Source organism: Microbacterium excoecariae (assembly GCF_011326725.1).
GTDB lineage: Bacteria > Actinomycetota > Actinomycetes > Actinomycetales > Microbacteriaceae > Microbacterium > Microbacterium excoecariae.
The window spans coordinates 1876319-1933321 of the sequence record NZ_JAANCO010000001.1 but is presented as its reverse complement, the minus strand read 5'-3'; the positions used below and the strand labels follow the sequence as shown (position 1 = coordinate 1933321).

At 72.5% G+C, this 57003-nt stretch carries 50 protein-coding genes and 2 tRNA genes (2 of these 52 only partly in view); 34 read left to right on the top strand and 18 right to left on the bottom strand.

Annotated elements, in window-relative coordinates; translation table 11 throughout:
- From G8E01_RS09020 to G8E01_RS08990, 7 genes are all read left to right on the top strand, one after another.
- Positions 1 to 617: the 3' end of a dipeptide ABC transporter ATP-binding protein gene (locus tag G8E01_RS09020; RefSeq protein ID WP_166318743.1), read on the top strand. 1039 nt of this gene lie to the left of the window's left edge; only the last 617 of its 1656 coding nucleotides appear in the window; the start codon falls outside the window, past its left edge; it ends in the stop codon at positions 615 to 617.
- A 74-nt stretch (positions 618 to 691) separates the two neighbouring features.
- Complete coding sequence (locus G8E01_RS09015) at positions 692 to 1249, top strand: PH domain-containing protein (RefSeq protein ID WP_166318740.1); 558 nt, start codon at positions 692 to 694, stop codon at positions 1247 to 1249.
- 86 nt (positions 1250 to 1335) lie between these two features.
- Positions 1336 to 3240 carry a translational GTPase TypA gene (gene typA / locus G8E01_RS09010; RefSeq protein ID WP_155047532.1) on the top strand — a complete coding sequence of 635 codons (1905 nt, stop codon included), beginning with the start codon at positions 1336 to 1338 and terminating at the stop codon, positions 3238 to 3240.
- 56 nt (positions 3241 to 3296) lie between these two features.
- Positions 3297 to 3701, top strand: coding sequence for a histidinol dehydrogenase (locus G8E01_RS09005; RefSeq protein WP_166318737.1), 405 nt, complete (start codon positions 3297 to 3299; stop codon positions 3699 to 3701).
- 48 nt (positions 3702 to 3749) lie between these two features.
- The gene (gene fdxA, locus G8E01_RS09000; protein WP_166318734.1) at positions 3750 to 4070 is read left to right on the top strand and encodes a ferredoxin; all 321 of its coding nucleotides are present in this window, start codon (positions 3750 to 3752) and stop codon (positions 4068 to 4070) included.
- A gap of 3 nt (positions 4071 to 4073) precedes the next feature.
- Positions 4074 to 5186 carry a succinyldiaminopimelate transaminase gene (gene dapC / locus G8E01_RS08995; RefSeq protein WP_166318731.1) on the top strand — a complete coding sequence of 371 codons (1113 nt, stop codon included), beginning with the start codon at positions 4074 to 4076 and terminating at the stop codon, positions 5184 to 5186.
- A 151-nt stretch (positions 5187 to 5337) separates the two neighbouring features.
- Complete coding sequence (locus tag G8E01_RS08990; RefSeq protein ID WP_166318728.1) at positions 5338 to 6633, top strand: citrate synthase; 1296 nt, start codon at positions 5338 to 5340, stop codon at positions 6631 to 6633.
- A 64-nt stretch (positions 6634 to 6697) separates the two neighbouring features.
- On the opposite strand, the gene dapD is transcribed toward G8E01_RS08990, so the two are convergent.
- Positions 6698 to 7651, bottom strand: a complete 954-nt coding sequence (gene dapD / locus G8E01_RS08985; RefSeq protein WP_166318725.1) for a 2,3,4,5-tetrahydropyridine-2,6-dicarboxylate N-succinyltransferase — start codon at positions 7649 to 7651, stop codon at positions 6698 to 6700.
- A gap of 54 nt (positions 7652 to 7705) precedes the next feature.
- Between dapD and dapE the strand changes: the two genes are divergently transcribed.
- From dapE to G8E01_RS08970, 3 genes are all read left to right on the top strand, one after another.
- Positions 7706 to 8776, top strand: coding sequence for a succinyl-diaminopimelate desuccinylase (gene dapE, locus G8E01_RS08980; protein WP_166318722.1), 1071 nt, complete (start codon positions 7706 to 7708; stop codon positions 8774 to 8776).
- Positions 8758 to 10017 (top strand): hypothetical protein, encoded by a 1260-nt coding sequence (locus G8E01_RS08975; protein ID WP_166318719.1) that lies wholly within the window; start codon positions 8758 to 8760, stop codon positions 10015 to 10017. Before dapE ends, G8E01_RS08975 begins: the two co-directional genes overlap by 19 nt.
- A gap of 100 nt (positions 10018 to 10117) precedes the next feature.
- Positions 10118 to 10291 carry a DUF3117 domain-containing protein gene (locus tag G8E01_RS08970; protein ID WP_155047536.1) on the top strand — a complete coding sequence of 58 codons (174 nt, stop codon included), beginning with the start codon at positions 10118 to 10120 and terminating at the stop codon, positions 10289 to 10291.
- 63 nt (positions 10292 to 10354) lie between these two features.
- Here the strand turns inward: G8E01_RS08970 and G8E01_RS08965 are convergent, their stop codons facing one another.
- Positions 10355 to 10999: an O-methyltransferase gene (locus tag G8E01_RS08965; RefSeq protein ID WP_166318716.1), complete on the bottom strand. Its 645-nt coding sequence runs from the start codon at positions 10997 to 10999 to the stop codon at positions 10355 to 10357.
- A 75-nt stretch (positions 11000 to 11074) separates the two neighbouring features.
- On the opposite strand from G8E01_RS08965, the gene G8E01_RS08960 reads away from it, so the two are divergent.
- Positions 11075 to 11446 (top strand): twin-arginine translocase TatA/TatE family subunit, encoded by a 372-nt coding sequence (locus tag G8E01_RS08960; protein ID WP_166318713.1) that lies wholly within the window; start codon positions 11075 to 11077, stop codon positions 11444 to 11446.
- A gap of 11 nt (positions 11447 to 11457) precedes the next feature.
- On the opposite strand, the gene G8E01_RS08955 is transcribed toward G8E01_RS08960, so the two are convergent.
- Genes G8E01_RS08955 through G8E01_RS08945 form a run of 3 tightly spaced genes read right to left on the bottom strand, consistent with a single transcriptional unit; the run spans position 11458 to position 14362 of the window.
- The gene (locus G8E01_RS08955; RefSeq protein WP_338100777.1) at positions 11458 to 12606 is read right to left on the bottom strand and encodes an Mrp/NBP35 family ATP-binding protein; all 1149 of its coding nucleotides are present in this window, start codon (positions 12604 to 12606) and stop codon (positions 11458 to 11460) included.
- Positions 12603 to 13076: a DUF1003 domain-containing protein gene (locus G8E01_RS08950; RefSeq protein WP_166318710.1), complete on the bottom strand. Its 474-nt coding sequence runs from the start codon at positions 13074 to 13076 to the stop codon at positions 12603 to 12605. Before G8E01_RS08950 ends, G8E01_RS08955 begins: the two co-directional genes overlap by 4 nt.
- On the bottom strand, positions 13076 to 14362 hold the full coding sequence (locus G8E01_RS08945) for a magnesium transporter MgtE N-terminal domain-containing protein (protein WP_166318707.1): 1287 nt from the start codon (positions 14360 to 14362) through the stop codon (positions 13076 to 13078). Before G8E01_RS08945 ends, G8E01_RS08950 begins: the two co-directional genes overlap by 1 nt.
- A gap of 116 nt (positions 14363 to 14478) precedes the next feature.
- Here G8E01_RS08945 and G8E01_RS08940 point away from each other — a divergent pair, with 116 nt between their 5' ends.
- Positions 14479 to 15162, top strand: coding sequence for a YflT domain-containing protein (locus G8E01_RS08940; RefSeq protein ID WP_166318704.1), 684 nt, complete (start codon positions 14479 to 14481; stop codon positions 15160 to 15162).
- Here the strand turns inward: G8E01_RS08940 and G8E01_RS08935 are convergent.
- The 3 genes from G8E01_RS08935 to G8E01_RS08925 form a co-directional block, all read right to left on the bottom strand.
- Positions 15147 to 16547, bottom strand: a complete 1401-nt coding sequence (locus tag G8E01_RS08935; RefSeq protein ID WP_166318701.1) for an aminopeptidase P family protein — start codon at positions 16545 to 16547, stop codon at positions 15147 to 15149. The genes G8E01_RS08940 and G8E01_RS08935 overlap by 16 nt on opposite strands.
- A 38-nt stretch (positions 16548 to 16585) precedes the next feature.
- Positions 16586 to 17605 (bottom strand): endonuclease/exonuclease/phosphatase family protein, encoded by a 1020-nt coding sequence (locus G8E01_RS08930; RefSeq protein ID WP_338100776.1) that lies wholly within the window; start codon positions 17603 to 17605, stop codon positions 16586 to 16588.
- Between the two features lie 108 nt (positions 17606 to 17713).
- On the bottom strand, positions 17714 to 19117 hold the full coding sequence (locus tag G8E01_RS08925) for a DEAD/DEAH box helicase (protein WP_166318695.1): 1404 nt from the start codon (positions 19115 to 19117) through the stop codon (positions 17714 to 17716).
- Between the two features lie 188 nt (positions 19118 to 19305).
- Here G8E01_RS08925 and G8E01_RS08920 point away from each other — a divergent pair, with 188 nt between their 5' ends.
- Positions 19306 to 20022: a ferritin-like fold-containing protein gene (locus G8E01_RS08920; protein WP_166318692.1), complete on the top strand. Its 717-nt coding sequence runs from the start codon at positions 19306 to 19308 to the stop codon at positions 20020 to 20022.
- Positions 20023 to 20034: 12 nt separating this feature from the next.
- On the opposite strand, the gene G8E01_RS08915 is transcribed toward G8E01_RS08920, so the two are convergent.
- Positions 20035 to 20256 carry a DUF3107 domain-containing protein gene (locus G8E01_RS08915; RefSeq protein ID WP_338100775.1) on the bottom strand — a complete coding sequence of 74 codons (222 nt, stop codon included), beginning with the start codon at positions 20254 to 20256 and terminating at the stop codon, positions 20035 to 20037.
- A gap of 143 nt (positions 20257 to 20399) precedes the next feature.
- Between G8E01_RS08915 and G8E01_RS08910 the strand changes: the two genes are divergently transcribed.
- The gene (locus G8E01_RS08910; RefSeq protein ID WP_166318689.1) at positions 20400 to 23618 is read left to right on the top strand and encodes an ATP-dependent helicase; all 3219 of its coding nucleotides are present in this window, start codon (positions 20400 to 20402) and stop codon (positions 23616 to 23618) included.
- Positions 23582 to 27013, top strand: a complete 3432-nt coding sequence (locus tag G8E01_RS08905; RefSeq protein ID WP_338100774.1) for an ATP-dependent DNA helicase — start codon at positions 23582 to 23584, stop codon at positions 27011 to 27013. Before G8E01_RS08910 ends, G8E01_RS08905 begins: the two co-directional genes overlap by 37 nt.
- Here the strand turns inward: G8E01_RS08905 and G8E01_RS08900 are convergent.
- Complete coding sequence (locus tag G8E01_RS08900; protein ID WP_166318686.1) at positions 27000 to 28202, bottom strand: phosphotransferase; 1203 nt, start codon at positions 28200 to 28202, stop codon at positions 27000 to 27002. The genes G8E01_RS08905 and G8E01_RS08900 overlap by 14 nt on opposite strands.
- 65 nt (positions 28203 to 28267) lie before the next feature.
- Here G8E01_RS08900 and nudC point away from each other — a divergent pair, with 65 nt between their 5' ends.
- Complete coding sequence (gene nudC, locus G8E01_RS08895; protein WP_166318683.1) at positions 28268 to 29164, top strand: NAD(+) diphosphatase; 897 nt, start codon at positions 28268 to 28270, stop codon at positions 29162 to 29164.
- A complete protein-coding gene (locus tag G8E01_RS08890; protein ID WP_166318680.1) occupies positions 29161 to 30870 on the top strand; it encodes a UvrD-helicase domain-containing protein in 1710 nt (569 codons plus the stop codon). The genes nudC and G8E01_RS08890 overlap by 4 nt, the downstream gene beginning before the upstream one ends.
- A gap of 822 nt (positions 30871 to 31692) precedes the next feature.
- Here G8E01_RS08890 and G8E01_RS08885 read toward each other — a convergent pair.
- Positions 31693 to 33081, bottom strand: a complete 1389-nt coding sequence (locus G8E01_RS08885; RefSeq protein ID WP_166318677.1) for a zinc-dependent metalloprotease — start codon at positions 33079 to 33081, stop codon at positions 31693 to 31695.
- Positions 33082 to 33238: 157 nt separating this feature from the next.
- Here G8E01_RS08885 and G8E01_RS13055 point away from each other — a divergent pair, with 157 nt between their 5' ends.
- A complete protein-coding gene (locus G8E01_RS13055) occupies positions 33239 to 34363 on the top strand; it encodes a S16 family serine protease (RefSeq protein WP_166318675.1) in 1125 nt (374 codons plus the stop codon).
- 43 nt (positions 34364 to 34406) lie between these two features.
- Positions 34407 to 37361: a UPF0182 family protein gene (locus tag G8E01_RS08875; RefSeq protein WP_166318672.1), complete on the top strand. Its 2955-nt coding sequence runs from the start codon at positions 34407 to 34409 to the stop codon at positions 37359 to 37361.
- 143 nt (positions 37362 to 37504) lie between these two features.
- On the opposite strand, the gene G8E01_RS08870 is transcribed toward G8E01_RS08875, so the two are convergent.
- Positions 37505 to 37581: transfer RNA gene (locus tag G8E01_RS08870), tRNA-Met, on the bottom strand.
- A 104-nt stretch (positions 37582 to 37685) separates the two neighbouring features.
- On the opposite strand from G8E01_RS08870, the gene G8E01_RS08865 reads away from it, so the two are divergent.
- Positions 37686 to 38498 carry a carbon-nitrogen hydrolase family protein gene (locus G8E01_RS08865; RefSeq protein ID WP_166318669.1) on the top strand — a complete coding sequence of 271 codons (813 nt, stop codon included), beginning with the start codon at positions 37686 to 37688 and terminating at the stop codon, positions 38496 to 38498.
- On the opposite strand, the gene G8E01_RS08860 is transcribed toward G8E01_RS08865, so the two are convergent.
- Positions 38468 to 39682, bottom strand: a complete 1215-nt coding sequence (locus tag G8E01_RS08860) for an aminotransferase class I/II-fold pyridoxal phosphate-dependent enzyme (protein ID WP_166318666.1) — start codon at positions 39680 to 39682, stop codon at positions 38468 to 38470. The two genes, G8E01_RS08865 and G8E01_RS08860, sit on opposite strands and share 31 nt — an antisense overlap.
- 106 nt (positions 39683 to 39788) lie before the next feature.
- Between G8E01_RS08860 and G8E01_RS08855 the strand changes: the two genes are divergently transcribed.
- Genes G8E01_RS08855 through G8E01_RS08845 form a run of 3 tightly spaced genes read left to right on the top strand, consistent with a single transcriptional unit; the run spans position 39789 to position 43949 of the window.
- Positions 39789 to 41222, top strand: a complete 1434-nt coding sequence (locus G8E01_RS08855) for a S1C family serine protease (protein WP_166318663.1) — start codon at positions 39789 to 39791, stop codon at positions 41220 to 41222.
- Positions 41223 to 41271: 49 nt separating this feature from the next.
- Positions 41272 to 42516, top strand: coding sequence for a CDP-glycerol glycerophosphotransferase family protein (locus G8E01_RS08850; protein ID WP_166318660.1), 1245 nt, complete (start codon positions 41272 to 41274; stop codon positions 42514 to 42516).
- Positions 42513 to 43949, top strand: coding sequence for a CDP-glycerol glycerophosphotransferase family protein (locus G8E01_RS08845; protein WP_166318657.1), 1437 nt, complete (start codon positions 42513 to 42515; stop codon positions 43947 to 43949). Before G8E01_RS08850 ends, G8E01_RS08845 begins: the two co-directional genes overlap by 4 nt.
- 4 nt (positions 43950 to 43953) lie before the next feature.
- On the opposite strand, the gene G8E01_RS08840 is transcribed toward G8E01_RS08845, so the two are convergent.
- A complete protein-coding gene (locus tag G8E01_RS08840) occupies positions 43954 to 45063 on the bottom strand; it encodes a glycosyltransferase family 2 protein (RefSeq protein ID WP_166318654.1) in 1110 nt (369 codons plus the stop codon).
- A 52-nt stretch (positions 45064 to 45115) separates the two neighbouring features.
- On the opposite strand from G8E01_RS08840, the gene G8E01_RS08835 reads away from it, so the two are divergent.
- Together G8E01_RS08835 and G8E01_RS08830 are read left to right on the top strand one after the other, a co-directional pair.
- Positions 45116 to 46345, top strand: coding sequence for a CDP-glycerol glycerophosphotransferase family protein (locus tag G8E01_RS08835; protein ID WP_166318651.1), 1230 nt, complete (start codon positions 45116 to 45118; stop codon positions 46343 to 46345).
- Positions 46346 to 46419: 74 nt separating this feature from the next.
- On the top strand, positions 46420 to 46725 hold the full coding sequence (locus G8E01_RS08830) for a helix-turn-helix domain-containing protein (RefSeq protein WP_155047554.1): 306 nt from the start codon (positions 46420 to 46422) through the stop codon (positions 46723 to 46725).
- A gap of 5 nt (positions 46726 to 46730) precedes the next feature.
- Here the strand turns inward: G8E01_RS08830 and G8E01_RS08825 are convergent, their stop codons facing one another.
- Complete coding sequence (locus G8E01_RS08825; RefSeq protein WP_166318648.1) at positions 46731 to 47009, bottom strand: hypothetical protein; 279 nt, start codon at positions 47007 to 47009, stop codon at positions 46731 to 46733.
- Between the two features lie 63 nt (positions 47010 to 47072).
- Positions 47073 to 47768, bottom strand: a complete 696-nt coding sequence (locus G8E01_RS08820) for a phosphocholine cytidylyltransferase family protein (protein WP_166318645.1) — start codon at positions 47766 to 47768, stop codon at positions 47073 to 47075.
- A gap of 223 nt (positions 47769 to 47991) precedes the next feature.
- Here G8E01_RS08820 and G8E01_RS08815 point away from each other — a divergent pair, with 223 nt between their 5' ends.
- Genes G8E01_RS08815 through G8E01_RS08805 form a run of 3 tightly spaced genes read left to right on the top strand, consistent with a single transcriptional unit; the run spans position 47992 to position 50787 of the window.
- Positions 47992 to 48957, top strand: a complete 966-nt coding sequence (locus G8E01_RS08815) for an ATP-binding cassette domain-containing protein (RefSeq protein WP_166318642.1) — start codon at positions 47992 to 47994, stop codon at positions 48955 to 48957.
- Positions 48933 to 50471 (top strand): hypothetical protein, encoded by a 1539-nt coding sequence (locus G8E01_RS08810; RefSeq protein WP_166318639.1) that lies wholly within the window; start codon positions 48933 to 48935, stop codon positions 50469 to 50471. Before G8E01_RS08815 ends, G8E01_RS08810 begins: the two co-directional genes overlap by 25 nt.
- 49 nt (positions 50472 to 50520) lie before the next feature.
- Positions 50521 to 50787 carry a DUF3039 domain-containing protein gene (locus G8E01_RS08805; protein ID WP_166318636.1) on the top strand — a complete coding sequence of 89 codons (267 nt, stop codon included), beginning with the start codon at positions 50521 to 50523 and terminating at the stop codon, positions 50785 to 50787.
- Position 50788: 1 nt separating this feature from the next.
- Here G8E01_RS08805 and G8E01_RS08800 read toward each other — a convergent pair whose 3' ends face one another.
- On the bottom strand, positions 50789 to 52111 hold the full coding sequence (locus G8E01_RS08800; RefSeq protein WP_166318633.1) for a nicotinate phosphoribosyltransferase: 1323 nt from the start codon (positions 52109 to 52111) through the stop codon (positions 50789 to 50791).
- 50 nt (positions 52112 to 52161) lie between these two features.
- On the opposite strand from G8E01_RS08800, the gene murI reads away from it, so the two are divergent.
- From murI to G8E01_RS08780, 4 genes are all read left to right on the top strand, one after another.
- Entirely contained in the window at positions 52162 to 52989 is an 828-nt protein-coding gene (gene murI / locus G8E01_RS08795) for a glutamate racemase (protein ID WP_166318630.1), read from the top strand.
- 37 nt (positions 52990 to 53026) lie between these two features.
- Positions 53027 to 53761: a ribonuclease PH gene (gene rph, locus G8E01_RS08790; protein ID WP_277343622.1), complete on the top strand. Its 735-nt coding sequence runs from the start codon at positions 53027 to 53029 to the stop codon at positions 53759 to 53761.
- Positions 53758 to 54351: an RdgB/HAM1 family non-canonical purine NTP pyrophosphatase gene (gene rdgB, locus G8E01_RS08785; protein ID WP_166318627.1), complete on the top strand. Its 594-nt coding sequence runs from the start codon at positions 53758 to 53760 to the stop codon at positions 54349 to 54351. The genes rph and rdgB overlap by 4 nt, the downstream gene beginning before the upstream one ends.
- 64 nt (positions 54352 to 54415) lie before the next feature.
- The gene (locus G8E01_RS08780; protein ID WP_166318624.1) at positions 54416 to 55858 is read left to right on the top strand and encodes a sugar porter family MFS transporter; all 1443 of its coding nucleotides are present in this window, start codon (positions 54416 to 54418) and stop codon (positions 55856 to 55858) included.
- Here the strand turns inward: G8E01_RS08780 and G8E01_RS08775 are convergent.
- Positions 55840 to 55921 (bottom strand) — tRNA-Leu (locus G8E01_RS08775). The genes G8E01_RS08780 and G8E01_RS08775 overlap by 19 nt on opposite strands.
- A gap of 110 nt (positions 55922 to 56031) precedes the next feature.
- On the opposite strand from G8E01_RS08775, the gene G8E01_RS08770 reads away from it, so the two are divergent.
- Complete coding sequence (locus tag G8E01_RS08770; RefSeq protein WP_166318621.1) at positions 56032 to 56445, top strand: hypothetical protein; 414 nt, start codon at positions 56032 to 56034, stop codon at positions 56443 to 56445.
- 15 nt (positions 56446 to 56460) lie between these two features.
- On the top strand, positions 56461 to 57003 hold the 5' portion of the coding sequence (locus G8E01_RS08765; protein WP_166318618.1) for an adenine-specific methyltransferase EcoRI family protein. Its footprint extends 486 nt past the window's final position; 543 of the gene's 1029 nt are visible here — the first part of the coding sequence; it begins with the start codon at positions 56461 to 56463; its stop codon lies beyond the right edge, outside the window.

Sequence of the window (57003 nt, the reverse complement as noted above, 5' to 3'; positions counted from 1 at the left end):
AGCTCGAGAAGCCGACGTCGGGCGCCGTCCGCATCGAGGGTCGCGACACGACCGAGATGAGCCGCTCCGACGTGTTCTCGCTGCGCGGGCGCATGCAGCCGGTGTTCCAGGACCCCTACGGATCCCTGGATCCGCTGCGCTCGATCGGCGCGCTGATCTCCGAGCCGCTGCGCCTGCACGGCGTGGGGGACCGCGCGTCGCAGAAGGCGCGCGTCGAGGAGCTGCTCGAGCAGGTCGCGCTCCCGCAGGAGCTCGCGTACCGGTACCCGAACGAGCTGTCGGGCGGCCAGCGTCAGCGCATCGCGATCGCGCGTGCGCTCGCGCTCAAGCCCTCGATCGTCGTCCTCGACGAGGCGGTCTCGGCGCTGGATGTGCTCGTGCAGGACCAGATCCTGCAGTTGCTGGCTGACCTGCAGTCGGAGCTCGATTTGACCTATCTCTTCATCACGCACGACCTCGCGGTCGTGCGCGTCGCGGCCGACCTGGTGTGCGTCATGGAGAAGGGGCGCGTCGTCGAGCAGGGCTCGGTCGACCGGGTCTTCGAGTCGCCGGAGCAGGAGTACACGCGTCGCCTCCTCGACGCGATCCCGGGTCGCGACCTGGCGCTTGGCGCCTGACGCCGCGCCGGCTGCGCCGCTGGGCGCCCTCCTTTCGGGGAGGGCGCCCAGCGGCGTTTCGTATGCTGGGCGCCATGCCCACCTCGCCTCACCCCGTCGTGTTCCGTTCCGTGCTCGGGTGGGTGTGGCTCGGCCTCGCGGCCGCCGTGAGCGTGTTCCTCGTGGCCGACATGGCGGTCCGCGCCAGCGCCTGGGACGCGTTCCTTGTCGCCCCGTGGCTCGCGGCCGTGGTCTGGCTCGTGTGGATCTTCCAGACGGCGCCCCGCATCGTCGCCGACGCGCGTGGCGTGCGCTTTCACAACGTGCTCCGCATCGTCGACGTGCCGTGGTCGGCCGTCCGCAGCCTCCGCCTGCGCTACAGCGTCGAGCTCACCCTGCGCTCCGGCGGCACGGTGACGGCGTGGGGCGGTGCGTCTCGGCGCATGCACCGCTCGCTGAAGCGCCAGGACGTGGATCCGGCGGAGCTGCAGGTGGAGTCCCTCGAACAGCTGCACGCGCAGGCGGAGGAGGGGCCTGCGGACGTCCGGCGCGGATGGGACTGGCCCGCGGTCGCGACCGGCGCGGTCATCGTCGTGTGGATCGCGTTCTCGCTGGGCGTGACGGGCGGCTTCGTCGTCCCCGGCGCCGCCTGACGGGCCGTGGTGGGAGCGCTCAGGCGCTCGCGATAGGATGGGGTGCCCCGGTTTCGGGGTGATTCCCTACCTCGAAGGACCCCTTCATGGCGCTTGTCCACCGTTCCGACCTCCGCAACGTCGCGATCGTCGCGCACGTCGACCACGGCAAGACGACCCTCGTCGACGCCATGCTGCGACAGACCGGATCGTTCGGAGACCACGAGCACGTCGACGAGCGCGCCATGGACTCGAACGACCTCGAGAAGGAGAAGGGGATCACGATCCTCGCCAAGAATACGGCGATCTCCTACAACGGCGCGCACACCGACGAGCCCATCACGATCAACGTGATCGACACCCCGGGTCACGCGGACTTCGGCGGCGAGGTCGAGCGCGGCCTCTCGATGGTCCACGGTGTCGTCCTCCTCGTCGACGCCTCGGAGGGCCCGCTCCCGCAGACCCGCTTCGTGCTCCGCAAGGCGCTCGAGGCGAAGCTCCCCGTGATCCTCCTCATCAACAAGACGGACCGGCCCGACTCGCGCATCGAGGAGGTCGAGTCGGAGGCGCAGGACCTGCTCCTCGGCCTCGCGGGCGACCTCGCGGACGACGTTCCCGACCTCGACGTCGACGCGCTGCTCGACGTTCCGGTCGTCTACGCCTCGGGCCGCGCGGGCGTGGCCTCGCGCACCCGCCCCGCCGACGGCACCCTGCCCGACGGTGAGGACCTGGAGCCGCTGTTCGAGGCGATCCTCGAGCACGTGCCCGCCCCGACCTACGACGACGACGCACCGCTGCAGGCGTGGGTGACGAACCTCGACTCGTCCCCGTTCCTCGGCCGCATCGCGCTCCTGCGCGTGTTCTCGGGCGAGCTCAAGAAGGGCCAGACCGTGGCCTGGGTGCGCAGCGACGGCACGCAGCAGTCCGCCCGCATCACCGAGCTGATGATGACCAAGGCGCTCGAGCGCTTCCCCGCCGAGAAGGCGGGCCCCGGCGACATTGCGGCCATCGCGGGCTTCGAGGACATCATGATCGGCGAGACGATCGCCGACCCGGAGGACGTGCGTCCGCTGCCGGCGATCACGGTCGACGAGCCCTCGATCTCGATGACGATCGGGACGAACACCTCGCCGCTGGTCGGCAAGGTGAAGGGCCACAAGCTCACGGCGCGCATGGTGAAGGATCGCCTCGACCGCGAGCTGATCGGCAACATGTCGATCCGCGTAAAGGACATCGGCAAGCCCGACGCGTGGGAGGTGCAGGGCCGCGGTGAGCTGCAGCTCGCGATCCTCGTCGAGAACATGCGCCGCGAGGGCTTCGAGCTCACGGTCGGCAAGCCGCAGGTCGTCACGCGCAAGGACGAGGACGGCAAGGTGCAGGAGCCGTTCGAGCACCTGACGATCGACGTCCCCGAGGAGTACCTCGGCGCGATCACCCAGCTCCTCGCGGCCCGCAAGGGCCGCATGGAGACCATGACGAACCACGGCACGGGCTGGATCCGCATGGAGTTCGTCGTGCCCTCGCGCGGCCTCATCGGGTTCCGCACGGTGTTCCTCTCGACGACGCGCGGCACGGGCATCGCCAACGCGCTCTCGCACGGCTACGGCCCGTGGGCGGGCCAGATTGAGGCCCGCGCGCAGGGCTCGATCGTCGCCGACCGCGCGGGCGTCGTGACGCCGTTCGCGATGATCGCGCTGCAGGAGCGCATGTCCTTCTTCGTCCGGCCGACGGAGGAGGTCTACGAGGGCATGGTCATCGGTGAGAACTCGCGCGCCGACGACATGGACGTGAACATCACGAAGGAAAAGAAGCTCACGAACATGCGCTCGGCGACCGCCGACTCCTTCGAGTCGATGACGCCGCCGCGCATCCTGTCTCTCGAGGAGTCGCTCGAGTTCGCCGCCGAGGACGAGTGCGTCGAGGTGACGCCCGAGATGGTCCGGATCCGCAAGGTCATCCTCGACCAGACGGAGCGCAGCCGCGCGACCGCGCGCCTGAAGCGCCAGAACTGATCCGCGCGTTCCGAGGGCCCCGGGGTTTCCCGGGGCCCTCGGCGTATTCTGGGCCCATGCGTGCCCCGATCCTCTCTCGCCTGCTGTCCTGGCTCCTCGCCGCTGTCGCGGGCGCGGTCTTCGGCGTGGCGGGCACGATCTCCCACCCCCTGGTCGCGTGGGCGTGGCTGCCGATCGGGTTGATCGCGGGGGGAGCGGGCTGCCTGGCCCTGCTCGTGGCGATCCGCCTCCTCGTCGTCGACCGCGGGGCGGTGCTCGCCGCGGGGCTCGGCATGCTCGCCGCGCTCACGGTGTACTCGGGGGAGGGGCCCGGCGGATCCGTCGTCGTCCCGCAGGCGGCCGAGGGGGAATTCCCGATCGGTGTCGTGTGGTCGGTGGCGCTCGCGGCGATCGTCCTCGCCGTCGTCGCGTGGCCGCGGATCCCCCGCGCGCGTGTCGCGGGTCACACGGCGTCACAGTAAGGCGTGCCTTCGGGGCGCGGGGGCGATCCGACGCGTAGAATCGTCGACGTGACTTACGTGATCGCCCTTCCGTGCGTGGACGTCAAAGACCGCGCCTGCATCGATGAGTGCCCGGTCGACTGCATCTACGAGGGTGAGCGCAGCCTCTATATCCACCCCGACGAGTGCGTCGACTGCGGCGCCTGCGAGCCCGTGTGCCCCGTCGAGGCGATCTACTACGAGGACGACCTGCCCGACGAGTGGCAGGACTACTACAAGGCGAACGTCGAGTTCTTCGAGGACGTGGGATCGCCGGGCGGCGCCGCCAAGGTGGGCGTGATCGCGAAGGACCACCCGGTCATCGCGGCGCTTCCCCCCCAGGGCGAGTAGCCCGTGTCCATCAACGACCTCGACGACTACCCCTGGGACGCCGTCGAGCCGTTGCGTGCGCGCGCCGCAGCGCATCCCGGCGGGCTGTGCGACCTGTCGATCGGTTCCCCCGTCGACCCGACGCCGAAGATCATCCGCGACGCGTTGGTCGAGGCCACCGACGCGCACGCGTACCCCGCGACGATGGGATCCGCCGAGCTGCGCGACGCGATCGTGTCGTGGTATGCGCGGCGTCGCGGTGTGCCGGGCCTCACCCGCGACAACGTCCTGCCGACCATCGGGTCGAAGGAGCTCGTCGCGCTGCTGCCGACCCTCCTGGGCCTCGGCGAGGGCGACATCGTCGTACACCCCCGCGCGGCGTACCCGACGTACGCGGTCGGCGCGCAGGTCGCGGGCGCGACGGCCGTGGCCGAGGACGACCCGGCCGCGTGGCCCGCGGGCACGAAGCTCGTCTGGATCAACTCGCCGGGCAACCCCGACGGTCGGGTGTGGGACGTTCCGTCGCTCGCCGCCGCGGTTGAGCGCGCGCGCGAGCTGGGCGCCGTGCTCGCGAGCGACGAGTGCTACGCGGAGCTCGGGTGGGACGCGCCCTGGGACGCGGAGCCGATCCCGAGCGTGCTGGATCCGCGTGTCGCGGGCGCCTCGCGCGCGAACCTCCTCAGCGTGTACTCCCTGAGCAAGCAGTCGAACCTCGCGGGGTACCGCGCCGCGTTCGTCGCGGGCTGCTCCCGCATCGTCGCGGGGCTCCTGAAGAACCGCAAGCACCTCGGCCTCATGCCGCCGGCGCCCGTACAGCACGCGATGGCCGTCGCGCTCGGCGACGACGCGCACGTCGCGGCGCAGAAGGCGATCTATCGGGCCCGGCGCGAGGTGCTGCGGCCCGCCCTGGAGGCGGCGGGCTTCCGCGTCGACGCGAGCGAGGCCGGCCTCTACCTCTGGGTCACCGAGGGGCGGGACGCCTGGGACTCCATGGCGCGTCTGGCCGACCTGGGGATCCTCGCGGGCCCCGGCGTCTTCTACGGCGAGTTCTTCCCGCAGCACGTGCGGGTCTCCCTCACGGCGCCGGACGACAGGGTGCGCGCCGCGGCGGAACGCCTGCGCGGCGCTCGGCCCTAGCGTCTGGCGGATCCCACAGCGCCAGCCGCGGGAAGATTGCCGATTTTCACAGTTGCCGCCGCGGGCCGATAGGCTAGGGCGGGACGTGCCGCGGAACCCGCGGGACGCCCCGCACGTTTCGAACACAATGCACAAAACGCGAGGAGGCGCCGTGAGCGACGCGGGACACCTGCCCGAAAAGGCCACGCTGACCGTCGGTGACAAGACCGCAGAATTCCCCGTCCTTCCGGCGGTCGACGGCAAGCCCGCGATCGACGTCTCGACGCTGTCGAAGCAGACGGGCTACACGGCCCTCGACTACGGATTCGTGAACACGGCGTCGACGAAGTCGGACATCACCTACATCGACGGCGAGGCGGGGATCCTCCGCTACCGCGGATATCCGATCGACCAGCTCGCGGAAAACGCGACGTTCCTCGAGGTCGCCTGGCTGCTGATCTACGGCGAGCTGCCGACGGCGGACCAGCTCGCCGAGTTCGACGACAAGATTCGGCACCACACGCTCCTGCACGAGGACCTCAAGCGCTTCTTCTCGGCGCTCCCGTCGGGCGCGCACCCGATGGCGGTGCTGTCGTCCGCGACCTCGGCCCTGTCGACCTATTACGAGTCGCAGTCGGATCCGAACAATCCCGAGCACGTGGAGATGAACATCATCCGCCTGCTCGCGAAGCTCCCGGTCATCGCGGCGTACGCGCACAAGACGTCGAGCGGCCAGGCGTTCCTCTATCCCGACAACTCGCTCGGGTACGTCGAGAACTTCCTCCGCCTGAACTTCGGCGTCATGAGCGAGCCGTACGAGGTCAACCCCGTCATGGCCCGCGCGCTCGAGCGCCTGCTCATCCTGCACGAGGACCACGAGCAGAACGCGTCCACGTCGACGGTGCGGCTGGTCGGGTCCACGGGCGCCGACCAGTTCGCCTCGATCTCGGCGGGCATCCAGGCCCTCTCGGGCCCGCTGCACGGCGGCGCGAACGAGGCCGTGCTGAAGATGCTCGCCCAGATCCGCGACTCCGGCGAGGGCGTCGGGCGTTTCGTCGAGCGGGTGAAGAACAAGGAGGACGGGGTCAAGCTCATGGGCTTCGGCCACCGCGTCTACAAGAACTACGACCCGCGCGCGGCGATCGTGAAGCAGTCCGCCGACGAGGTGCTCGCCTCCCTCGGCGTGAGCGACCCGCTCCTCGACCTCGCCAAGGAGCTCGAGGAGATCGCCCTCAACGACGACTACTTCCGGTCGCGCAACCTGTACCCCAACGTCGACTTCTACACCGGCGTGATCTACAAGGCGATGGGCTTCCCGACGCGCGTGTTCACCGTGCTGTTCGCGATCGGTCGCCTGCCCGGCTGGCTCGCGCAGTGGCGTGAGCAGAACCTCGACCGCCAGTCGAAGATCGGCCGCCCGCAGCAGCTCTACATCGGCTCGCCGGAGCGCCGCTACCCCGGCGCCTGAGCCCGGCGCGAAACGGCGGCCGCCCCCTGTGAGGGGGCGGCCGCCGTGGTGTGCGGGTGGGGCGTTACGCGTGCAGCGTCTCGTTGAGCGTCACGCCCACGCCGCTCCGGCGCCGCGCCTCGATCGCGCCCGACACGGAGTTGCGGATGAACAGCACGCCGCTCGCGCCCGATAGCTCGGCGCCCTTGACCACCTGCGGCGCGCCGTCGGCCGTGCGCGGCGCGTCGGCGAGGACGACCTTCGTGCCGGCGGTCACGTAGAGGCCGGCCTCGACGACGCAGTCGTCGCCGAGGGAGATGCCGATGCCCGCGTTCGCGCCGAGGAGGGTGCGCTCCCCGATGCGCACGCGGTGCGCGCCGCCCCCGGACAGCGTGCCCATGATCGAGGCGCCACCGCCGATGTCGGATCCGTTGCCCACGACGACGCCCTGGGAGATCCGGCCCTCGACCATGGACGCGCCGAGCGTGCCGGCGTTGAAGTTCACAAAGCCCTCGTGCATGACGACCGTGCCGGGCGCGAGGTGCGCGCCGAGACGTACGCGCGACGCGTCGGCGATGCGCACGCCCTCGGGAAGGACGTAGTCGGTCAGGCGCGGGAAGCGGTCGACCGCGTAGACCTGGAGCCCCTCGCGGCGGAGCGAGGCGAGGCGGGAGGCCGCGACGGCGGCGTCCGCCGGGCCGGCGGACGTCCACGCGACGTTCGGGAGGTGCGCGAACAGGCCGTCCAGGCTGAGGGCGTTGGGCTCGACGAGCAGGTGCGAGAGCGCGTGCAGTCGGAGGTACGCGTCGGGCGTCGACGCGACGGCCGCGTCGAGGTCGATCTCGACCTCGACGACCGACATCGTCACGTCGCGGCGGGCGTCGCGGCCGGTGGCGGACTCGATCGCCGCGCGCGCGGCGGGCACGTCGATCTCGCTCAGGCGCGAGAGGGAGGGGGAGGGGAACCAGGTGTCGAGGATCGTGCCGTCGGACGCTGCGGTCGCGAGTCCGACGCCGGAGGCCCAGCGCGTGTCAGTCATGCCTCCAGGCTACCGAGGTCGAGCCGTCCGCCGCGCGCCGCCTAGGCTGGGGGCATGCTCGACCTCACCGCCAGCTCCGCCGACATCACCCGTGCCCTCTGCGACGTCCCGAGCGTGTCGGGCGAGGAGGCCGAGCTCGCGGGTCTCATCGAGGCCGCCGTGCGGCCCCTGGCGCACCTCGACGTCGTGCGCGACGGCAACGCGATCATCGCGCGCACGCGCCTCGGACGCGAGCGCCGGGTCGTGATCGCCGGGCATATCGACACCGTGCCGATTCACGACAACGTGCCCACGCGCCTCATCCAGGAGGACGGGGAGGACGTCATCTGGGGCCGCGGCACGGTCGACATGAAGGCGGGCGTCGCGGTTCAGCTGCGGCTCGCGGCGGAGCTGACCGACCCGGCGGTCGACATCACGTGGGTCTGGTACGACCTCGAGGAGGTCGAGGCCGTGCGCAACGGCCTCGGTCGCATCGCGCGCGAGCGCCCCGAGCTCCTCGCGGGCGACTTCGCCATCCTCGGCGAGCCCTCGAACGGATCCGTCGAGGGCGGGTGCAACGGCACGCTGCGCGCGGTCGTGCGCACGGAGGGGATGCGCGCGCACAGCGCGCGGTGGTGGATGGGGGAGAACGCCATCCACCACGCGGCGGCCATCCTCGAGCGCCTCCAGTCGTATTCGGCGCGGACGATCGACGTCGAGGGCCTCGCCTATCGCGAGGGCCTCAGCGCGGTCCGGATCTCCGGCGGCGTCGCCGGTAATGTCATCCCGGACGCGTGTGAGGTCGAGGTCAACTACCGGTTCGCGCCCAGCGCCTCCGGCGAGGAGGCGGTCGCCTACGTGCGCCGCGTCTTCGAGGGCTTCGAGGTCGAGATCACCGACCTGTCGCCGGGGGCGCGCCCCGGGCTCGACGCGCCGCTCGCCCGCGCCTTCGTCGAGGCGACCGGCGGCGTGGCGACGCCCAAGTACGGCTGGACCGACGTCGCCCGCTTCAGCGAGCTCGGGATCCCCGCGGTCAACTACGGGCCGGGAGACGCGCAGCTCGCGCATCACGACGAGGAGCGCGTGCCCGTCACCCAGATCGACGCCGTCGAGCGGGGCCTCAGGGCGTGGTTGACCGCCCGCTGACGCGGAGGCTCGGATCGGGCCTGGCGGCCCTGCCCGCCGCCGGCCGGATCGCCCTCCTCTACGCGGCCGCGCGGGTCGTCACGACGCTGTTTGCGCTCGCGAGCGCGGCGCTCGCGCCGGCGAACGGGCGCCATGGCCCGGACCCATCCCTCCTCGACTACATCGTCGGGTGGGACGGCGCGTGGTACCGGGAGATCGCGCTGAACGGGTATCCCGCGACGCTGCCGGTCGACGACGCGGGCGTCGTGCAGCAGAACGCGTGGGCGTTCCTGCCCGTTTTTCCGTCCCTCGCGCGGGCGCTTGCCGCCCTCGTGCCGGGGGCCGGGTGGGGGACCGACGACGTGTGGGCCGTGGCCGACGCGTGGGCCCTGACGGCGGCCCTCGTCGCGCTCGTGGCGGGCTACGCGGCGTGCCTCGGCCTGTACCACCTGTTCGCGCCCGCGGTCGGCCCGGCGCGGGCGACGTGGGGCGTGGCGTTCGTCGCGGCGGGCCCGCTGGGCTTCCTGTTCCAGGTGGCCTACGCCGAGACCCTCTTCCTCGCGCTCATCGTCTGGGCCCTCGTGGCGCTCCGAGCGGGGCGCTGGGGCCCGCTCTACGTGCTCGTGCCTGCCGCGGCGTTCACGCGCCCCGGAGAGCTCGCTCTGGCGCTCACCCTCGGCGCATACGGCGTCTGGCGGTTCGCGCACCGGCGTCGCCGGCGCCTGCGCGGGGCGGAGGTCGGGCACATCCTCGCCCTCGGCGCGATCGGGACGGCCGCAGGATTCGCCTGGCCGCTCGTGGCCGCGGTGGCGACGGGCAGCGGATCCGCGTATTTCGACACCGAGCTGGCGTGGCGCCGGGGCTGGGTCGGCGCGGAGGCGTCCGGGTTCGTGCCCGGCGAGGGGTGGGCACAGGCCGCGCCGATCTGGGCAGGCCTGTGGGGCGTGCCGACCTGGTTCCTCCTGGGCCTCGCGATCGCGGTCGCCGCCGCGACCGCCGCGGCGCTCTTCCTCCCGCCCGTGCGCGCGCTGGGGCCGGAGGCGCGCCTGTGGTGCGCCAGCTACGCCCTCTACCTCCTGCTCGTGCTGTTCCCGCAGTCGAGCGTCATCCGCCTGCTCCTCCCGCTCGCGCCGCTCGCGGTGCTGCCCGCCGCGCTCCCGCGTGCGGGTCGCATCGCGGCGCTGTGCGCCGGCCTCGCGGCGCAATTCTGGTGGATCCATGCCATGTACGGGTGGGGGAATACGTTCTACCTCGTCCCCTGACGCGCGGCTTCGCCGGCCGGACACGGCGCCCGCGGGCGCGCGGGGGCACGTCCCGCAAACGATAAGATGGGGGAGACCACTTACGGAAGGGGAGCCACCAATGGCTGCTATGAAGCCGCGCACCGGAGACGGGCCCATGGAGGCCGTCAAGGAGGGGCGCCTCATCATCGTCCGCGTTCCGCTCGAGGGCGGGGGGCGTCTCGTCGTCTCCGTCAACGACGAGGAGGCGAAGGAGCTCCACAGCGTGCTGGGCGCCGCCGTGGACGCAGCCTGAGCTGTTTCGCACCGGAAAAGGGCCGGATCCTCTGAAAGAGGATCCGGCCCTTTTGCGTTCCCGTCAGCGGGCGAGCCGCGTCTCGGTCGTCGTGGTGATCTGCAACAGGCCCTCGGCGGCGGGCGAGAGCGCGGCGATCACGCCGGTCGCGCCGAGCGTCTCCACGATGAGGGCGCGCATGTCGGCCGTGTGCGCGTCGCGGGCCACCGGGTCCGCGACCCTGCCGCCCGCGAGCGCGCGCGGCACGAGCACGGTGCCGCCGGCCCGCGCCAGCCGGAGCGCGTGCGCGATGTCGTCCATGACGGTGGCGGGATCGCCGTCGACGAGCACGATGTCGTATGCGCCTTCGTTCATGCGGGGGAGAACGTCGGCCGATCGACCCGAAATCGTCCGGGCGCGAGCCGCAGGCACGCCCGCGAATGAGAACGCATCGCGGGCCGCGGCCAGGTGCTCGGGCTCCTTGTCGATCGTCGTGAGCACGGCGCTCGGCGCGCCGTGCAGGAGCCAGAGCCCGGAGACGCCGGCGCCCGTGCCGACCTCGATGATCGCGGACGCGCCTGAGGCCGCGGCGATCACGGCACACTGCGCGCCGACGGCGGGGCTGACAGGAGCCGCGCCGAGCTCGAGCGCGTGCTGGCGCGCGCGGGCGATGTGGTCGGGCTCGACGACGGCCTCGCGGACGAATCGGGCGATGGCGCTGTCATTCATGGACCCCAGCCTAGGGCGCCGCGGCGGAAACGTCGCTGACAGGCCGCGCCGGGCGGGGGCAGTAATCTGGAGGGCATGTTCAACGGGTTCGCGATCGAGAAGATCATCATCGTCGCGGTGATCGCCGCGATCGTGATCGGACCCGAGCGCCTCCCGCAGGCCGCGGAGTGGCTCGCGCGCGCCGTGCGCCGCACGAAGGAATACGTCCAGAGCGCGCGCACCCGCGTCGAGAGCGAGATGGGCGAGGATTTCTCCGAGGTCGACTGGCAAAAGCTCGACCCGCGGCAGTACGATCCGCGCCGCATCATTCGCGAGGCGCTCCTGGAGGACGACGCGCCCGCGTCCGCTCGGCCCGCCGCCGTGATCGCGCCCCCGCGCACGGAACCGCTCGTGGCGAGGGTGTTCTCCGCCGAGGAGCCCCCGCCGTTCGACGACGAGGCGACCTGACCGTAGCGCCCTCAGGCGGTCGCGAGGGGGAGCTTCCGTCCCGCGAGCCGGCGGCCTCCCGACGCGAGGCGCGCGGCGAGGGACTCGACCGCCCGTGCCGCGGCGTCGTCCGGATGCGATACCACGACGGGTTCTCCGGCGTCGCCGGCCTGGCGGAGGGCGGGGCTGAGGGGGATCGAGGCGAGGACCTCGACGGGCTCCTCTACGCCCTCGGAGAGAGCGCGCGCGACCTCGGCGCCGCCGCCCGACCCGAACAGGTCGAGCGTCGTGCCGTCGGCCAGCGGCATGGCCGCCATGTTCTCGACGACCCCGACGACCCGCTGTCCGACCTGGCGCGCGACGAGGCCCGACCGGATCGCGACGTCGCTCGCGGCGGCCTGGGGTGTGGTGACGACGAGGACCTCGGCGCCCGGGAGAAGATGCCCGGCGGAGATGGCGATGTCGCCGGTCCCCGGCGGCATGTCGAGGAGCAGGACGTCCAGGTCCCCGAAATAGACGTCCGTGAGGAACTGCTCGAGCGTGCGATGCAGCATCGGCCCGCGCCACATGACCGCGCCCGGGGAGGATCCGTCGGACTGCTTCAGGAACATGCCGATCGAGATCGTCTTCACGTCGTGCGCGACGGGCGGCAGGATCATGTCGCCGACCTGGGTGGGGGAGGGCGCCTCGCCGTCGCGGACGAGGCCGAGAAGCTGCGGGATCGAGAACCCGTGCACGTCGGCGTCGATCAGGCCGACCGTGAGCCCGCGGCGGGCCAGCGCCACCGCGAGGTTCGCCGTGACGGTGGACTTCCCGACGCCGCCCTTGCCGCTCGTGACCGCGACCACGCGGGTCAGCGTGCCCGCGCCGAAGGGGTTGCGGCGCCCCGGGCCCTTTAGGCGCTCCGTGAGTGCCTTGCGCTCGGCGGGGGTCATGACGCCGACGTCGATCGTGACGGATCCGCCGGGAGCGGCCGACTCGGCGGCCGAGCGCACGTCCCGCTCGATCCGGTCCGCGGCGGGGCACCCCGCGATCGTGAGCGCGATCTCGACCCGCACGTCGTCGCCGGTGGCGGTCACGCCGCGCACCATGTCGAGCTCGGACAGAGGCCGGCGCAGCTCCGGATCCGTGACGCGGCCGACCGCGGCACGGACGCGGTCGGCGAGGGCAGAGTCCGTCACGCGTCGTCCTTCCTGCGATGATGCGGCGCGTCGAGCTCGCGGAGCGTCTTCTCGAGCGCTTCCAGCGTGAGCCGCACCGACGCGATCTCACGGGCGAGATACTCGGTGTCGGCGAGATTGCGCTCGGCGCGCTGGCGGTCTTGCTCGAGGGCCACTCGGTCGCGATCGTCCTGCCGGTTCTGCGCCAGGAGGATGAGGGGCGCGGCGTAGGACGCCTGCAGCGAGAGCAGCAGCGTCAGCGCCGTGAACCCGATCGCCGCGGAGTCGAATCGCCACTCCAGCGGCGCGATCGTGTTCCAGGCCATCCACGCCACGCAGAACAGGGTGAGGATGACGAGGAACCAGGGCGTGCCCATCGCGCGCGCGATCCACTCCGTCGCGCGCCCGAACCGATCGCTGGCGCGCGGCGCGTCGTCGCCGAGCGCCGGCCGGCGCCCGCGCGCGAACCCGCGGTCCTGGGGCGCGGCCATCACGCACGCTCCGTGCGGATCGCACCGGTGGCGGTCGCGGGGAGGGGATCATCCTCGTCGTGCGAGCGCCAGTCGTCGGGGAGGAGGAAGTCGAGCATGTCGTCGACGGTGACGGCGCCGAGGAGGCGGTGCGCGGGATCCGCGACCGGCATCGAGACGAGGTCGTAGCTCGCGAGCCGCCGCGCGACCTCGGCCGCCGGCGCCGTGGCCTGCACGGGCTCGAGCGAGTCGTCGAGGATCGCGCCGATGCGCTCGTGCGGCGGGTAGCGCAGCATGCGCTGGAAGTGCACGGCGCCGAGATAACGGCCCGTCGGGGTTTCGTAGGGCGGGAGCGTGACGTAGACGCTCGCCGCCAGCGCGGGGTGCAGTTCGTGGCGGCGGATGTGGGCGAGCGCCTCCGCAATCGTCGCGTCGGCGGGGAGGATGAGCGGCTCCGTGGTCATCAGACCGCCGGCCGTGTCGGATCCGTATCGCAGGATCAGGCGCACGTCGTCCGCCTCGTCCGGCTCCATCATCTGGAGCAGCTCCTCGCTGCGCTCGTCGCTCAGCTCCGCAAGGACGTCCGCGGCGTCGTCGGGGTCCATCGCGTCGAGCACGTCGGCGGCGCGCTCGTCGCCGATCGCCTCCAGGATCTGCACCTGCTCCTCCTCGGGCATCTCCTCGAGGGCGTCGGCGAGACGCGCGTCGCTGAGCTCCGCGACCACCTCGATCATGCGGTCGGCCGGAAGGTCGAGCAGTGTGTTGGCGAGGTCCGCGGGGCGCAGCTCCGCGAAGCTCTGCGCGAGATGCTCGGCCGACTGCGCCTCGCCGGGAGCCTTCTGCTCGATGACCTCGGCCCACCGCGCGAAGGTCGTCGGTCCCTTGGAGAACGGGGATCCGCTCGTGCGGGGCCGACGGAGGAAGAGCTGCGACACGGACCACTCGCCGATGCGGCTCGGCTCGATCCCGACGTCCTCGATCGTGGCGGAACCCTCGCCCGAGCGGAGGTCGACACGCCTGCCGATGATCTCGGCCATGATGCGGCGTTCGTCGGCTCGGGGCTGAAAGCGGCGCACGTTGATGAGGCCCGTCGTGATGACCTGGCCCTGCGCGATCGACGTGACGCGGCCGATCGAGACGAAGACCTGTCTGCGGCCCGGGATCTCGAGGACGAGGCCGATGACGCGAGGCGCGCCGGCGCTGCGATAGACGACCACGACGTCGCGGACCTTGCCCAGGCGGTCGCCCGCCGGGTCGAAGACGGGGCACCCGGCCAGGCGCCCGACGAAAACCCTCTGCGTGCTCACCAGGCCAGCGTAACGGCGTGGGCCGCGGATCCGGTCCGGTCGCGTCGCGCGCCCCGCGTCGTTCGCCCAGAGCGCGATCGCGTCGTGGTCCGCGCACGCCGTGGGAGAATCGCCTCATGAGCATGATGAACGCGCGCGGCCGCACGCCCGAGGTCGGCGAGACGGTCGCCACCTTCACCACGTACGAGGGCGCGCAGAAGGCCGTGTCGATGCTCATCGAGAACAGCGTGCCGGCGCGCGACATCGCGATCGTCGGCACGGCGCTGCGATCGGTCGAGAAGGTCACGGGGCGCCTTGGCTGGGCGCAGTCGGCGTGGCAGGGAGCGCTCAACGGCGTCATGCTCGGCCTGCTGTTCGCCGCGTTCACCGTGATCTGGGTGCCGGACGTGCCGCTCGCGACCATGGGCGGCGTCATCCTCATCGGCGTGGGGCTCGGGATGCTCTTCCGGCTCCTGAGCTATTCGATCGTGCGGCGCCGGCGCGACTTCGCGAGCGTCATGACGGTGGCCGCGGACCACTACGAGGTGGCCGTGTCCGCGCCGCAGGTGGCCGAGTCTCGGCGCCTCCTCGGAACGACGAAACGCCCCCGGACGGTCGTCGCGCAGCCGCGCTCCACGGAGCCGCCGCGCTACGGGATCCGCCTGAGCGATCAGCAGACCGATCAGGCTCACGCGCCCGCCGCCGATGAGGCGATCCCGCCGGCCACCCGCGAGACGCCGCCCGCGCCGGAGGCGCAGGCGGCGCACGACGCGGGCGGCGACGGTGCGGACCGGGACGCGCCGGATCAGTCGCGGGACTGAGCCAGCCAGGCCTCGATCTCGTCGGCCGTGCGCGGGATGCCGGCCGAGAGGTTCACGGGGCCGTCCTCGGTCATGAGGATGTCGTCCTCGATCCGCACGCCGATGCCGCGGTACTCGGCCGGAACGGTCTCGTCGTCGATCTGGAAGTACAGCCCCGGCTCGATCGTGAACACCATGCCCGGCTCGACGACGCCCTCGTAATACATCTCTCGGCGCGCCTGCGCGCAGTCGTGCACGTCGAGGCCGAGGTGGTGGCTCGTGCCGTGCACCATGTACCGGCGCTGGTGCCCGCCGCGGTCGGCATCGAGCGCCTCCTCGGCGCTCACGGGCAGCAGCCCCCATTCGGCCGTGCGGCGCGCGATGACCCCCATGGCCGTGTCGTGCAGCTCGCGGAAGCGCATTCCCGGCCGGGCGGCGGCGAACGCGGCGTCGGCGGCCTCGCGGACCGCCTCGTAGATCCGGCGCTGGATCGGCGTGAAGGTGCCGCTGACCGGCAGCGTGCGCGTGATGTCGGCGGTGTAGAGGCTGTCGACCTCGACGCCGGCGTCGACGAGGATAAGGTCGCCCGGCAGGACGGCGCCGTCGTTGCGCGTCCAGTGCAGGTAACACGCGTGGGGACCGGAGGCGGCGATCGTGTCGTAGCCCTCCCAGTTGCCGTCGCTCCGGGCGCGCAGGTGGAACACGCCCTCGACGACCCGCTCGCCGCGCGGGTGCTCGATGATGCGCGGCAGCTCGCGCACGATGTCGTCGAAGCCGCGGGCCGTCGTGTCCACGGCGAGCTGCAGCTGCTCGATCTCGTACGCGTCCTTGACCAGGCGCAGCTCCGAGACCGCGCTCGTGAGCCCGTCGTGCTCGCCGACGACGAGATCGTCGGGCGTGCGCTCGAGGGTCTCGAGCGGCGCGGTCGCGACGCCGAGATCGGCGGCAACGGCGGCCAGCGAGGGACGCGGGCCGACCCAGAACTCGCCGATCGTCGCGTCGCGGTAGAACTCCTCGGTCTCGCGAGTCGCGCGATCGCGCAGGTACAGCGTCACGTCGTGGCCCGATCCGGCCGGCTCGAACAGGAGCACGGAGTCCGCGACCGCGTCGGATCCCCACCCCGTGAGGTGAGCGAACGCCGAGTGCGCGCGGAACGGGAAGTCGGTGTCGTTACTGCGCTGGGCGAACCCGCCGGCGGGGATCACGAGGCGCTTTCCGGTGAACTGCGCGCTGAGGGCGGCGCGCCGCGCGAGCGCGAAGGGCGCCTGCGGCCGCTCGGGGGGCAGCGTCTCGTCGCGCGCGGCCCAGCCGGTTCCGATCGTGTCGAGGAACCCCTGGGGGTAGGGCTGACGGCGGTTGGTGTTGGTGTCCGCGCCGTCTTCGGTCTTCTGATCCGTGGACGTCATCTGTCCAGTCTCTCACCGGCCGGAGCGCCCGCGCCCGGTCAGTTCGCGGGTTCGAGCTGCACGACGAGCGGCCGGTGGTCGCTGCCCGCGTCGTCGAGGGTCGTGAGCACAACGGATCCCGTCGTCTCCCACGCGTCTGACGCCATGACGTGGTCGATCGGCGCGCCGAGGATCGAGGGAGCGCTCGCGGGCCAGGTGCCGACGGCGCCATTGCCCGTCACGGCGGCGGAGTCGGTGCACCAGCCCATGTCGTGGCCCGACTCGCCGAGGCCGGCCATGTTGTCGAGCGTCGCGTTGAAGTCGCCAGCGAGGATGACGTTGCCGTCGACGCACTGGTCGGCCAGCCAGCGCAGGTCGCTGCGCCACGCGCTCATGTACTGCGGCTGCGGGGCGACCGCGTGCGCCGCGACGATGATGGGCCCGTTCCCGGAGACGGGCATGGCGACGGCGGTCGGGAGCATCGTCGTCCCGTCGTCGGAGGCGTCGATGACGGAGTAGTCGCCGAGTTCCGGCGAGATGAGGATGGTCGTCTGCCACGCCTGGGGCCCGAGCTTGACCTCCTCGTTGTAGGTCTCGTTGTGCACCCACATGGGCTGTCCGAGGTCGCGCATGAGGACGGCGACCTCCTCGCCCACGCCCTCCGCGGTCTCGGGGAGGACGACGACGTCGGCCTCGATCGCGGCCGCCGTCTGCGCGATGGTGTCCGCCCCGGCCGCGTTGCCGGCCGTGTTCCACGTCATCACCCGGATGCTTGCCTCGGTCTTGTCGGGCAGCGACGCGGATCCGTACCCTCGCAGGCCGAGGGTGACGCCGCCGCAGATCGCGCCGACGACGCAGACGAAGGCCATCGAGAGGGCGAATCCCCGCAGGCGCCGCGCGGCGGCGAGCAGGAGGAAGAGGACCGAGAGGGCGGCGAGCACGGCGACGGTCCCGCCGCGAAGCGCCGCGAGTTGCGCGAACGGGAGGGTTTTCTCCAGCTCGAAGAAGTGCGGCCACGTCACGACGGCGACGGCGCACGCGAAAAGAACCGTGATGAGGATTCCCAGCCAGCGCAGCACGCTCGCGACACTACGCACGGCGCCTGGGAATATCCGCATTCCGCCTCGTCTCACGCGAACGCCGCCGGGGGCCGGTGTATGCCCGGCCCCCGGCGGCGTCCGTCGGCGCTACGCGCCCTGCTGGGTCTGGCCCGAGGAGCGCCGGCGCCGCCGACGGCGGCGCGCCGCGGCGGGCTTGCCGTCGTGGTGCTCCTTGCCCTCGCCGTCGTGCGTGCCCTCGCCCGGGCCCTTCTGCGCGCGCTCGCCGTCGCCCGTCTCGGGCGACCGCGTGCGGCGCCGCGATCGCGACTCGCCGCGCGGACGCTCGTCGGACTTCTTCTCCGGGGCGTCGACGATCCGGCCCTTCGTCCCCTCCGGGATGTTCAGGTCGGTGTAGAGGTGCGGGCTCGTGGAGTACGTCTCGACCGGCTCGGGCTGCCCGAAGTCCAGCGCGCGGTTGATGAGCGCCCACTTGTGCAGGTCGTCCCAGTCCACGAACGTCACGGCCGTGCCCTCGCGGCCCGCGCGACCGGTGCGGCCCGCGCGGTGGAGGTACGTCTTCTCGTCGTCCGGGATCGTGTGGTTGATCACGTGGGTGACGTCGTTGACGTCGATGCCGCGCGCGGCGACGTCAGTCGCCACGAGGACATCCCGCTTGCCCGCTTTGAACGCCGCCATCGAGCGTTCGCGCTGCTCCTGGCCCATGTCGCCGTGCACCCCGCCCACGCTGAAACCGCGGTCGCCGAGCTCGTCGACGAGGCGCTGCGCCGCGCGCTTCGTGCGCGTGAAGATGACGGTCTTGCCGCGGCCCTCGGCCTGCAGGATGCGGCCGATCACCTCGTCCTTGTCGAGCTGGTGCGCGCGGTAGATGACGTGGCGGATGTTGGCCTGCGTGAGGCCCTCGTCGGGGTCCGAGGCGCGAATGTGAATGGGGCTCGACATGAACCGCCGCGCCAGCGCGACGATGGGGCCGGGCATCGTCGCGCTGAACAGCTGCGTGTGGCGCTGCGGCGCGACCTTCTGGAAGATCTTCTCGATGTCCGCGAGGAAGCCGAGGTCCAGCATCTTGTCGGCCTCGTCGAGGACGACCTCGGTGGCGTTCGAGAGGTCGAGGAGACGCTGGTTCGCGAGGTCGATCAGGCGGCCGGGCGTGCCGACGACGATCTGGGCGCCCGCGCGCAGCTGCTCGATCTGACCCTCGTAAGCCTTGCCGCCGTAGATCGCCACGACGCTCGTCGACCGGCCCCGCGTGAGCAGGTCCATGTCCTCGAAGACCTGCGTCGCGAGCTCGCGCGTCGGGACGACGATGAGCGCCTTGACGCCCGGTTCCGGATCCGCGCCGAGGCGCTGGACCACCGGGATGCCGAACCCGAAGGTCTTGCCCGTCCCCGTCTTCGCCTGGCCGATGACGTCCTGGCCGGGGAGGGAGATGGGGATCGTCTGCTCCTGGATGGGGAACGCGTCCTGGATTCCCTTGTTCGCGAGGACGTCGACGATGTCCTGATCGACCCCGAGGTCTGAGAACGATGTCATGTGCGGTTGTCGCCTGTCTCGGCGGTGCGGCGCGCCTGCCGCGCGCGGCGACCGCCGCCGTGATGGTCCACGCCCCGTTCGTCACTGCCACAGGCGCGGTGCCCCGGGCCATTGCCGGGTCCGGACCAGCCTACCGCGAGGTGGTTCCCGGGCGGATCCTCGGGGCGCCGGAGGATAGGATCCTTCGCGTGGTCAACTGGTTCTTCTGGCGACGCCCGCGCCCCGTCCGGCGCCTGCGCCTGCGTGCCCGGGGCGAGGTCAGCGACGCCGTGCGGGTGGACTTCGCCGAGCTGGCGCCCGACATCGAGGTGTTTCTCGGCCAGGCCGCCTACCTGCAGCTCGGCTATTTCGAGACGCTCACGCGCCTGATCCGGCGCACGCCCGACCTCGACGAGAAGGACGCGCTCTCGCGGGCGGCGGGGGCCGCGCTGAGCAAGCACCGCGCGTTCGTCGAGCTCGTCCGCGAGCGGGGGGTCGACCCGGCCGAGGCCATGCGCCCCTTTCAGGCGCCGCTCGATGCGTTCCGCGGGAAGACGCTCGGCGCGCGCCCGCGGGAGACCATGCTGACCGTCCACATCACGGCGGGCATGCTGGACGACTTCTATCTCGCGCTCGCGTCGAGCTACGGAGAGACCGGCCGCCGCGCCGCGCGCATCCTTCGCGCCGACCCCGACCGCGACCAGCTCGCCCGCCTCCTCGGCGCGACGATCGAGTCGGATTCCGAGATGCGCGGGCTGCTGTCCATGTGGGCGCGGCGCCTCGTGGGGGACACGCTCCTCGTCGCGCGCGGCGCGCTCCGGCCGACGCGACTCGACGTGGAGGACGAACAGCGCGTCGAGCCCGTCTTCACGGCCCTGTTACAGGCGCACTCGCGGCGGATGGCCGACCTCGGCCTGGCCGCGTAGAGCGGCGCCTCGTCAGGCGACGAAGCCGACGCGACGCGTCTCCTCGACGCCGACCTCGACGAACGCGAGCGCGGAGGACGGGACCACGTAGGTGCGTCCCTTGACGTCGGAGAACGACACGGCGGATCCGGAGGAAATCGCGTCCGCGACCTTCTTCTCGATGTCCGACGCGGTCTCGTTCGACGAGAACGAGAGCTCGCGGCCGGTGTTCATCATGCCGATGCGAATATCCACGGGTCGTGCCTTTCGTCGCCCTGCCCGCCCCGATCGGGGCGCCTGACCACTCTATGGCAGGCCCGGCGCCCCGGCGCCCGCGCACGCTGTGGGCGAACGTTCCGATGACGGCGATGTCGGTGGGGCGTTCTAGCGTGGAGGGCATGGATCACGTCGCGTGGGATCGCCAGCAGCGCTCGGTCATCGACTTGCCCGTCGGGGCGAGCGCCGCGGTCGTGGGAGCGCCGGGGAGCGGGAAGACCGCGGTGCTCGTCGCGCGCGTCGCGCGGCTGGTGGGCGCCGACCCGGCGGCGGTCGGGCCCGACCAGGTGCTCGTGCTCACCCCGACGCGCGCCTCGGCGACGCGCCTGCGCGATCGGCTGGGGCTCGCCGTGCGGAGCGCCACGCCGGGTCCGCTGGCGCGCTCCGTCGGCTCGTTCGCGTTCCAGATCGTGCGGTCCGCGTGCATCGCGGCCGGGCAGCCGGAGCCCGAGCTCCTCACCGGCGCCGAGCAGGACCGCATTCTCGCGACCCTCATCGAGGGCGACATCGAGGACGCGCGGATCTCGTGGCCCGCGCACCTCGGCGTCACGGTGCGCCGCTCGCGCGAGTTTCGATCGGAGCTGCGGGCGATGCTCGACCAGGCGGTCGAGCTCGATGCGACGCGCGACGAGCTCGCGCAGGCGGCCGGCGGCGCGTGGGCGCCCGTGGCCGCGCTCTTCGCAGACTACGCGGACGCGCTCGCGTCCCTGCGCACGAACGCGCGCGACGCGGCCGAGCTGCTCGCCGAGGCCGTGCGCGTCCTCCGCGGGCCGGACCCGCTGCCCTGGCTCTCGCGGCTGCGCGCGGTGCTCGTCGACGACGCGCAGGAACTCACGCGGGGCGGCGTGGCGCTCCTGGCCGCGCTTCGCGCGCGCGGCGTGGCGGTCGTGGCGGCTGGGGATCCGGACATCGCGTCCGGCGCCTTTCGCGGCGTGACGCCCGATCTGTTCGCCGGGCTGGTGCGTGACCTCGGCGACATCCGGGTGCTGCGCAACGCCCATCGCCAGGCCCCCGAGCTCGCGTGGCATGTCCGACGGCTGACGCAGTCGATCGGCGCGGGCGGGACCGTCGAGCACCGCGTCGCTCCCGGACCGGAGCCGGAGGAGGGCGGCCGGGTCTCGGTTCTTCTCGCGCGATCGCGCGCCGACGAGGCCGACAGGATCGCCCGCCGCCTGCGCGAGCTGCACCTGATCGAGGGGGTGCCGTGGGACCGCATCGCCGTCATCGCCCACGACACGCGCCAGATCGTCCAGCTCGACGCGGAGCTCACGGCCCGGGACGTGCCGACGCGCGCCGGCGGATCCCCGCGGCCCCTCGGCGAGGAGCCCGCGGTGCGGCAGATCCTCGAGGTTGTCCAGCTCGGGATGGCGGCGCCCGAGTCGCGCGGCGATGAGGCCCTGATCGACGCGCTCCGGTCGCCGTTCGGCGGCTTTTCGGGCGTCGCGCTCCGCCGCCTTCGCGCCGCGTTGCGGCACCAGGAGCTCGCGCAAGGTGGCACGCGATCCGCGCGCGAGCTGCTCCGCGAAGGCTTCGCCCGGCCGGCGGCCTTCCGGGCGGTGGACACGGCGGAGGGCCGATCGGCCGAGCGCCTCGCGGTGACGCTGCATGAGGTGGCGGCGCAGACCGCGCGCGGTGCGACCATTCACGACCTGCTCTGGCTCGTGTGGGACCGCGCGCGGGGGCTCGACGGGCGCCGCGTGAGCGAGGCGTGGCGCGCCCAGGCGACGGGCTCTGGGCCGACCGCGTCGGAGATGGCGCGGGGGCTGGACGGGCTGGTCGCCCTGTTCGCCGCGGCGAAGCGGTCGATCGAGCGCAACCCGCACGATCGCCCCGCGCGCTTCGTCCGGGAGGTCCTCGAGAGCGACGTCCCCGAAGACACGCTCCTGGCGCCCGAGCGCTGCGCGACCGTCGAGCTGCTCACGCCCGCGAACGCGCTGTCGACCGAGTTCGACACAGTAGTGATCGCCGGGCTGCAGGACGGCGTGTGGCCGAACCTCCGCCCGCGCGGGGGGATGCTCGGATTCTGGCGGCTGGTGGACGCTGTTGCGGCGCTTCGCGCGGGCACCGAGCTCCCGGAGGCCGGCGACGTGCGGGAGCGCCGCCGCGAGGCGCTGCACGACGAGATGCGGCTGTTCGTGCGCGCGGTCTCGCGCGCGCGGTGTCGCCTCATCGTGACGGCGGTCTCCGACGAGGACTCCTCACCCAGCCCGCTCTGCGCCGGGCTTCCTGATCCGACGCCCGCGCGCGACGGCGATGAGTTCCCGCACACGCTGCGCGGCCTGGTCGCGCGCCACCGTCGCACGCTGACGACCTCCGACGACGCGTCTCAGCGCGCCGACGCCGCGGGGCAGCTCGCGGCCCTCGCGCGGGCGGGCGTCCCGGGCGCCGATCGTGAGGAGTGGTACGGGGTGCGCACGGCGACCACCGCGCGCGGGATCCGCGACCCGGATACGGCGGCCGTGCCGGTCTCGCCCTCCCAGATCGACGCGTTCGATACCTGCGGGCTCGAGTGGGCGGTCCGAGCGCTCGGCGGTGACACGGTCACGTCGCCGAGCGCGGGACTCGGGACGATCCTGCACGCCGCGCTCGAGCGCGTGCCGGACGGCGGCATCGAGGCGCTGACCGCTGTCGTCGAGGAGAGATGGGGCGAGCTCGACTTCGAGACCCCGTGGATCGCGGCGGCGGAGCGTCGCCGCATGCACACCTACCTCGCGAGCCTCGACGCCTACCTCCAGCGCACCGGCGCGGAGGGCGGACGTGCCCTCGCCGCGGAGGCGGAGTTCCGGTACGGCGTGGGGTTGGAAAGCGGCGACCTCGTGACGGGAGACGAGGCCAGGGCATCCGGCCACGCCCTGGTGTCCGGCGTCATCGACCGCGTCGAGGAGTATCCGGCCGCGGCAGGGGAGCACGCCCCGGCGCGCGCTCGCGGGTTCGAGGCGATGCGCGCGCGCGGCGGCGCGGCCGCGGGCCGGGTGGTCGTGGCCGATCTCAAGAGCGGGAAGAGCGAGGCCCGCGTGTCGGACGAAAGCGTCGCGGACGATGCCCAGCTCGCGGCCTATCAGCTCGCGGTCGAGGCCGGCCTCATCCCTGGCGCGCCTCCCGAGGCCCTGGCCGGGGCGCGCCTCGTCGTGGTCTCGCGAACACTGAAGGACAGCCCCTACCGCGTGGCGCACCAGCACGCCCTGGCGGGCGAGGCGCGCTCCGCATTCCTCCGCCGCGTCGTCGAGACCGCGCGAGGCATGTCGGCGGCGAGCTTCCGGGCCGCCGTCGGCGACCACTGTCAGAAGGAGAGGCTCGAACCCGTGTGCAGGATCCACACCATCCCGGCGGTCAGCGCGTGAACGGCACGCGCCGGCTTTCCGCCGAGGTGCTCGCCCTGGCGCTGGGGCTCAACCGCCCGACGGTGGAGCAGCGGGCGGTCATCGAGGCCGACCTCGGGCCCGCGCTCGTCGTTGCGGGCGCCGGCAGCGGCAAAACCGAGACCATGTCGGCGCGCGTGATCTGGCTCGTCGCGAACGGCCACGTGCGCGCCGACGAGATCCTCGGCCTGACCTTCACGCGAAAGGCGGCCGGCGAGCTCGCCGACCGGATCACGCGCCGCCTCGAGCAGCTCGACGAGTATGCGCACCGCGGGCTGCTCGACGACCTGGACCGGGTCGTGGCCCACCCCGAGTTCGCGAGAATCGAGGCGGCATCCGAGCCGCAGCGCCCCGCCGTGCGCCGCGAGGTCCTCGATCGCCTGGCGCGCGAGTTCGGCTCGGCGCCGGAGGGAGGCCCCGGAGGGCTGGACGGCCTGCTCGATCGCCCTCGGGTGTCCACGTATAACGCCTTCGCGGACGCGCTCGTCCGCGAGAACGCGGCGCGCATCGGCCGCGATCCTGATGCCGCGATGCTGAGCGCGTCGGCGGCCTGGGTGCTCGCCCGCCAGGTCGCGGTCCGGTCGCAGAACGCCGCGCTCGCCGACGTCGACGCCGCGCTGTCCTCGGTCGCCGACGCGATCCAGCAGCTCGCCGGCGCGCTGCTCGACAACCGTGCCGACCCCGAGGCGGTGCGGCGACATGCCCTGCGGCAGGCGGCGGAGCTGGCCCCGTTCGTGGATCCCGCGATCGCGAACCCGCGGGACTGGGAGCGCGCGCACGCCGCGCTGTCGACCTTGCCCGTCCTGCTCGATCTTGCCGGGGAGTACGCGGAGGAGAAGCGCCGCCGCGGCGTGCTCGACTTCTCCGATCAGGTCTCGGGAGCCCTCGACGTCGTCGACGCGGCCCCCGACGTCGTGGCCCGCCTGCGCGCCGAGCACCGGGTCGTGCTGCTGGACGAATACCAGGACACCTCCGTCCTGCAGACGCGGCTGCTGGCGAGCCTGTTCCACGACAGCGCCGTGATGGCGGTCGGCGACCCCAATCAGGCGATCTATGGGTGGCGCGGGGCGAGCGCCGACAACATCCACGGGTTCGCGCGGGACTTCGCGGCGGATGGACGCGCCCAGCGGTTCGCGCTTCTGACGAGCTGGCGCAACGGGCCGACCGTGCTCGCGGCGGCGAATCGGCTCGTGCGCCCGCTCGCGGAGGACTCGGTTGGCGAGCTCGCGCCCCGCCCGGGCGTGGGCGCCGACGCGGTCGACGTCCGCGTGGAAAAGACCGTGGACGAGGAGGCGCGCGCCGTCGCCGAGTGGTTCCGCGAGCGGCGCGATGCGGCGCCGACGCCGCCCACCGGTGCGGTGCTGTTCCGCACAAAGCGCCACATGCAGACCTTTGCTGACGCCCTCGGCGCGGCGGGGGTGCCGCACCGGATCCTGGGCCTGGGCGGGCTCCTGGGGCTTCCCGAGGTCGCCGATGTGGTGGCCGCTCTGCGCGTGCTGCACGATCCCTCGCAGGGATCCGCGCTGATTCGGATTCTCGTCGGGCCGCGGTTCGCGGTCGGTCTCGCCGATATGGCCGCCCTCTACGACCTGGGGCGCGAGCTCGCGCGGCGCGATCAGGGCCTCGCGCCCCTGCCCGCCGACCTCCGCGATCGGGTGCGGAGCTCGGCGGGCGTGGACGAGCAGGTCTCGATCGTCGACGCGCTCGACGCCGTGCGCACGCTGCGCGACGACTATCGCCTGCTGGCCGGCTTCACCCCCGAGGGGCGGGAGCGTCTGCGCGAGTCGGCGGCGATGTTCGACCGGCTCCGGCGCGCGGCCGGCCAGCCGCTGCCCGACCTCCTGCGGATGATCGAGCACGAGCTGTTGCTCGATATCGAGCTCGCCGCGAACGAATCGCGCGGCCCGGCCCGCGGCGCCGACACGCAGCTGCGCGCGTTCGCGGACGAGGTGCGCGCCTTCCTCGCGGTCGACGAGCGGGGCACGATCGGCAGCGTGCTCGCCTGGCTGGAGCACGCGGAGAAGGCCGGAGACCTGGCCCCGCGCACCGAACCGCCCGAGCCTGGCGTCGTCCAGCTCCTGACCATCCACGGGTCGAAGGGGCTCGAATGGGACGCCGTGGCCGTCGTACGCCTGGTGGAGGGGGAAACGCCCAGCGCCCCGCAGTCGGTGCTGGGGGGATTTCGCTTCGGAGAGCTCCCCACCCCGTTCCGCGGCGACGCCGCCGCACTGCCGCGCTTTACCTGGATCCCCGCGTCCGTCCCGGCGGACGCCGCGGGCAAGCGCGCGGCGCAGAAGGAGCTGAAGGCGGCGTTCGAGGACTTCAAAGCGGCGAACCGGGAGCACCTCGGCGACGAGGAGCGTCGCCTGGCCTACGTGGCGGTGACGCGCGCGCGCGAGGCGCTCCTGTTGTCGGCCTCCCGCTGGTCGGGCGGGAGTCGTTCCCGAGAGGCGAGCCGATTTCTCCTCGAGATCCTCCAGGAGCTCGGTCGGGGCGAACTCCCGCCCGCCCACCCCGAGGAGTCGAATCCATACGAGGGCGCGGGGGAGCACGTCGCCTGGCCGCTCGACCCCCTCGGGGCGCGCGCCGAGCGGGTGCGCAGGGCCGCCGCCGAGGTCGCCGCGGCGCCCGCGGCGCCGCCGTCGCCGGAGCTCGCGGCGCTGCTCGCGGAACGGGCGGAGGCCGCTCTGGGCGCGCGGGGCGAGGTGCCGCTGCGCGTGGCCGCGTCGAAGTTCAAGGACTTCGCGACCGACTTCCGAGGAACGTTGGACGAGCTGCTGCGGCCGATGCCCGAGCGGCCCTACCGCCAGACCCGGCTGGGCACGCTGTTTCACCAGTGGGTCGAGGAGCGCTCGCGCGTATCGGGGGCGCCGCGCGGCGCGGACGACGCCCTCTGGGAGATCGACGAGGACGAGGCCGACGCGCCGGGAGCCGCACGGGCGGCGTCGCCGGAGGACGAGCGATCCCTCGCGCGCCTGCGCGCGATCTTCGAGCGCAGCGAGTGGGCGGACCTCCAACCGCTCGAGGTGGAAACGGAGGTCGACTTCACGCTCGACCTTGAGGGAACCGGGCCGCGGGTGATCATCTGCAAGCTCGACGCGGTCTACCGGCGAGAGGATCGCGGCGGCCGCATCGAGATCGTCGACTGGAAGACGGGGCGCGCGCCCGCGACGCCCGCCGAGCGGGAGGATCGCATGCTCCAGCTTGGCCTCTACCGGCTCGCGTACCACCGCCGGCACGGCGTGCCGCTTGCGGACATCGACGTCGCCCTGTTCTACGTGGCCGACGAGTTGGTGCTCCGGGACGACCAGCCGCTCAGCGAGGCAGAACTCGTCACGCGGTGGCGGAGCGCGCGGGGCGAGGCTATCGAGCGGTAGCCCCGTCGTCGGGCGAGGCGAGCGGCTGGGTCTCGTCCGACGCGCCCGCCTCCAGCGGCTGCGTGTCGTCTGATCCGGCACCGCCGCGCGCGGGCGCCGCATCCCAGCGCTCGTCGGCGTGGAGCGAGAGCTCCTCCGGGTCGAACGCGTCCGTGTGAATCGACGTGTCGGCAGCCTCGCGCGGGCCGCGCGGGACGCGGTCGAGGAGCGCGATTGCCTCGCTCACGTCCGCGCCGCCGGCGCTCTCCAGGTCCGCGAGGAGCGGGTCATCCCCGATGCCGCCGGAGAGCGCATCCAGCAGGCCGGCGGCATCCTCGATGACGGCGGCGTCGTGGCTCTCGATGCCGTGCACGAGCCAGCGCGCGAACTCGAGCTCGGCGTGGAGCCGGGCGCGGGTCCGGAGGGCGCGATCGGGAGACCGCGCGGACGAGGACCGGTACGCCGCGAACACGTCGTGCGCCGCGTGGGGAGCGGACTCCGTCCAGTGCAGATCGAGGGCGGGGTCGCCCATCTGCAGTCCCTGCCAGTCGAGGAGACCGACGACTCGCGGGACGCCGTGCGCGTCGTCACGGAAGACAAACGACGTCGCGTGCGCACCGCCGAGGGTGACGGCGCTCTCGTATCCCCACAGGCGCTCGTCCTCCACGGCCTCGCGCCAGCGCACCATGAGGCGCACCGGCACGCGGCCCGAGCGCCCCACGACGTCGAGGAGGCGCTCCAGCGCGTCCCGCGCCTCGCGGGGGCCGCGCTCGGGGAGCCCGGCCGCGCGTACGACGGACGGCGGCAGGGCGTGCAGCGCGGCTAGCGCGGTGCCCATCTCGACCGCCACGCCGCGGCCGGCCGGAACCTGCGCGGCGTCCACCTGGTACCCGTCGAGATAGCTCGTCACGACGACGCGCCCCGCGTCCTCGAGCGGCGCCGTGCCGGCGATCTCCGCGGCGGCGAAGGGGAGCAGGTCCCGAACGCCGGGCGTCAGGGCGCGGAGCGCGAGCAGCTGGGCCTCCGCGTCATGCGCGGCCGCCGCATCGGTCGGGACGCGCACCACGAGCTCCTGCCCGGACGCGAGGGTAAGGACCGCCGAATCGAAGCGACCGGATCCGCCGGCGGTGAGCGCGCGAGCCCCCCTGATGTCCACGTCCGGCAGGGCGGTCGTGGCCATCGCGGCTAGAGTGAGGGGGGAGCGTGCCATGCCGCCCAGACTAGGTTGCGGCGGCCGCCTCGGGCGCCACGCCACGCCCCAGAGAGAGGGAGTCGATGACGGTTCAGATGCCGGACGTTCGCGTCGATGCCTCTGCGGCGGAGCGCACCGACGAGGGCCTGCTCGCGCGGCTACGCGCGGGCGGCGATGCACGGGTCGTCGTGGTCTCGGGGGACGCGCTCGCGCTCGCGACAGACCGCGACGCGCTCGAGCTCGTGCCGGTCGGCGCCGCGCCCGCGGGCGCCACGTGGGCGTTCCTCGGGCGCGCGGAGGACGGCAACGCGGTTCTCCTCGCGGCTGTGCCCGCCGGTGCGGAGGCCCCCTCGGGCACGCGGTGGGGGGCGTTCCGCGACGTTGGCGCTCGGCTCGCGCCGGGGGCGACCGACCTCGCCGTCTCCGCCGTCGCTCTCGCGCGATGGCACGTCGCGGCGCCGTTCTGCCCCGCGTGCGGCGCCCTCACGAGGTTCGAGACCGCGGGCTGGTCCCGGCGCTGCTCGGGCTGCGGCCGGGAGCACTTTCCGCGCACGGATCCGGCCGTCATCGTCGCGGTGTCCCGCGCGGACGATGAGGCGCTGCTGCTCGGGGCGAACGCCGCGTGGGGCGGTCGCATGTATTCCTGCTTCGCGGGCTTCGTGGAGGCGGGCGAGACTGCGGAGCAGGCGGTGCACCGCGAGCTCGCCGAGGAGGCGGGGATCCGCGTGCGCGACGTGCGCTATGTCGCCTCGCAGGCCTGGCCCTATCCGCGATCGCTCATGCTGGGGTTTCACGCCACGGTGGTCGACGCGGGCGAGGCCCGCGAGGACGGCGAGGAGATCGTCGCGCTGCGGTGGTTCTCGCGCGAGGAGGTCGCGCGCGGGCTGCGCGGCGAGGGCGACGTGGCCCTGCCGGGCGGCGTGTCCGTCGCGCACCGGCTGATTCGCGCCTGGCACGATCGTGCCGCCTCCGCGTCGTGACGGCGCTCGAGGGGCTCGACCCGCGCCAGCGCGAGGCGGCGGAGATCGTGCGCGGGCCGGTGGCCGTCCTGGCCGGCGCGGGGACCGGGAAGACGCGCGTCATCACGCACCGCATCGCGCACGGGGTGGAGGAGGGGGTCTTCACCCCCCAGCGGGTCCTCGCGCTGACGTTCACGTCGAAGGCCGCGGGGGAGTTGCGCGGGCGCCTGCGCGCCATGGGCGTCGTGGGCGTCCAGGCGAAGACCTTCCACGCGGCCGCGCTCGCGCAGCTGAACTATTTCTGGCCGACGGTGGCGGGGGACACCGCCCCGACGATCGTCGACAACAAGGTGCGCCTGCTCGCGCACGCCGCCGATGCGCTGCGGATCCGCCCCGACACGAACACGCTGCGCGATATCGCCGCGCAGATCGAGTGGCGCAAGGTGACGATGCGGACCCTCGAGGAGTATCGCGTGCTGGGGCGCTCGGTCGGCCCCGTGCGGGGCGACGCGCTGATCGACCTGATGGCTGCCTACGAGAAGCTCAAGGATGAGCGACGACAGCTCGATTTCGAGGATGTGCTCCTCGCGTGCGCGGGCATGATCGAGTCGGAGCCGCGGGTCGCGCTCGCGATCCGGGAACAGTACCGGCATTTCACGGTGGACGAGTTCCAGGACGTGTCCCCGCTGCAGAACCGACTCCTGGAGCTCTGGCTGGGGACGCGCCGGGACATCTGCGTCGTCGGCGACGCCAGCCAGACCATCTACTCGTTCGCGGGGGCGGAGGCCCGCTTCCTGCTTGAGTTCGGCACCCGCTTCCCCGATGCCACCGTCGTGCGGCTCGAGACGAACTATCGGTCGGCCGCCCCGATCCTGGACGTCGCCAACGCGCTGATGCGCGGGAGGCCCGGCGCGCTACGCCTGTCGCCGGGGCCGAACGCGCCCGCGGATCCCGTCCCCCCGCGCGTCGCGGCGTACGGCAGCGACGACGAGGAGGCGGCGGGCGTCGCTGGCCGCGTGCGCTCCCTTGTCGCGGGCGGCGTGCCGGCGAGCGAGATCGCCGTGCTGTATCGGTCTCACGGGCAGTCGGCGGCCGTGCAGCAGGCGCTGGCGCGCGCCGGCGTGGCGACGACGGTGCTCGGCGGTCGGCGGTTCTTCGACATGCCGGAGGTGCGTCAGGCCATCATGGCCATCCGCGCGGCGGCCGTGGCGCCGAGCTCGGGTACGTTCGCGGAGACCGTGCGCGACGTCCTGCGCGGCCTCGGTCACACCGACGAGCCGCCGGAGGCGGGCGGCGCCCTCCGCGATGCGTGGGAGGCGCGCGAGGCGATCCTTGCGCTCGCGCGAGCGGCCGGGGACGGTGCGAGCCTGCGCGCCTTCGCCGACGATCTCCTGGCGCGCGCGAAGGACCAGCACGAGCCGCAGCTGGCGACCGTCACCCTGTCGACGATGCACGCCGCGAAGGGCCTCGAATGGCCCCACGTCTTCATCGTCGGGTTCGCCGAGGGCCTCATGCCGATCTCCTACGCGCAGGGCCTGGAGGCGGTGGACGAGGAGCGGCGGCTCGCCTACGTGGGGATCACGCGGGCGGAGCGCTCGCTGTCGTTGTCCTGGGCCGCGGGCGGGCGAGGGGGGCGGGCTCCGTCCCGGTTCGCCGCGGAGATTGGCAGAGACACTCTGGGTGAGGAGCGTGCGAGCGCCACGTCCGGCGCTCGGCCGTCACGCTGACGGAGCGGGATCGGGGCGGTGCGGCCGCGCCGTCGCGGAGCAGGGCGACGGCGTGCGACCCCGCGACGGACCCGAGCGTGCGCGTGAGTGCCGCGCCCGGTGCGCGCGAGAGGAGCTGGGCCGCGAGCCGCGGCCACGCGGCGTCGCGGCCCCGGGCGTGCTCCCACAGGCACGAGAGGCAGGCCGTGACGCCCGGCCGGACGAGCGGACCGATCTCGGCGCGGCGGGGCGCGAGGGCGACCGGCAGGTGCGCGATGTCGTGGGCCATCAGCTCGTGCGCCAGGTGCGGCGGAACGATCTCCGCGCACACGATCAGCGCGACGCGGTCGGGCCGTGCGGTCGCCGCGCCGATCGTCGCGCGGACGGGCGCGTAGCCGCCGTCGGCGAGAGCCCCGCACACGCCGAGCACGGCATCGTGCGACACGGAGTCCGCCGCGAGGACGTGCACGGCCGGATCCGGGCGCACCTCGCGGAGGGCGGGGCCGACGGTCGTCAGGAATTCGGCGACGCCTGCCGCGTCGCCGCCGAATGCGGCCGCGACCCCCGCCACGCGCTCGCCCGGCACGCCTCGGGCGAGCGCATCGAGCATCTCGAGCTGCCAGGACGGCGGATCGACGAGAACGGCGACCGCCGGCCGGGCGCCGAGCTGCACGGTGCGTTCGTCGCGCCAGAGAAGCGCGAAGGCCGGGTCGATCTGCAGCATCGCCATGCCGAGATTCTGCCGTCTCCGGCGGGGCCGTGCGCGTTATCCACAGCGCACCCCGCCGACGAGCGCGGCGTCCCCGGCCCAGGACCGGGAAGCGTTCAGGAGAAAGACACGCCCTACACGGGACGAGGGCCCTCGCCCGTCTCGTCCTGATCGTCGCTCTCGTCCGAGCCGGCCGCCTCGGCGAGTAGCCGGTCGAGCGCGTCGTCCATCTCGTCGCGCGGCGCGCTGTCGCCGCGGAGGGAGGCCTCGAGGCGCGCGATGAGCGCGGTCGGGTCGTCGATGTCTTCGGGGGTGGGGACGAGGTCGGGGTAGTCCCAGAGCGCGTCGCGCGCGGACGCGCCGACCGCGTCTCCGACGGCGCGCCACATGGCCGCGGCCTCGCGCAGGCGACGCGGTCGCAGCTCGAGACCCACGAGAGCGGCCAGCGCGTCTTCGGCGGGACCGCCCGCGGCGCGCCGCCGTCGCGTGACCTCCGCGATGCGGTCGAGGCTGGGGACCCGCGAGGTTGCGTCCGCGGCGACGACGTCGACCCACCCCTCGACGAGCGCGAGCATGTGCTCCAACCGCGCGAGGGCGGCGCGCTGGGCGTCGGTTTGCTGGGGGAGGAGCGCGCCGGACTGCAGGGCACCCTGCAACTCTTCGGGGTGCGACGGGTCGAAGCGAGTCGCGAGGTCCTCGAGCGCGTCCGTGTCCACGTGGATCCCGCGCGCGAAATCCGTCACCTGGCTCATGACGCCAAGGCGGAGCCAGCGCGCGTGCTTGAACAGCCGCGCGTGCGCGAGCTCGCGCGCCGCGAAGTACAGGGCGAGCTGGTCGTCCGGGATCTCGAGGCCGTCGCCGAGGTCGGCGAAGTTCTGCGGCAGGATCGCCGCCATGCCCGCGGGGAGGAGAGGGATGCCGACGTCGCCGCCCGAGACGACCTCGAGCGACAGGCGCCCGACGACCTGCCCGAGCTGGGTCGCGAAGAGGGATCCGCCGACGGCGCGGAGCATGCGCTGGGCGCCCTGGATCATGCCCTCCATCTCTTCGGGCGCCTGCGCGCTCAGCGCGCCGGTCAGCGCGTCCGCGATGCTCGTCGCCACGGGCTCGGCGAGCTCCTGCCACACCGCGAGGGTCTGCTCGACCCACTCGCCCCGGGTGAAGACGCGCGGCGTCTCACCCGTGGCGTCGAGCGCGGTCGCCTCGCTCAGCCACAGGTCGGCGAGCTGGAACGCCTGCCCGAGATCGGCGCGCTGCGTCGAGGCGATGCCGCGGCTCGACTGATTCGCGAGGTGGAGCGCGCCCACGCGCGTGGCGCCCCAGTCGATGCCCTCCGAGGCGCCGCTCATGGCGCCCTGCAGCGCGCCCATCATCTGCTGCAGCATCGCCGGGTCGACGCCCATGCGCCCCAGCTGCTCGGGGTCGATGCCGGAGGCGCCGAAGGGGGAGGCACCGTCGGCGCCGCCGAGGAGGCGCCGCAGCATCTCCTGGAAGTCGTCGTCGGGGGTGTTCTCGTCGCTCACGTCAGCCGCCTTTCCGTCGCGCTCTCAGCGCGCCATGTGCGATCACGTCCTACGCTAATCGGACGCGTCCCCCGACAGGCGGCTTCTCGCCGCCGGCGTCTTACGCCCCCCGCGAACGAGCGCGGCGAGCGACCGGGCGGCGCGCGAAAGGAGCTCCGTGACCGAGCACAGGGTCGACACCGCCACCGACGCCGATTCCCCCGGCTCCCGTTCGTCTCGCCGAGGCTCGTCGCGCCTCGCGCGCGGCGTCGCGTGGCTCGCGGCGGCGCTCGTCGCGCTTGTCGTCATGAGCTTCCTGCCGACCGACTACGTCGTCCAGCAGCCGGGTCCCGTTTACAACACGATCGGCGAGGTCGACATGGGCGACGGGGAGGCCGTGCCGCTCATCGAGGTCGACGGCGCGGAGACCTACCCCACCGAGGGCGCGCTGGACCTCACGACGGTGCAGGTCGTCGGTAACCGCGAGCATCGCCTGTCCTGGGTGGAGCTCGCGCTCGCGTGGGGGAACCCGTCGCGCGCAATCCTTCCGCTTGACTCCGTCTATCCCGAGGGCGTCACGACCGAGGAGCGCGACGAGCAGAACGCCGCCCTCATGACGGACTCGCAGGGCCAGGCGGCCGCGGCGGCGCTCACCCAGCTCGGCTACGAGGTCCCCGCCGACATCCGGGTCGCGGCGTTCGCGGAGGACGCGCCGGCCGAAGGGATCCTCGCGGTCGACGACCGGATCGTCGCCGCGAACGGCCAGGAGCTCGCCGACGTGTCCGAGCTGCAGGAGATCATCGGCGCGGGTGAGGGGGATCCGGTCGAGCTGACGATTGAGCGCGACGGCGCCCGCGCGAGCGAGACGATCACGCCCGTCGAGCGCGACGGCGCGTGGATTATCGGCGTCAGCCTCAGCACGACCTACGACCTCCCCGTCGACGTCACGATCCAGCTGGACAACGTGGGCGGCCCGAGCGCCGGGACGATGTTCGCGCTCGGCATCATCGACGTCCTCACCCCCGAGGAGCTCACGGGCGGCGAGCCGATTGCCGGCACCGGCACGATCACCGCGACGGGCGAGGTCGGCCCGATCGGCGGGATCCGGCAGAAGCTCTACGGCGCGCGCGACGCCGGCGCGGAGTACTTCCTCGCGCCCGAGGAGAACTGCGACGAGGTCGTCGGCCACGTACCGTCGGGGTTGCAGGTCGTGCGCGTCGGAACCCTCGACGACGCCCTCGCGGCCGTGGACGCGATCGCCGCCGGGGCGCCGGAGGACCTGCCGGCCTGCGCGGCGGAGTAGCCGGCGCGGATCCGCGGGCCCCGCTCCCACGTAGGATGGAAGCGTGACCACGAACTCGACGCAGAACTCGGCCACATCGTCCTCCCCGACTAGGCGCATCGTCATCGCGACGGTCGTCACGATTGCCGTGCTTCTCGCGGTGCTGTTCGGGATGGCGAACCTCTACACGGACCTGCTGTGGTTCCGTCAGCTGGGCTTCAGCTCAGTCCTGACGACCCAGTGGATCGCCCGGGTGGTGATGTTCGTGGTCGGGTTCGTGGGCATGGCGGTGCCGCTGTGGGTGGCGATCAACCTGGCCTACCGCATGCGACCCGTGTACGCGCGTCTGAGCTCGCAGCTGGATCGCTACCAGGAGGTCGTGGAGCCGCTCCGGCGCCTCGGCATGTGGGGCATCCCCGTCCTGTTCGGCTTCTTCGCCGGCTTCGCCACGTCCGCGCAGTGGGAGACCACCTGGATGTGGCTCAACGGCGTGGCGTCGGGCGAGACCGACGCCCAGTTCGGGCTCGACACGTCGTTCTACCTGTTCGACCTGCCTTTCTGGCAGGGCCTCGTCGGCTTCGCCTCGGGCGTCGTGATCATTTCGCTGCTGCTGACCGCGCTCGTGTGCTACCTCTACGGTTCCGTCCGCGTCGGCCAGGGCGAGCTCAGCATCTCGCGCCCCGCGCGGATCCAGCTCGCCGTGACGGCTGGCCTGTACCTGCTTCTGCAGGCGGTGAGCATCTGGCTCGACCGCTTCGCGTCGCTCGTCACGCCGCAGGGCCGCATCACCGGCCCCGACTACGTCGCGGCCAACGCGCTCATCCCGGGCCAGACGATCCTCGCGGTCGTCGCGGCGCTCGTGGCCGTGCTGTTCCTCATCACGGCCTGGCTCGGTCGCTGGCGCTACCCGCTCGTGGCGACGGGCCTGCTCATCGTGACCTCGCTCGTGGTCACCGTCGGCCTGCCCTGGGGCGTGCAGACCTTCCAGGTCACGCCGAACGAGCGCGCGCTGCAGCTCGAGTACTACCAGCGCAACGTCGACGCGACGCGCGCCGCATACGACCTCGACGGCATCGAGACGACCGACTACACGGCCCAGACCACGGTCGAGCAGGGCCAGCTGCGCGACGACGCCGCGACGACCGCGTCGCTGCGCCTGATGGATCCGGCCATCATCAGCCCGACGGTTCAGCAGCTGCAGCAGTACCGGCCGTACTACGGCTTCCAGGAGACCCTCGACGTCGACCGCTACGAGATCGACGGCGAGATGCAGGACACCGTCGTCTCGCTGCGCGAGCTCGACCTGTCGGGCCTCGGATCCGACGCCCAGAGCTGGGTCAACACGACGATGACCTACACGCACGGCTACGGCATGGTCGCCGCCAAGGGCAACGAGCGCACCGGCGAGGGCGAGCCCGTCTTCATCGAGGGCGACATCCCGTCCTCGGGCTTCCTCACGGAGGAGGACTACGAGCCGCGTATCTACTTCGGCGAGCAGTCGCCCACGTACTCGATCGTCGGCGCGCCCGAGGGTGCTGAGCCGGTGGAGCTCGACTACGCGACGGGATCCGGCGAGGAGAACCAGACGCGCACGACCTTCGAGGGCGACGGCGGCCCGAGCGTCGGGAGCTACTTCCACCGCCTGCTCTACGCGCTGAAGTTCCAGTCGGAGCAGATCCTGTTCTCGGACCAGATCAACGCCGACTCGCAGATCCTCTACGACCGCGACCCGGCCGAGCGCGTGCAGAAGGTCGCGCCGTACCTGACGCTCGACAGCGACCCGTACCCGAGCGTCGTCGACGGCCGCATCGTGTGGATCATCGACGGGTACACGACGAGCGCGACCTACCCGTACTCCACGCAGACGAGCCTGTCACAGGCGATCAGCGACTCGTCGAACCCGCAGCCGAACCTCCTCATCGACGACGTGAACTACATTCGCAACTCGGTGAAGGCGACGGTCGACGCGTACGACGGATCCGTGACGCTCTACGCGTGGGACGACGAGGACCCGGTGCTCGAGACGTGGCAGAACATCTACCCGGCGACCATCGAGCCCATCAGCGAGATGTCGGGCGACCTCATGAGCCACGTGCGCTACCCGACCGACCTGTTCAAGGTGCAGCGTTCGATGCTCGGGACCTATCACGTCGACACCGCGAACGCGTTCTATCAGCGCGACAACGCGTGGGAGACGCCGGCGGATCCGACGAACAACGACGAGCTCCAGCCGCCGTACTACCTGACGATGCAGATGCCGGGCCAGGACGACCCGACGTTCTCGATGTTCACCACCTTCATCCCGGAGGGCGGCGAGCGCCAGGTGCTCATGGGGTACCTCTCGGTCGATTCAAACGCGGGCGACGAGGAGGGCACGGTGCGCGACGACTACGGCACGCTCCGGATGCTCGAGATCTCGTCGGCCAGCACCGTTCCCGCGCCGGGCCAGGTGCAGAACAACTTCGACTCGAACCAGGAGATCGCCCAGCAGCTGAACGTGCTGCAGATCGGTGACTCCAACGTCAGCCTGGGCAACCTGCTGACGCTCCCCGTCGGCGACGGGTTGCTGTACATGCAGCCCGTGTACGTGCAGTCCTCGCGCGACACCTCCTACCCGCTGCTGCGCAAGGTGCTGGTGGCGTTCGGCGACGAGCTCGCGTTCGAGGACACCCTCGCGGAGGCGCTGGACGCGCTGTTCGGCGGCGACTCCGGCGCCGAGACGGGCGACGAGGACATCACCCCCGTCGACCCCGAGACGGGGGAGGAGACGACCGACGAGGGGACAACGGACGAGGGCGCGACCGACGAGGGAGCCACGGACGAGGGATCCACGGACGAGGGATCCACGGATCAGCCTGCCCCGCCGTCGACCGACACGTACGAGCAGGCGCTGGCCGACGCGCAGGAGGCGCTCTCGGCCAAGCAGCAGGCGCTCGCGGACGACGACATGGTCGCCTACGCGCAGGCCGACGAGCAGTTGACGGACGCGATCGAGCGCCTGCTCGAGCTGTCGGAGTAGTCCGCCGCACGACACAGGGCCCTCCGCACGCCGATCACCGGCGCGCGGAGGGCCCTGTGTCGTGCGACCGGATGAGCACGGCGCCGCGCGCATGCGGAACGCAAAAGGCCCGGATCCTGAATCAGGATCCGGGCCTTCCGACTTGGTTGCGGGGGCAGGATTTGAACCTACGACCTCTGGGTTATGAGCCCAGCGAGCTACCGAACTGCTCCACCCCGCGGCACATCCATTACTTTACCAGCCCCTGAACGAAGGGCAAATCGAGCGCCTCCGAGCGCGGTCCGGGCGTGTCTGAGCGCCGGCTGTGCGTGCGAGGATGGGCGCATGACAACCCCCGCCGTCGGCATCGCGCTCGCGCAGTTCGCCCCCGGGCCGGATCCGCAGGAAAACGCCGCCGCCATCGCGGCGTATGCGGAGGAGGCGGCAGCCCGCGGGGCGGGCGTCCTCGTCGCGCCGGAGTACTCCAGCTACTTCGTGACGCCGTTCGATGGCACCCTCCCGGCGCATGCGGAGCCGCTCGACGGCCCGTTCGCGGCGCGGCTCGCGGGGATCGCCGCCGAGACGGGCGTGACGATCGTCGCGGGGCTCGTGGAGGAGGCCCCCGGGGATCGGGTGCGCAACGCCGTCATCGCCGTCGACGGATCCGGTGTCCTCGCCGTGTACCGGAAGCAGCACCTCTACGACGCCTTCGGCGAGCGCGAGAGCGACCACATCGCGCCGGGCGCGCTCGGGCCGCCGGAGACCTTCGTCGTGGGCGGCCTCCGCTTCGGCCTCATGACGTGCTACGACCTGCGGTTCCCCGAGTCGGCCCGGATCCTCGCGGACGCGGGCGTGGACGTGGCGGTCGTGCCCGCCGAGTGGGTGCGGGGGCCGCTGAAGGAGTTTCACTGGGAGACGCTCGTCGCGGCGCGCGCGATCGAGAACACGATGTTCGTCGCGGCGGCCGACCACCCCGCTCCGGTCGGCGTGGGGGCGTCGCGGCTGGCGGATCCGTCCGGCGTCACGATCGCCGCTCTGGGGCCCGGGCCCGGCCTCGTGATGGGGTGGGCGGATCGCGAGACGATCGCCGCCGTGCGCGCCGCGAACCCCGCGCTGGTGCTTCGGCGCTACCGGGTCGTGGCCGATCCGAGCCGCTGAAGGCGGCGGGCGGCCTCCGTGATGACCGCGGGCCGCTTGCACGCCGCGAATCGCACCAGCGAGGCGTACGAGGCGCGGTGCTCGTCCGCGACGAACGCGGCGAGGGGAACCGCGGCGACGCCGATGGCCGCGGGGAGCGCGCGGCAGAACGCGGCGGCGTCCGCGCCGCCCACGCCCGCCGCATCCGCCACCGTGAAATAGGTCGCCACGGGCGCCGAGACCTCGAACCCGGCGCCGCGGAGCGCGCCGCCGAGCGCGGTCTGCGCCGCGGCCATGGACCCCGCCAGCTCCGCGAAGTAGCGGTCCGGCAGGGCGAGACCGAGGGCGATGGCGGACTGGAACGGCGTCCCGCCCGCGTAGGTCAGGAACTGTTTGACGGTGAGGATCGCCGTCGCCAGCGGGGCGGGGGCGATGAGCCATCCCACCTTCCACCCCGTCGTCCGGAACGTCTTGCCGGCGGATGAGATGGAGATCGTGCGCTCGGCGGCCCCCGGAATCTGCGCGATGGGGCGGAACGGGGCCCCGAACGAGAGGTGCTCGTATACCTCGTCCGTCACGATGAGCGCGTCGTGCCGCTCCGCGAGGCGCACGATTTCGCGGCGGGCGTCGTCCGTGAGCACGGTTCCCGTCGGGTTGTGCGGGTCCGTGAGGAGGATGATGCGGGTGCGGTCCGTCACGGCGCGGCCGAGCGCGTCGAGATCCGGCGCGAAATCCGGCCACCGCAGCGGAACGCGCCGCAGCCGGGCCCCGGCGAGCGCGACCGTCGCGGCGTACGCGTCGTAGCACGGGTCGAACACGACGACCTCGTCGTCCGGGCCGTCGCACAGGGCCAGGAGCGTCGCTGCGAGCGCCTCGGTCGCGCCCGCCGTCACGATGATCTCGGTGTCCGGATCCGCCGCCAGGCCGTAAAAGCGCGCGCGGTGGGCGGCGATGGCCTCGCGCAGCGGCGCGATGCCGCGGCCCGGGGGGTATTGGTTCTCGCCATCCGCGATCGCGCGGCGCGCCTCGTCGAGCACCTCACGCGGGCCGTCCTCGTCCGGGAACCCCTGACCGAGGTTGATGGCGTCCTCGGCGACCGCGAGCGCCGTCATCTCCGCGAAGATCGTGGGGGAGACCTCGCCGTTCGGCCCGAGCAGCCCGGCGCCGACGGCGGTTCGGCGCCACGCGCCGGCAGGAGTCGTCATGCCCCCAGCGTAGGCGCGGCCGGTTTCTGAGAGACGACCTACGCTGGACATAGGTCGGTCAAAGGTTCACCGCGCACGCTGGGGGAACCAGTCAAAAGGAGCAGCCATGAGCAACGACAGCGGTCCCTCTCTTCCCCCGCTTCCCGAGCGCTCGGCGGCCGAGGCCGCTCGTCAGCCATCGCCCGCACCGCAGCACGCATCCTCCGGCGGCCCGTCGCCCGAGGCCGCGCCCCGCGAGCAGGGGAGCGGGTACGCGCAGAGCCCCGCGGCGACTCAGGCCTACGAGTGGGCGCCGCCCGCCTCGACGCCGCCCAAGAAGACGAAGTCGGGCGCGGGCACGAAGGTCACGGCCCTGTTCCTCGCGGCCGCCCTCATCGGCGGCGGCGCCGGCATCGGCGGGGCATGGCTCGGCAATTCGCTGTTCAGCGGAGGCCAGGGCTCGTCCTCGTCGTCGGCGACCGAGGCGCAGAGCGTGACGATCAACAACCCGGACGACGTGAACCAGACCGCCGCGGTCGCCGCCGCCGCGCTCCCGAGCGTCGTGACGATCCAGGCCGCAGCCAGCGACGGCAGCGCGAGCGGCAGCGGATCCGGGGTCGTCCTCAGCGAGGACGGGTACGTGCTCACCAACACGCACGTCGTCACCCTCGGCGGCGCGACGAGCGACGCCCAGCTGCAGGTGACCGGATCCGACGGCACGATCTACGACGCGACCGTCGTGGGAACCGATCCGACGTACGACCTCGCGGTGATCAAGCTCGAGGGCGCGAGCGGGCTCGACCCCATCGAGTTCGCCGATTCGTCCGACCTGAACGTCGGCGACACGACCGTCGCGATCGGCGCGCCGATGGGCCTGTCGAACACCGTGACGACGGGCATCATCAGCAACCTGAACCGCTCGATCGAGATCGCCTCGTCGGCCGCTCCGGAGGGCGACTCGACGAACTCGCAGGGCGAGGATAGCGAGGAGGGCAGCGAGAGCCCCTGGTTCTTCGACCTGCCGGGCCAGGAGGAGCAGCAGCAGAGCGCGACGGAGTCGATCAAGATCGCCGTGCTGCAGACCGATGCCGCGATCAACCCCGGGAACTCGGGCGGCGCGCTCGTCGACAGCGAGGGCAACCTGATCGGCATCAACGTCGCGATCGCCACCGCGAGCTCGTCCAGCTCGGAGGAGGGCGGCTCGATCGGCCTGGGCTTCGCGATCCCCTCGAACATCGCCGAGCGCGTCGCGAACGAGATCATCGAGACAGGATCCGCCACGCACGGCCTCCTCGGCGCGAGCGTGTCGGCATCCACGGCGGTCGAGGGCACGACCACGACGGGCGCGTACGTCGCGGAGGTCGTCTCCGGCGGCGCTGCCGAGGCGGCCGGCCTCGCGGAGGGCGACGTGATCACCCGATTCAACGGCGTGCGCGTGAACGACGCGGTGGACCTGACGGCGCAGGTGCGCGCGGCCGCGGCCGGGAGCGCCGCCACCGTGACCTACGTGCGCGACGGCGAGGAGCAGGAGACCGAGGTGACCCTCGGCGCGCTCGAGTGACACGCGCCCGGTGAGGAGGGACGCCGCCCGGGGCCAGTAGGCTCCAAGGGTGGCGTCCTTTTCCTTTGGCGCGGGCAACGCTCAGAAGCTCGCGCGGCTCCCGCTCTACGGGCTCGGCCGCCTCGCGACGGCGGTCATCCCGCGCGGCTCGCGCTGGGCCTTCGGGTGCGGCGCCGGGATCGGCGACGGCGCGCTCGCGGTGTGGGAGGTCGCGCGGGAGCGCGGCATCGACGCGGTCTGGCTGACGACGACGGCGGCAGAGGCGCGCGAGGCAGAGGCGCGGGGCATGGCGCACGCGGCGAAGATGTCGTGGCGCGGCTTCTGGATCACGGCGCGCGCGCGGGTGCTCGTCGTCACCCACGGATTCGGCGACGTCAACCCTTTCGCGGTCTCCGGCGCGTTCGTCGCGCAGCTGTGGCACGGGATCCCGCTCAAGCGCATCGGCCTCGACGCGCCCGAGGTCGTGCGCAGCGCTTTTCTCCCGTCGTCCGGCGCCGTGCGCGCGCTCGTCTCACGCATGTATCGCGGCGCCGCGCAGCGCATCGGCCTCCTCCCCGCCGCGAGCCACCTCGTGCGCGGCCGCCTTGAGTCGGCGTTCGGCATCTCCTACGCGCGCATCGCGGTCACGGGGGAGCCCCGCGTCGACGTCCTGTCGCGCGGAACGGCGGGTGAGCGCGAAGACCGCGCGCGCCGGGTGATCGCGCGTGCCACGCCGGGGACAAGTGGGTTGCGGCGGCTCGTGCTGTACGCGCCGACCTGGCGGGACGGGGATCCGGATCCCGCCATCCCGTCGCGAGCCGAGTGGGACGCGATCCTGGCCGCGCTCGATCGGCACGACGCGACGCTCCTCGTGCGGTCGCATCGCCTGGGCGCGGGCACCTACGAGCCGCCGACGCCCACGGATCGCGTCGTGGCGCTCGGGGCCGACGTGCTGCCGGACATCACGCCGGCGCTGCCCGCGATCGACGCCCTCGTCACCGACTACTCCTCGCTCGTGTACGACGCCGCGCTCGTCGACGTCCCGGCGCTCTTCCTGGCGCCGGATCTCGAGGACTACGCCGCCCGGCGCGGTTTCTACGGCGCGTACGCCGACGTGGCGGGCGCCGACGCGCCGCGCACGTGGTCCGCGCTTCTTGCCCGGCTCGACGAGATCCTCGGAGATGCGGACGCCTACGCCCGCGCCCAGGATCGCGCGCGCGCCCTCAGCGCGCGGGTCCACGCGTTCCGCGACGGACACAACGCGCGGCGGGTTTTGACGGAGATCCTCGCGAGGGTCGGGGAGGGGCGCGCGTGAGACTGGCGACCATCGAGGGGATCGATCAGGACGGCACCGTGCTCGTCGTGTCGGGCGAGGGGGAGCGTCCGGAAGAGGCCGTTCTCGACGGGCCGCGCGCGAGCGTCAGCGCGCGCCTGACCGGCCGGGGCCGCACCTGGAAGGCACGCTTCCCGCTGCGCGCCGCGCGCTGGGGCGGCGCGCTCCTTCCGTTACCGTCCGGGGAGTACCGGATCCGGATCCCCGGGGTGCGCGTCACGGGATCCGTGCCGATGCTCCTGACCGATCACTTGCGCGTCGCGGTCGCGGGCGATGCGGTCACGGTGGGGCCGCCGCGCGACCCGTCGCTCGAGTCCGCCGAGGCCCGCGCGGCGCTCGAGCGGCGCTACGCCGCGCACACGTCGCCGCTCGAGAACGCCGCGTTCTTCGAGAGCTTCTACGGCCGCGTGGCCGGCGACAACCCGCTCGCGATCGACCGCGAGCTCGCCCGCGTGGCGCCGGGGGTCGTGCGGTACTGGAGCGTCGTGGACCTGTCGGTCGAGGTGCCCGACGGCGCGATCGCCGTCGTCGAGGGGACGGCGGCCTGGTGGCGCGCCCGCAGCGTGGCGCGACTCCTCGTCGTCAACGACTGGCTGCGCCGCACGTACGCCCGTCGCGCGGGACAACGCGTCCTGCAGACCTGGCACGGGACGCCGCTGAAGCGGCTTGCGCTGCATCGCCCGGGGTGGCAGCCGCGCCGGTGGGGGGCGGTCCTCAAGGAATCGCGCCGGTGGGACGTCCTGCTCGCCCAGAATCCCTACGCGGCGCGGACCCTCACCCGCGCCTATGCGTTCTTCCGGAGGCCCGTGTGGGTCGAGGGATACCCGCGCAACGACGCCCTCGTCGCGGGCGACGGCGGCGCCACGCGCCGCGCCCTGGGCATCGGCGCCGAGGAGCGCGTGCTGCTCTACGCGCCGACCTGGCGCGACGATCGCGAGCGCATGGTCGACTTCGTCGACCCCGCGCGGCTCGCGGAGCAGACCGGATCCGTCGTCCTCGTCCGCGGGCACAGCCGCACGCTCCTGCCGGGCGAGAGCGCGTCGGGCCCCCGGGTCATCGACGTGACGGGCTTCGCGGACGCCTCGCGGGTCATGCTCGCGGCCGACGCGCTCATCACGGACTACTCCTCCGTCATGTTCGACTTCAGCGTCACGGGTCGCCCGATGTACTTCCTCGTGCCGGACCTTGAGCACTTCCGCGGGGACCTGCGCGGCTTCTACTTCGACCTGGCCGAGCGCGCGCCGGGCCCGCTCGTCACGTCGCAGGACGCGCTCGTCGAGGCGCTCGAGGCGGATCCCGCGGAATTTGGCGAGCGCTACCGGGCGTGGCGGCGGCGCTTCAACGCCCGCGACGACGGGCGCGCCGCGGAGCGGGTCGTCGCGCGGATCCTGGACCAGCGCCTGCTCGAGCGGTAGGGCGTCAGGGGAGCGGGGTGTTCCGGCCCGACAGGCGCGACGTGTCGACCGTGTCGCGCGCGCCGCGCGCGACGCCGGCGAGGAACCCCGCGCCCCAGGCGAGGTGCATCGTCGGGACGACCGCGACGAGCCAGGCGCGCTCCCGGATCCCGCCCGCCCCGCGCGCGAGCGCGAAACCCAGGACGAGGGCCGCATAGGCCGCGACGGGCAGGTGCGCGAGCGCGGCCAGTGCGGCGGGGACCCCGCGGAGCGTGCGCGTGGCCTGGAGCGCGCCGACCGCGCCGGAGGTCGCGGCCGCGACGACGAGGGCGGGGGGTGCGAAGAACCGCACGGAGTTGCGGGTGCCGTACCGGCGCACGAGCTCGCCGCGCCACCGCCCCGTGGCGAGGAACTGGCGCGCCAGGCGACCCCAGCTCTCGCGGGGCCGATAGGTCACGGACAGCTCAGGGTCGAACATGACGCGGTATCCCGCGCCGCGGATCCGCAGGTTCAGCTCCCAGTCCTCGCCGCGACGGATCGTCTCGTCGAACAGTCCCACCTCGTCGAGCACGCTGCGGCGCATGACGCCGAGGTAGGCCGACTCGGCCTCGCGCTCCTCGCCGCCGGCGTGGTACGCGCCGCCGCCGAGCCCGATCGGGGAGTTGTAGGCGCGCGCCGCGGCGCGCTGGAACGGGGTGTCTCCCTCCGCGCGCATCGTGCCGCCCACGTTCCCCGCGCGCGTGCGTGCGAGCGTCTCTAGCGCGCGCCGGGTGTAACCGGGCGAGAGCTCGGAGTGCGCGTCGACCCGCACGATCGTCGGGTGCACGCTCGCCCGGATCGCGCGATTCAGCCCGACCGGGATGTCGGCGGCGGGATTGTCGACGAGGCGGATCCGCGCGTCGCGCTCCGCCAGCTCGCCCGCGAGCTCCGTCGTGCCGTCCGTGGACGGCCCGAGCGCGAGGATGAGCTCCAGGGGGCCGGGGACGTCCTGCGCGAGGGTCGAGGCGACGGCGCGCGCGAGGTACGCGCGCTCGTTGAGCACGGGCATGACGAACGACACGCCCGAGCCCGGGGCGACCTCCGGAGCGTCGCGGGAACGCTGCCGAGTGCCCTCCGGGCGGGGATCGTTACGCATTCGTCGATCATCCCACGGGGGTCGCGCAGAACGCACAGCTACCCTTGTGGCCGTGGCAGTGCTGAACGACGCGAAAAAGGCCGTAGCTCTCGTTCGAAAGGCCGTTGACGCCCGGCGGGCGCATCGCGAGGTTCGCCGGACGCTCGCCGCAGCCGGCCCGTTGCCCGCGGGGCGGTTCCGTGTCGCGGTGTACTTCGCCGACGGCGACGTCAATATGTACCAGATGCGCCAGTGGTACCGGCCGCTGCAGCGCCTCGCCGAAACGTGGCCCGTCGTCGTGATGTCGCGGCAGGCGACTGGTGCGCGCGCGCTGCTCGCCGACGGCGCCCTGCCGGTGGCGTTCGTGCCCGAGGTGCGGTCGATCGAGGCCTTCCTGCGCGAGCAGGACATCCGCGTCGTGCTGTACGTGAATCAGAACACCCGCAACTTCCAGATGTTCCGCTACGGCCGCCGGTGGCACGTGTTCATCAATCACGGCGAGTCGGACAAGATGTACATGACGACGAACCAGTTCAAGGCGTACGACTACGCGCTGATCGCGGGGCAGGCGGCGCGCCAGCGCCTGGAACGCGCACTCTGGGACGCCGACCTGGATCGGCGGACGATCGAGATCGGGCGTCCGCAGGCCGACCACTTCGCGGAGGGCATCGCGCTCGCGGCCGACGATCGCACCGTCGTGCTCTACGCGCCGACGTGGGAGGGCGACCGTGCGCAGGCCGCGTACGGCTCGATCCGTTCGCACGGCGAGGCTCTGGTCGCCGCGCTCCTGGCGGATCCGCGCTTCCGCCTGGTGTACCGCCCGCACCCGCGCAGCGGCGTCGTGGACCCGGAGTACGGGGAGGCGAACGTGCGCATCGTGCGCGCGATCGAGGCCGCGAACGCCGAGGACCCGGCGGCGGGCCACGTGTACGACGACGGCCCGGACCTGGGGTGGCAGCTCGCGGCGGCCGACGTGGCGGTCGTCGACATTTCCGCCATGGTGTACGACCGGCTCGCCACGGGACGGCCGATGCTCATCACGCGCCCCGTGTCCGCCGAGGCGGAGGTCGACACGGCCGGCTACCTCGGCGACTGCGAGTGGCTGGACGGCGCTGAGGCTGCGCGGATCGTGGACGCGGTCGATCGGCTCGCGGGCGATCCGGACGCGTCCGCGCGCCTCGAGTCGTGGGTCCGGCACTACTTCGGGGACACCTCGCCGGGCGCGCCGTCCGCACGCTTCCATGCCGCGATCGAAACCCTCATGGAGCGGTGGGAAGACTGGGCGGCGCGCTCGTCGTCGTAGCGCGCGAACCGTGGTGTAAAAGCGACAGCTTTTGTGCCTGCATATGGGAGCGGTGGTTCCTGAACGATGAGGGAATGGCCCCCAAACACTCCGCCGTCTCCCGCGATATTGGGCGGCGGATCGCGAGCTTTCGCTCGCGCGCGGGGGTGAGCGCGCGTGCGCTCGCGGAGTGCGCGGACATGGACCTGACCAACTTCCAGCGCATCGAGCGCGGCGAGGGAAACCCGACGATCTCGACGCTGCTACAGATCGCCGTGGCGCTCGAGGTCGACGTCGGGGAGCTCGTCGCCGGCCTCGACCCCGCCGACCTCCAGAACGGGCGCTACCCGTACGGCTTCTCCGAGATTCCCGAGCGTCGACGGCGGCGCGCGATCTACTGACGCGCCTACGGCACGAACTGCCACACCAGCTCGGCCTCGGTGCCGAGGGGTTGCCACGCCACGCTGACGGTGACGTTATCCGCGTCGAGATCGCACAGACACAGGTCGATCTCGTCGCCCGGTAGCACGAGCCCCCAGGGCTCGCCGACGGGCGGCCCCGCGGCGGGGTTGGCGAGCACGGTGCGGACGTAGGCGAGCGGCTCGTCGGAGCTGTTGCGCAGAACGGGGTGCGCTCCGTCGCGGACCACGGTCCAGGGAACGGCGTAGACGGGGTGCGGGCTCATGGCCCGAGCGTAAACAGGACCCCCGACACGCGACGCGTGTCGGGGGTCCTGTGTCTTCGCCGCTTACGAGAGGACGCGGTTGGCCCGCTCGAGGTCCTCGGCGAAGTCAACCTCGACGGCGTAGAGGTCGCTGATGTCCATGGCGGCCACGCGTACGCCGCTTTCCGCGATCGCGAGCTCCAGGCCGCGCTCGAAGTAGTCCTGGTCGTCGACGCGCTGGAGGTGCTGGATCAGCGCGCGCTTGTCGTGGCGCGAGACGTAGTTGATCCCCACGGCCTCGCCGACCCCGTTCGCGACGGTCTTCGACAGCTCCGCAACGAACCCGTGCGCGTCGAGGGTGTACTTGACTTCCTCGTCGCTGACCTGCGCCGTGTCGACCGTGACGAAGGACTGCTCCGCCTCGATGTGCGCGATGGCGCGCCCGAGAACCCGCGGGTCGAAGACGACGTCGCCGTTCATCCACAGCACGCCGCCGCGCCCCGTTGCCGTGAGCGCGCGCAGCAGGCTCTTCGAGGTGTTTGTCTGGTCGTAGCGCTCGTTGTGGACGTAGCCGGCGTCGGGGAACGCGTCGATGATGGTCTCGGCGCGATAGCCCACCACGGTCGTGATGCGTGCGGCGTCGCCGAACGCGGCGCGGATGTTGTCGTGCTGCTGCTGCATGATCGTGCGGCCGTCGGACAGGGGCGTCAGCGACTTCGGCAGCTCGCGGCCGAGGCGGGTCCCCATGCCCGCGGCCAGGATGACGGTCTGGATGCTCATGCTCATGACTCCTTTGATCTAGGGGCGTGCCGCCTCAGGCGGATCCGCGAGCGCATCGGTGATGTCCGGCGTTCACGCGGAGTTCACCCCCGGTCAAGGGAGATGCTACCGTCCGGTCGCGAAAACTTCCGGACCATCGGGCGGATCATCAGGATCCGCCGCGGTTCGCGCGGCACGCGGGCGGTCCCGCAGGATCGCGCTCGCCCGTTGTTAGGTTGGGGGCGTGGTGATCACGTCGGGGAAAAAGCGCAACGATGCGAGCGGTGACCGGACGGGCCCGCCGCGTCCGGGAGAGTCGGCGCGCGACGCCGCGCGGCGGCTCGCGGCGGAGGACGCCGCGCGCACGGCGGGCGCGGCGCCGCACGCCCCGGATCGGGAGAGCGAGGTCGTCCCGGACGACGCTGTCGTCTCGCCCGACACCCCCGTCCCTGACGCAGCGCTGCAGCTGCGGGGATTGGTGAAGACCTACGGCGGCGAGCCGGCCGTGGCTGGCATCGACCTCACCGTCCCGACCGGTTCCTTCTACGGCCTGGTCGGTCCGAACGGCGCGGGCAAGACGACGACGCTTTCGATGATCTCGGGCCTGATCCGCCCAGACAAGGGCGAGGTATCGGTCTTCGGCGTCGACGCGGTGGGCCGCTCGCGCGAGGCCAAGCGCCTCATGGGCGTGCTCCCGGACCGCATGCGCACCTTCGATCGCCTGACGGGCCGACAGCTGCTCCACTACACGGGAGCGCTGCGCGGCCTCGACGCCGCGACGGCGCGCGCGCGAGCCGATGACCTGGCGGCGTCGTTCGACCTGGGCCCCGCGATGGGGAGGGCCGTGTCCGACTACTCCACGGGCATGACGAAGAAGATCCTCCTCGCGTGCGCGATGATCCACGCGCCCCGCCTGCTCGTGCTCGACGAGCCCTTCGAGTCGGTCGACCCCGTCTCCGCCGCGCGCCTCATGGGCGTCCTGCGCGGCTATGTCGACGGCGGCGGCACCGTCATCCTGTCCGGGCACAGTATGAGCCTCATCGAGACCGTCTGCTCGCGCATCGCGGTGCTCGTCACGGGACAGGTGCTCGCGGAGGGAACGGTGGACGAGGTGCGGGGCGAGATGACCCTCGAGCAGCGCTTCGTGGACCTGAGTGGTGCGGGAGCCGAGGGGGGCGCGCTCGAGTGGTTGCACACGTCGTCCTCCTGAGGGCCCACGCCCTCCTCGCTCCACTCCGCGGGCGGGCCCGGGGCGGGCGGATCGCCCTCGCGGCGGCGGGAGCGCTCGCGTATGCGGCGATTGTCGCCGCGGCTGTCATCGGCGCGCGCGGGGCGCCCGCGGACCTGGTGGGGGTCGCCGCCGTGGGCGCCGGCGCCGCGGTGGTGCTGGCGTTCTTCGCCGGGCCGTTCTTGACCGACCGCCGGGATCCCCTCGACGCGCGCGCGTTCGCGCACCTTCCGCTGTCGCCCGGCGCGACCGCGGCGACGACCTCGCTCGCGGGGTTCGTCAGCGTACCGGTCGCTGCCGCGCTCGGGCTCGACATCGCGGCCGCGATCGCGCAGGACGCGCCGGCGGGACTCGCGGTCGGGGCGACGGCCCTGCACGTCGCGACCTGTGTGGTGGCCGCCCGCATCGGGTTCGCCGCGGCGGATCGCGTGCGTGCGGCGGGCCGATCGCGCGAGATCCGCGTGCTCGTGGCGCTGGCCGCGATCGCCGCCGGCGTGCCCCTCGTTGCCTCATCGATCGCCCTGGGCGAGGCCGCCGCCGGCGTGCCCCCATTGCTCTCGGCCACCGCCGGTGTCGTGGCGCTGTCTCCGATCGGGGCCGCGGCCGCGGCCGCCGGGGGATCCGTTGCCGCGCTCGCCGTCGCGCTCGTCACCCTCGCCGCCGGCCTCGCCGTGTGGGGCCTCGTCGTGCACCGCGCGTTTTTCCATGCCGACATCGCCCCGTCGCGGCGCGATCGGCGGCTCGGGTGGTTCGCCATGCTGCCGGCGACCGCGACGGGCGCGATCGGCGCGCGCTCGATCCTGTACTGGGCAACCGACGTGCGGTACCTCGCGAACCTCGCGATCGTGCCGATCGCTGGCGTCCTGCCGGTGATCCCGCTGATCGTCGCGGGCATGCCGCCCGAGACCGCCGCGCTCGTGCCGCTTCCCATCGTCGCCTGTTTCCTCGGCTGGATCGCGCACAACGACCTCGCCTACGACTCCGAGGCGCTGTGGATGCACATCGTCGCGGGGGTGCGCGGCGCGGCCGACCGGGTCGGTCGCCTCGTCCCGGTCGCGCTGCTGGCACTGCCCGTGCTCGCCGCGACGATCGCCCTCACGGCGACGCTCGCGGGGCAATGGCACAACCTCGGCGCGCTCGTGGGGGTCGCGCTGTCCCTCTTCCTCTCCGCGGTCGGTGTCTCCAGCGTGACCTCGGCGGCGTGGCCGTATCCCGTGGCGCGCCCCGGCGATAGCCCGTTCCGTCAGCCGCAACGTCAGGGTGCGCGCGGCGTCCTCGCGCCGGCGGGCGCGCTCGTGGTGACCGTTCTCGTCTCCGCCCCGACGCTCGTCGAGGCGGGCCGGGTCGTGTTCGGCTTCGGCGGATCCGCGGGCTTCGCGCTCGTCCTCGGCGTCGTCACGGGGCTCGCGGCGGCCGCCGGGGGGATCGCGATCGGCTCCCTGTGCTTCACGCGGCGCGGGCGTCGCCTCATGGAACTCGCGCTCCACGCGGGGTGATCCGCGCGCTCCGGCCCCGCGCAGGTACCCGGCATTTACACTCATATCCATGAGCACGCCACTCGACACCCCCGACCAGGGCGGGACCGCCCTCCTCGACCGCGAGCTCGAGGAGCTGATTCGCGAGGAGACCCAGGAGCCGGGCGATCACGAGCGCTTCTCGCACTACGTCCAGAAGGACAAGATCGTAGAGTCGGCCATCACGGGCAAGCCCGTGCGCGCGCTCTGCGGCAAGAAGTGGACGCCGGGCCGCGACCCGGAGAAGTTTCCGGTGTGCCCCACCTGCAAGGAGATCTACGCGTCGTTGACGTCGTGACTCACGCGTCCCGATAGACGGTCGGGATCGCCGGATCCGACTTGCTCAGGGCCTGCGCGCGGATCGGCAACTCGGCCCGCGCGCGTCGGTGGTGGGCGCGCGCGGCCGCGACGCCCGAGGCACCCTCGTACGCGGTGTCGATGTCGCCCGCGGTCACGAGCGGGACCTCAAGGGCCCGCGAATCGGCGTCGGGGAGCGCGTCGGCCGCGGTCTCGAACGACGCCGCGACGCGCACGACCTCGTGCGTGGCGACGCCGTCAGCGAGCCGCCGGGAGGCGTGCTTGCGGCCTCCGTGCGACGCCTTCCCCTCCGCGGTCTTGGCGACCCGCACCCATCTGCCCGCGGCGTCCTCGCGCGCGACGAGCTTGTACACGAGGCCCGCGGTCGGGTAGCCGGATCCCGTGGCCACCGACGTGCCCACGCCGTACGCGTCGACGGGGCTCGCGGCGAGCGCCGCGATCGCGTATTCGTCGAGGTCGCTGGTCACCGTAATGGATGTCGTGCGCGCGCCGAGGGCGTCGAGCTGGGCCCGCACGTCGGCCGCGACCAGCGGCAGGTCGCCGGAGTCGATCCGGACCCCGCCCAGGGCCGGGCCCGCCACGCTCACGGCGCGCTCGACGCCGCGCGCCACGTCGTAGGTGTCGACGAGGAGCGTGGTGTCCGCGCCGAGGGAGGCGACCTGTGCGCGGAAGGCGTCCTCCTCCGAATCGTGCAGCAGCGTCCACGCATGCGCGGCCGTGCCCATCGTGGGCACGCCCCATGCCCGTCCGGCCTCGAGGTTGCTCGTGGAGGTGAACCCGGCGATGTACGCCGCGCGGGCGGCGGCGACCGCCGAGCGCTCGTGCGCCCGGCGCGACCCCATCTCGGCGAGCGGGCGGTCGCCGGCGGCGATGCTCATCCGCGCGGCGGCCGTCGCGACCGCCGAGTCGTGGTTGAGGACGCTGAGCGCCAGCGTCTCCAGGATCACGGCGTCGGCGAAGGTGCCCTCGACCGTGAGGATCGGGGACCCCGGGAAGAACAGCTCGCCCTCGCGGTAGCCCGTGATGGACCCGCGGAAGCGATAGTCCGCGAGGAAGGCGATCGTGGCGTCCGCGACGACGCGCTCGTCTCGGAGGAAGCGCAGCTCCTCGTCGCCGAAGCGGAACTCCCGCAGCTGCTGCAGGAAGCGCCCGGTGCCCGCGACGACCCCGAAGCGCCGTCCCCCCGACAGGCGCCGAGCGAACAGCTCGAAGACGCACCGCCGGGCGGCGCTGCCGTCGCGTAGGGCCGCGTCGAGCATGGTCAGTTCGTATCGGTCCGTCAGCAGGGCCGTCGAGGCACTCATGCACGCCACTCTATCCGCGGCGCGCGGGCCAGGCCGCGTAGGCTGGGGTCGTGGACAACTCGCCGATCGGCATCTTCGATTCGGGCGTCGGCGGACTCACCGTCGCACGCGCCGTGCGGGATCAGCTCCCGCGCGAGTCGATTCTGTACGTCGGAGACACCCTGCACTCGCCCTACGGGCCGCGCCCCATCGCCGAGGTGCGCGAGTACGGCCTCGAGGTGCTCGACACGCTCGTGGATCAGGGCGTCAAGATGCTCGTGATCGCCTGCAACACGGCGTCCGCGGCGCTGCTGCACGACGCTCGCGAGCGCTACGACGTGCCGGTGGTCGAGGTGATCCGGCCCGCGGTGCGCACGGCGATCGCGACCAGCCGCTCCGGGCGCATCGGCGTGATCGGCACGGAGGGAACGATCGCGTCGGGCGCCTACCAGGACATGCTGGCGATCGCGCCCGGCACGCACGTACACGCGGCGGCCTGCCCGCGGTTCGTGGATTTTGTCGAGGCCGGCATCACCGATTCGCCCGAGCTGCTCGCCGTCGCGGGGGAGTACCTCGCCCCGCTGGTCGACGCGGGCGTCGACACCGTCGTGCTCGGCTGCACGCACTACCCGTTCCTGAAGGGCGCGATCAGCTACATCATGGGGCCCGGCGTGTCGCTCGTCTCGAGCGACAGCGAGACCGCGAAGGACGTGTTCCGCGAGCTCGTGAGCCGCGACCTCCTCGCGGCCGCGGACGCCTCGCCGCGGCATACCTACGAGGCGACGGGCGCGGATTCGCGCGGCTTCGTCGCCCTCGCCAACCGGCTCCTGGGCACCGAGGTGCGCGACGTGCGCCTCCTGCGCACGGGCCAGATCGACCTGCGCGAACTGCGCGCGTGAGCGAATCCGCTCACCCCACGACCGAAAGGGACACGAGATGACCATGCGCCACGACGGCCGGCAGAACGACGAGCTGCGGCCCGTCACGATCGAGCGCGGGTGGAGCGCGCAGGCTGAGGGATCCGCCCTCATCAGCTTCGGCGGCACGCGCGTGCTGTGCACGGCGAGCTTCACGAACGGCGTGCCGCGCTGGCTCGCGGGGCAAGGGCGAGGCTGGGTCACGGCCGAGTACGCGATGCTCCCGCGCGCCACGAACGAGCGCTCGCAGCGCGAGAGCGTCAAGGGCAAGATCGGCGGCCGCACACACGAGATCTCGCGGCTCATCGGCCGCGCGCTGCGCGCGGTCGTGGACACGAAGGCGCTGGGGGAGAACACCCTCGTCGTCGACTGCGACGTGCTGCAGGCCGATGGCGGTACCCGCACCGCGTCCATCACGGGCGCGTACGTGGCGCTGTCCGACGCGATCGAGTGGGGCCGCGAGCGGGGCTTCATCGGCAAGAAGGCGACGCCTCTGACGGACAGCGTCGCGGCCATCTCCGTCGGCATCATCGGGGGCACGCCCATGCTCGACCTGCCGTACGAGGAGGACTCGCGCGCCGAGACCGACATGAACATCGTGATGACCGGGTCCGGGTCGTTCGTGGAGGTCCAGGGGACCGCCGAGGGCGCGCCGTTCGATAAGGCCGAGCTCGACCGTCTGCTCGAGCTCGGCGCGAAGGGCTGCGCCGACCTCACCGCGCTCCAGCGCGCGGCCCTGGCGGGGCAGGCGTGAGCGGACCGCGCGTCGTGCTCGCGACGCACAACGCGCACAAGGTCGCCGAGCTGCAGGGCATCGTCGCGCGGGTCCGCCCCGACATCGAGGTCGTCGGCTACGACGGGCCCGAGCCGGTCGAGGACGGCACGACCTTCGCGCAGAACGCGCTGATCAAGGCGCGCGCCGCGGCGGCGCACACCGGGCTCGTCGCGCTCGCGGACGACTCGGGCGTCTGCGTCGACGTGCTCGGGGGCTCGCCCGGCGTGTTCTCGGCGTATTGGGCGGGGCACGCGAAAAACGACGGCGCGAACCTCGCCCTCCTGCTGGACCAGCTCTCCGACCTCACGGATCCCGCCGATCGGGCCGCGCATTACACCTCCGTGATCGCCGTGGTCCGTCCGACGGGCGAGGAGACCACGGTCGAGGGCATCTGGCCCGGGCGCCTCGCGACCGCGCCGCGCGGCGACGGGGGATTCGGATACGACCCCGTGTTCGTGCCGGAAGGTTCTGACCGCACGGCAGCGGAGCTCAGCGCCGCCGAGAAGAACGTCGTGTCCCATCGCGCGCGGGCCCTGGAGGCGCTCGCCCCGATCCTCGCGGCGCTGTAGGCGTCCTGCCATATCGGTCGACACGGGGGTAGGTTCGCTCCGCCCCTACGAGAAGGAGAACATCATGGCCGAGTCTGTGCCTCGCCCGAGAACCGGGCCCGTCGTTGGGATCGCCCTGGCGGCAGCCCTCGGCGGCTTCCTGTTCGGTTTCGACACCTCGGTGATCAACGGGGCGGTCGACGCGCTCGCGGGCGCCTTCGACCTCGGCGCCGCGCTCAAGGGCTTCGCCGTCTCCTCCGCGCTCCTGGGCTCGGTCATCGGCGCCTGGTTCGCCGGATCCCTCGCGAACCGCTTCGGCCGGATCCCCGTCATGCTCGTCTCGGCGGTGCTGTTCCTCATCTCGGCGATCGGATCCGGCCTCGCCTTCGGCGTCGTGGACCTCATCGCCTGGCGCGTCGTCGGCGGCATCGGGGTCGGTGCGGCCTCCGTCATCGCGCCGGCGTACATCGCGGAGGTCGCGCCCGCGCGGATCCGCGGTCGGCTCGGATCGCTGCAGCAGCTCGCGATCGTCCTCGGCATCTTCGTGGCGCTGCTGTCGAACGCGGTCCTCGCGGCGGTGAGCGGCGGCGCCGCCGAGATCCTGTGGTTCGGCCTGCCCGCGTGGCGGTGGATGTTCATGGCGGAGGCCATCCCGGCGATCGTGTACGGCGTGCTGGCCCTGCGGCTGCCGGAATCGCCCCGCTACCTGGTCCTGCGCGAGCGCGAGGATCAGGCGGCGGAGGTCCTCGAGACCTACACCGGCGAGGTCGACGTCGTCGGACGCATCGATCAGATCCGCAGCTCCATCGCAAGCGACCGGCGCGAAAGCCTCCGCGACCTCGTCGGCAGCACGTTCGGCCTCAAGCCGATCGTGTGGGTGGGGATCCTGCTGAGCATGTTCCAGCAGTTCGTCGGCATCAACGTGATCTTCTACTACTCGACGACGCTGTGGCGGTCGGTGGGCTTCGACGAGTCGAGCGCCATGCTCACGAGCGTGATCAGCTCGGTCACGAACATCGTGACGACGATCGTCGCGATCGTCCTCGTCGACAAGGTGGGTCGGCGCGCGATGCTCCTCGCGGGGTCCGTGCTTATGGCCGTAGCGCTCGGCACGATGGCGCTCGCGTTCTCGTTCGCGACGACCTCCGGCGGCGAGGTCACCCTCGGCCAGCCCTGGGCGCTCATCGCCCTCGTCGCGGCGAACCTGTTCGTGGTCGGCTTCGGCGCGACCTGGGGGCCCGTCGTGTGGGTCCTGCTGGGGGAGATGTTCCCGAACCGGATCCGTGCCTCGGCGCTCGCGGTGGCGGCGGCCGCGCAGTGGGTCGCGAATTTCTTCATCTCCACGACGTTCCCCGTGTTCAGCGAGATCAGCCTGACCTTCGCGTACGGGTTCTACACGTTCTTCGCCGTGCTGTCGTTCTTCTTCGTCTGGTGGCGCGTGGCCGAGACGAAGGGCAAGGAGCTCGAGGAGATGTCCGACGAGGCGCCGGTGTCGCGGCGACGGAACCGTGCGGAAGGCGGGACTTGAACCCGCACGCCGTGAGGCACGGGAACCTAAATCCCGCGTGTCTACCGATTTCACCACTCCCGCGTCCCCTCTAGTCTAGGCGGGCTTTTCGCGCGATCCCCGCCCCGCGCGTCGCGGAGGCGGGGTGTGGATAACTTTCGAGGCGGATCCGCCGTCTCTGTCACGCTGGCGGCGTGACGACACCGCAGCAGGAGATCACCGACCGCGTCCGGCAGCGCGTGCGCGAAGACCGCGCGGCGCTGGGGCGCGCCGAGGCGCTGCCCGCGGACGTGGCGCGGATCGCGGCCGCCGAGGTGCGCCGCCACAACGATCGCGCCCTCGCCGCGGGCGGTCGCGCGGTCGAGGACAGCGAGGCCGCGGTGCGCGAGATCGTCGCCGCCGTGTCGGGGTACGGGCCTCTGCAGCCGCTCCTCGACGACGACGAGATCGAGGAGATCTGGATCAACCGGCCCTCACGAGCTGCAAAACTGATCCTCGATAAAGGGCGACCGTCGTGTCGCACATCCCAGGCCGCGTCGCACCCCTTCGATAGGATGCACCTGTCAGATGACGCACCCCGCGCCCGGCGGTGCGAGACGGCCGGATAGCGAAGCGGGGTACGTGTGGCGGGGAAGCACAAGAGTCTCGGGGAGGCTCGCTCGGCAAAGCTCGACGAGTTCTATACACAGCTCTCTGACATCGAGAAGGAACTCCGTCACTACAAGAAGCACTTCAAGGGCAAGGTCGTCTACCTCAACTGTGACGACCCCCGTGAATCAGAGTTCTTCCACTACTTCAGCTACAACTTTGAGAAGTTGGGACTGAAGAAGCTCATCGCCGCCTGCTATAAAAGTCAGGACGTCGACCTGTTCTCGACTGGCGACAATGAGCGTGCCATCTACCTCGAGTACACCGGCGACAAAGACGGGGATCGAATCCCCGGGCGCGACGAGATTGAGACTAGGGCTTTCCAGGGCGACGGTGACTTTCGCTCAGCGGAGAGCATTGCATTGCTCAAGCAGGCGGACATTGTCGTGACGAACCCGCCCTTCTCGCTCTTCCGTGAATACGTCGCTCAGCTGATGGAGTACGACAAGAAGTTCCTGATCATCGGGAATTTGAATGCACTGAAGTACAAAGAGGTCTGGCCGTTCATTCAGGACGAC

What these genes read in the sequence shown, in the direction of transcription:
- G8E01_RS08820 (WP_166318645.1), bottom strand. Translation starts at nt 47,768, where the DNA reads ATGAGCATCCAGACCGTCATCCTGGCCGCGGGCATGGGGACCCGCCTC.
- G8E01_RS08830 (WP_155047554.1), top strand. Translation starts at nt 46,420, where the DNA reads ATGGCCCCCAAACACTCCGCCGTCTCCCGCGATATTGGGCGGCGGATC.
- G8E01_RS08960 (WP_166318713.1), top strand. Translation starts at nt 11,075, where the DNA reads ATGTTCAACGGGTTCGCGATCGAGAAGATCATCATCGTCGCGGTGATC.
- dapD (WP_166318725.1), bottom strand. Translation starts at nt 7,651, where the DNA reads ATGACTGACACGCGCTGGGCCTCCGGCGTCGGACTCGCGACCGCAGCG.
- rph (WP_277343622.1), top strand. Translation starts at nt 53,027, where the DNA reads ATGACCATGCGCCACGACGGCCGGCAGAACGACGAGCTGCGGCCCGTC.
- G8E01_RS08860 (WP_166318666.1), bottom strand. Translation starts at nt 39,682, where the DNA reads ATGACGACTCCTGCCGGCGCGTGGCGCCGAACCGCCGTCGGCGCCGGG.
- G8E01_RS08805 (WP_166318636.1), top strand. Translation starts at nt 50,521, where the DNA reads ATGAGCACGCCACTCGACACCCCCGACCAGGGCGGGACCGCCCTCCTC.
- G8E01_RS08780 (WP_166318624.1), top strand. Translation starts at nt 54,416, where the DNA reads ATGGCCGAGTCTGTGCCTCGCCCGAGAACCGGGCCCGTCGTTGGGATC.
- G8E01_RS09005 (WP_166318737.1), top strand. Translation starts at nt 3,297, where the DNA reads ATGCGTGCCCCGATCCTCTCTCGCCTGCTGTCCTGGCTCCTCGCCGCT.
- G8E01_RS08825 (WP_166318648.1), bottom strand. Translation starts at nt 47,009, where the DNA reads ATGAGCCCGCACCCCGTCTACGCCGTTCCCTGGACCGTGGTCCGCGAC.
- G8E01_RS08925 (WP_166318695.1), bottom strand. Translation starts at nt 19,117, where the DNA reads ATGACATCGTTCTCAGACCTCGGGGTCGATCAGGACATCGTCGACGTC.
- typA (WP_155047532.1), top strand. Translation starts at nt 1,336, where the DNA reads ATGGCGCTTGTCCACCGTTCCGACCTCCGCAACGTCGCGATCGTCGCG.
- dapE (WP_166318722.1), top strand. Translation starts at nt 7,706, where the DNA reads ATGCTCGACCTCACCGCCAGCTCCGCCGACATCACCCGTGCCCTCTGC.
- G8E01_RS08840 (WP_166318654.1), bottom strand. Translation starts at nt 45,063, where the DNA reads ATGCGTAACGATCCCCGCCCGGAGGGCACTCGGCAGCGTTCCCGCGAC.
- G8E01_RS08965 (WP_166318716.1), bottom strand. Translation starts at nt 10,999, where the DNA reads ATGAATGACAGCGCCATCGCCCGATTCGTCCGCGAGGCCGTCGTCGAG.
- G8E01_RS08865 (WP_166318669.1), top strand. Translation starts at nt 37,686, where the DNA reads ATGACAACCCCCGCCGTCGGCATCGCGCTCGCGCAGTTCGCCCCCGGG.
- G8E01_RS08800 (WP_166318633.1), bottom strand. Translation starts at nt 52,111, where the DNA reads ATGAGTGCCTCGACGGCCCTGCTGACGGACCGATACGAACTGACCATG.
- G8E01_RS09015 (WP_166318740.1), top strand. Translation starts at nt 692, where the DNA reads ATGCCCACCTCGCCTCACCCCGTCGTGTTCCGTTCCGTGCTCGGGTGG.
- G8E01_RS08970 (WP_155047536.1), top strand. Translation starts at nt 10,118, where the DNA reads ATGGCTGCTATGAAGCCGCGCACCGGAGACGGGCCCATGGAGGCCGTC.
- nudC (WP_166318683.1), top strand. Translation starts at nt 28,268, where the DNA reads ATGACGGTTCAGATGCCGGACGTTCGCGTCGATGCCTCTGCGGCGGAG.
- G8E01_RS08940 (WP_166318704.1), top strand. Translation starts at nt 14,479, where the DNA reads ATGAGCATGATGAACGCGCGCGGCCGCACGCCCGAGGTCGGCGAGACG.
- G8E01_RS08855 (WP_166318663.1), top strand. Translation starts at nt 39,789, where the DNA reads ATGAGCAACGACAGCGGTCCCTCTCTTCCCCCGCTTCCCGAGCGCTCG.
- G8E01_RS08910 (WP_166318689.1), top strand. Translation starts at nt 20,400, where the DNA reads ATGGATCACGTCGCGTGGGATCGCCAGCAGCGCTCGGTCATCGACTTG.
- G8E01_RS08900 (WP_166318686.1), bottom strand. Translation starts at nt 28,202, where the DNA reads ATGGCACGCTCCCCCCTCACTCTAGCCGCGATGGCCACGACCGCCCTG.
- G8E01_RS08935 (WP_166318701.1), bottom strand. Translation starts at nt 16,547, where the DNA reads ATGACGTCCACGGATCAGAAGACCGAAGACGGCGCGGACACCAACACC.
- G8E01_RS08950 (WP_166318710.1), bottom strand. Translation starts at nt 13,076, where the DNA reads ATGGCCGCGCCCCAGGACCGCGGGTTCGCGCGCGGGCGCCGGCCGGCG.